The sequence below is a fragment of the Thermaerobacillus caldiproteolyticus genome, from assembly GCF_015326725.1.
Classification (GTDB): Bacteria; Bacillota; Bacilli; order Bacillales; family Anoxybacillaceae; genus Thermaerobacillus; species Thermaerobacillus caldiproteolyticus.
Genome location: NZ_CP064060.1, coordinates 2,781,945 through 2,839,615, shown reverse-complemented (window position 1 = coordinate 2,839,615; position 57,671 = coordinate 2,781,945). Strand labels below are relative to the sequence as shown.

59 protein-coding genes and 1 pseudogene (2 of these 60 cut by a window edge) are annotated in these 57,671 nt (G+C 37.0%); 56 read left to right on the top strand and 4 right to left on the bottom strand.

The window, feature by feature from the left end; translation table 11 throughout:
- The 8 genes from ISX45_RS14330 to ISX45_RS14295 all read left to right on the top strand — a co-directional run.
- On the top strand, positions 1 to 2,151 hold the 3' portion of the coding sequence (locus ISX45_RS14330) for a S8 family peptidase (protein WP_194519285.1). The gene continues 165 nt to the left of window position 1, outside the view; 2,151 of the gene's 2,316 nt are visible here — the last part of the coding sequence; the start codon falls outside the window, past its left edge; the stop codon is at positions 2,149 to 2,151.
- 195 nt (positions 2,152 to 2,346) lie between these two features.
- Positions 2,347 to 3,861 carry an N-acetylmuramoyl-L-alanine amidase gene (locus ISX45_RS14325; RefSeq protein ID WP_194519284.1) on the top strand — a complete coding sequence of 505 codons (1,515 nt, stop codon included), beginning with the start codon at positions 2,347 to 2,349 and terminating at the stop codon, positions 3,859 to 3,861.
- A 176-nt stretch (positions 3,862 to 4,037) separates the two neighbouring features.
- Positions 4,038 to 5,192 (top strand): polysaccharide pyruvyl transferase family protein, encoded by a 1,155-nt coding sequence (locus ISX45_RS14320; protein ID WP_194519283.1) that lies wholly within the window; start codon positions 4,038 to 4,040, stop codon positions 5,190 to 5,192.
- Positions 5,182 to 6,294, top strand: coding sequence for a glycosyltransferase (locus tag ISX45_RS14315; RefSeq protein ID WP_228485558.1), 1,113 nt, complete (start codon positions 5,182 to 5,184; stop codon positions 6,292 to 6,294). Before ISX45_RS14320 ends, ISX45_RS14315 begins: the two co-directional genes overlap by 11 nt.
- Positions 6,287 to 6,775 (top strand): PssD/Cps14F family polysaccharide biosynthesis glycosyltransferase, encoded by a 489-nt coding sequence (gene pssD / locus ISX45_RS14310; protein WP_181555489.1) that lies wholly within the window; start codon positions 6,287 to 6,289, stop codon positions 6,773 to 6,775. The genes ISX45_RS14315 and pssD overlap by 8 nt, the downstream gene beginning before the upstream one ends.
- A complete protein-coding gene (gene pssE, locus ISX45_RS14305; protein WP_181555490.1) occupies positions 6,772 to 7,254 on the top strand; it encodes a PssE/Cps14G family polysaccharide biosynthesis glycosyltransferase in 483 nt (160 codons plus the stop codon). Before pssD ends, pssE begins: the two co-directional genes overlap by 4 nt.
- A gap of 63 nt (positions 7,255 to 7,317) precedes the next feature.
- The gene (murJ, locus tag ISX45_RS14300; protein WP_194519282.1) at positions 7,318 to 8,823 is read left to right on the top strand and encodes a murein biosynthesis integral membrane protein MurJ; all 1,506 of its coding nucleotides are present in this window, start codon (positions 7,318 to 7,320) and stop codon (positions 8,821 to 8,823) included.
- A gap of 255 nt (positions 8,824 to 9,078) precedes the next feature.
- Positions 9,079 to 10,146, top strand: coding sequence for a glycosyltransferase family 4 protein (locus ISX45_RS14295; RefSeq protein ID WP_194519281.1), 1,068 nt, complete (start codon positions 9,079 to 9,081; stop codon positions 10,144 to 10,146).
- An 87-nt stretch (positions 10,147 to 10,233) separates the two neighbouring features.
- Here the strand turns inward: ISX45_RS14295 and ISX45_RS14290 are convergent, their stop codons facing one another.
- Both ISX45_RS14290 and ISX45_RS14285 read right to left on the bottom strand, forming a co-directional pair.
- Complete coding sequence (locus tag ISX45_RS14290) at positions 10,234 to 11,268, bottom strand: LCP family protein (RefSeq protein WP_181555493.1); 1,035 nt, start codon at positions 11,266 to 11,268, stop codon at positions 10,234 to 10,236.
- Positions 11,269 to 11,302: 34 nt separating this feature from the next.
- Positions 11,303 to 11,938 carry a YigZ family protein gene (locus ISX45_RS14285; RefSeq protein WP_181555494.1) on the bottom strand — a complete coding sequence of 212 codons (636 nt, stop codon included), beginning with the start codon at positions 11,936 to 11,938 and terminating at the stop codon, positions 11,303 to 11,305.
- 299 nt (positions 11,939 to 12,237) lie between these two features.
- On the opposite strand from ISX45_RS14285, the gene ISX45_RS14280 reads away from it, so the two are divergent.
- The 42 genes and pseudogenes from ISX45_RS14280 to pseC all read left to right on the top strand — a co-directional run bounded on the left by ISX45_RS14280 (position 12,238) and on the right by pseC (position 49,168).
- Positions 12,238 to 13,383, top strand: a complete 1,146-nt coding sequence (locus tag ISX45_RS14280; RefSeq protein ID WP_181555495.1) for a sensor histidine kinase — start codon at positions 12,238 to 12,240, stop codon at positions 13,381 to 13,383.
- A gap of 34 nt (positions 13,384 to 13,417) precedes the next feature.
- A complete protein-coding gene (locus tag ISX45_RS14275; RefSeq protein WP_181555496.1) occupies positions 13,418 to 14,095 on the top strand; it encodes a response regulator in 678 nt (225 codons plus the stop codon).
- Positions 14,096 to 14,201: 106 nt separating this feature from the next.
- A complete protein-coding gene (locus ISX45_RS14270) occupies positions 14,202 to 15,044 on the top strand; it encodes a DegV family protein (RefSeq protein ID WP_194520711.1) in 843 nt (280 codons plus the stop codon).
- Between the two features lie 88 nt (positions 15,045 to 15,132).
- Complete coding sequence (locus ISX45_RS14265; protein WP_194519280.1) at positions 15,133 to 16,632, top strand: ATP-dependent helicase ComFA; 1,500 nt, start codon at positions 15,133 to 15,135, stop codon at positions 16,630 to 16,632.
- On the top strand, positions 16,629 to 17,339 hold the full coding sequence (locus ISX45_RS14260) for a ComFC family protein (RefSeq protein ID WP_194519279.1): 711 nt from the start codon (positions 16,629 to 16,631) through the stop codon (positions 17,337 to 17,339). The genes ISX45_RS14265 and ISX45_RS14260 overlap by 4 nt, the downstream gene beginning before the upstream one ends.
- Positions 17,340 to 17,420: 81 nt before the next feature.
- On the top strand, positions 17,421 to 19,217 hold the full coding sequence (locus tag ISX45_RS14255; protein WP_194519278.1) for a hypothetical protein: 1,797 nt from the start codon (positions 17,421 to 17,423) through the stop codon (positions 19,215 to 19,217).
- Positions 19,214 to 19,471, top strand: a complete 258-nt coding sequence (locus ISX45_RS14250) for a flagellar biosynthesis protein FlhB (protein WP_194519277.1) — start codon at positions 19,214 to 19,216, stop codon at positions 19,469 to 19,471. Before ISX45_RS14255 ends, ISX45_RS14250 begins: the two co-directional genes overlap by 4 nt.
- Before the next feature lie 11 nt (positions 19,472 to 19,482).
- Positions 19,483 to 19,920 carry a YaaR family protein gene (locus ISX45_RS14245; RefSeq protein ID WP_194519276.1) on the top strand — a complete coding sequence of 146 codons (438 nt, stop codon included), beginning with the start codon at positions 19,483 to 19,485 and terminating at the stop codon, positions 19,918 to 19,920.
- 56 nt (positions 19,921 to 19,976) lie between these two features.
- Positions 19,977 to 20,390, top strand: coding sequence for a TIGR03826 family flagellar region protein (locus ISX45_RS14240; protein WP_194519275.1), 414 nt, complete (start codon positions 19,977 to 19,979; stop codon positions 20,388 to 20,390).
- A gap of 80 nt (positions 20,391 to 20,470) precedes the next feature.
- On the top strand, positions 20,471 to 20,734 hold the full coding sequence (gene flgM / locus ISX45_RS14235; protein ID WP_194519274.1) for a flagellar biosynthesis anti-sigma factor FlgM: 264 nt from the start codon (positions 20,471 to 20,473) through the stop codon (positions 20,732 to 20,734).
- A gap of 54 nt (positions 20,735 to 20,788) precedes the next feature.
- Positions 20,789 to 21,283, top strand: a complete 495-nt coding sequence (locus ISX45_RS14230; protein WP_194519273.1) for a flagellar protein FlgN — start codon at positions 20,789 to 20,791, stop codon at positions 21,281 to 21,283.
- Positions 21,284 to 21,318: 35 nt separating this feature from the next.
- Positions 21,319 to 22,902, top strand: coding sequence for a flagellar hook-associated protein FlgK (flgK, locus tag ISX45_RS14225; RefSeq protein WP_194519272.1), 1,584 nt, complete (start codon positions 21,319 to 21,321; stop codon positions 22,900 to 22,902).
- A gap of 14 nt (positions 22,903 to 22,916) precedes the next feature.
- Positions 22,917 to 23,816: a flagellar hook-associated protein FlgL gene (gene flgL, locus ISX45_RS14220; protein ID WP_194519271.1), complete on the top strand. Its 900-nt coding sequence runs from the start codon at positions 22,917 to 22,919 to the stop codon at positions 23,814 to 23,816.
- Positions 23,817 to 23,837: 21 nt separating this feature from the next.
- The gene (locus ISX45_RS14215; protein ID WP_194520710.1) at positions 23,838 to 24,392 is read left to right on the top strand and encodes a DUF6470 family protein; all 555 of its coding nucleotides are present in this window, start codon (positions 23,838 to 23,840) and stop codon (positions 24,390 to 24,392) included.
- 61 nt (positions 24,393 to 24,453) lie between these two features.
- Positions 24,454 to 24,897 (top strand): flagellar assembly protein FliW, encoded by a 444-nt coding sequence (fliW, locus tag ISX45_RS14210; RefSeq protein ID WP_181555507.1) that lies wholly within the window; start codon positions 24,454 to 24,456, stop codon positions 24,895 to 24,897.
- A complete protein-coding gene (gene csrA / locus ISX45_RS14205) occupies positions 24,897 to 25,124 on the top strand; it encodes a carbon storage regulator CsrA (RefSeq protein ID WP_194519270.1) in 228 nt (75 codons plus the stop codon). Before fliW ends, csrA begins: the two co-directional genes overlap by 1 nt.
- A 123-nt stretch (positions 25,125 to 25,247) precedes the next feature.
- On the top strand, positions 25,248 to 26,060 hold the full coding sequence (locus tag ISX45_RS14200) for a flagellin N-terminal helical domain-containing protein (RefSeq protein ID WP_194519269.1): 813 nt from the start codon (positions 25,248 to 25,250) through the stop codon (positions 26,058 to 26,060).
- Positions 26,061 to 26,281: 221 nt separating this feature from the next.
- The gene (locus ISX45_RS14195) at positions 26,282 to 28,036 is read left to right on the top strand and encodes a motility associated factor glycosyltransferase family protein (protein WP_194519268.1); all 1,755 of its coding nucleotides are present in this window, start codon (positions 26,282 to 26,284) and stop codon (positions 28,034 to 28,036) included.
- Positions 28,033 to 28,395, top strand: a complete 363-nt coding sequence (locus ISX45_RS14190; protein ID WP_194519267.1) for a hypothetical protein — start codon at positions 28,033 to 28,035, stop codon at positions 28,393 to 28,395. The genes ISX45_RS14195 and ISX45_RS14190 overlap by 4 nt, the downstream gene beginning before the upstream one ends.
- Entirely contained in the window at positions 28,392 to 29,756 is a 1,365-nt protein-coding gene (locus ISX45_RS14185; RefSeq protein ID WP_194519266.1) for a motility associated factor glycosyltransferase family protein, read from the top strand. Before ISX45_RS14190 ends, ISX45_RS14185 begins: the two co-directional genes overlap by 4 nt.
- Positions 29,757 to 29,794: 38 nt before the next feature.
- Positions 29,795 to 30,766: a UDP-N-acetylglucosamine 4,6-dehydratase (inverting) gene (pseB, locus tag ISX45_RS14180; RefSeq protein WP_194519265.1), complete on the top strand. Its 972-nt coding sequence runs from the start codon at positions 29,795 to 29,797 to the stop codon at positions 30,764 to 30,766.
- 568 nt (positions 30,767 to 31,334) lie between these two features.
- The gene (locus ISX45_RS14175) at positions 31,335 to 31,571 is read left to right on the top strand and encodes an acyl carrier protein (RefSeq protein ID WP_194519264.1); all 237 of its coding nucleotides are present in this window, start codon (positions 31,335 to 31,337) and stop codon (positions 31,569 to 31,571) included.
- A 14-nt stretch (positions 31,572 to 31,585) separates the two neighbouring features.
- Positions 31,586 to 32,332 (top strand): SDR family NAD(P)-dependent oxidoreductase, encoded by a 747-nt coding sequence (locus tag ISX45_RS14170; protein ID WP_194519263.1) that lies wholly within the window; start codon positions 31,586 to 31,588, stop codon positions 32,330 to 32,332.
- Positions 32,333 to 32,468: 136 nt separating this feature from the next.
- A complete protein-coding gene (locus tag ISX45_RS20340; protein WP_194519262.1) occupies positions 32,469 to 32,591 on the top strand; it encodes a glycosyltransferase family A protein in 123 nt (40 codons plus the stop codon).
- A gap of 88 nt (positions 32,592 to 32,679) precedes the next feature.
- Positions 32,680 to 32,886, top strand: coding sequence for a glycosyltransferase family A protein (locus ISX45_RS14160; RefSeq protein ID WP_194519261.1), 207 nt, complete (start codon positions 32,680 to 32,682; stop codon positions 32,884 to 32,886).
- 162 nt (positions 32,887 to 33,048) lie between these two features.
- Positions 33,049 to 33,378, top strand: coding sequence for a hypothetical protein (locus tag ISX45_RS14155; RefSeq protein ID WP_194519260.1), 330 nt, complete (start codon positions 33,049 to 33,051; stop codon positions 33,376 to 33,378).
- Positions 33,379 to 33,614: 236 nt separating this feature from the next.
- Positions 33,615 to 34,517 (top strand): glucose-1-phosphate thymidylyltransferase RfbA, encoded by a 903-nt coding sequence (gene rfbA, locus ISX45_RS14150; RefSeq protein WP_194519259.1) that lies wholly within the window; start codon positions 33,615 to 33,617, stop codon positions 34,515 to 34,517.
- Positions 34,514 to 35,539 (top strand): dTDP-glucose 4,6-dehydratase, encoded by a 1,026-nt coding sequence (rfbB, locus tag ISX45_RS14145; RefSeq protein WP_194519258.1) that lies wholly within the window; start codon positions 34,514 to 34,516, stop codon positions 35,537 to 35,539. The genes rfbA and rfbB overlap by 4 nt, the downstream gene beginning before the upstream one ends.
- A gap of 2 nt (positions 35,540 to 35,541) precedes the next feature.
- Positions 35,542 to 35,946 (top strand): sugar 3,4-ketoisomerase, encoded by a 405-nt coding sequence (locus ISX45_RS14140; protein ID WP_194519257.1) that lies wholly within the window; start codon positions 35,542 to 35,544, stop codon positions 35,944 to 35,946.
- Positions 35,939 to 36,562, top strand: a complete 624-nt coding sequence (locus ISX45_RS14135; RefSeq protein ID WP_194519256.1) for a GNAT family N-acetyltransferase — start codon at positions 35,939 to 35,941, stop codon at positions 36,560 to 36,562. The genes ISX45_RS14140 and ISX45_RS14135 overlap by 8 nt, the downstream gene beginning before the upstream one ends.
- Positions 36,563 to 36,601: 39 nt before the next feature.
- Positions 36,602 to 37,714, top strand: a complete 1,113-nt coding sequence (locus tag ISX45_RS14130; protein WP_194519255.1) for a DegT/DnrJ/EryC1/StrS family aminotransferase — start codon at positions 36,602 to 36,604, stop codon at positions 37,712 to 37,714.
- Positions 37,715 to 37,789: 75 nt separating this feature from the next.
- The gene (locus ISX45_RS14125; protein ID WP_194519254.1) at positions 37,790 to 38,974 is read left to right on the top strand and encodes a glycosyltransferase; all 1,185 of its coding nucleotides are present in this window, start codon (positions 37,790 to 37,792) and stop codon (positions 38,972 to 38,974) included.
- A 55-nt stretch (positions 38,975 to 39,029) separates the two neighbouring features.
- The gene (locus ISX45_RS14120) at positions 39,030 to 40,046 is read left to right on the top strand and encodes a TylF/MycF/NovP-related O-methyltransferase (protein ID WP_194519253.1); all 1,017 of its coding nucleotides are present in this window, start codon (positions 39,030 to 39,032) and stop codon (positions 40,044 to 40,046) included.
- A gap of 322 nt (positions 40,047 to 40,368) precedes the next feature.
- Positions 40,369 to 40,467: pseudogene (locus ISX45_RS19710) on the top strand (beta-ketoacyl-ACP reductase); the annotation flags it as partial.
- A gap of 328 nt (positions 40,468 to 40,795) precedes the next feature.
- Positions 40,796 to 42,163 carry an AMP-binding protein gene (locus tag ISX45_RS14115; protein ID WP_194519252.1) on the top strand — a complete coding sequence of 456 codons (1,368 nt, stop codon included), beginning with the start codon at positions 40,796 to 40,798 and terminating at the stop codon, positions 42,161 to 42,163.
- Positions 42,160 to 43,227 carry a LuxE/PaaK family acyltransferase gene (locus tag ISX45_RS14110; RefSeq protein WP_194519251.1) on the top strand — a complete coding sequence of 356 codons (1,068 nt, stop codon included), beginning with the start codon at positions 42,160 to 42,162 and terminating at the stop codon, positions 43,225 to 43,227. Before ISX45_RS14115 ends, ISX45_RS14110 begins: the two co-directional genes overlap by 4 nt.
- A gap of 3 nt (positions 43,228 to 43,230) precedes the next feature.
- Entirely contained in the window at positions 43,231 to 44,445 is a 1,215-nt protein-coding gene (locus tag ISX45_RS14105) for an acyl-CoA reductase (RefSeq protein WP_194519250.1), read from the top strand.
- A 6-nt stretch (positions 44,446 to 44,451) separates the two neighbouring features.
- Positions 44,452 to 44,988, top strand: a complete 537-nt coding sequence (pseH, locus tag ISX45_RS14100; protein WP_194519249.1) for a UDP-4-amino-4,6-dideoxy-N-acetyl-beta-L-altrosamine N-acetyltransferase — start codon at positions 44,452 to 44,454, stop codon at positions 44,986 to 44,988.
- Between the two features lie 191 nt (positions 44,989 to 45,179).
- On the top strand, positions 45,180 to 45,902 hold the full coding sequence (locus tag ISX45_RS14095; RefSeq protein WP_194519248.1) for a cytidylyltransferase domain-containing protein: 723 nt from the start codon (positions 45,180 to 45,182) through the stop codon (positions 45,900 to 45,902).
- An 8-nt stretch (positions 45,903 to 45,910) separates the two neighbouring features.
- Positions 45,911 to 46,951 carry a UDP-2,4-diacetamido-2,4,6-trideoxy-beta-L-altropyranose hydrolase gene (gene pseG / locus ISX45_RS14090; RefSeq protein ID WP_194519247.1) on the top strand — a complete coding sequence of 347 codons (1,041 nt, stop codon included), beginning with the start codon at positions 45,911 to 45,913 and terminating at the stop codon, positions 46,949 to 46,951.
- A 4-nt stretch (positions 46,952 to 46,955) separates the two neighbouring features.
- The gene (gene pseI, locus ISX45_RS14085; protein WP_194519246.1) at positions 46,956 to 48,008 is read left to right on the top strand and encodes a pseudaminic acid synthase; all 1,053 of its coding nucleotides are present in this window, start codon (positions 46,956 to 46,958) and stop codon (positions 48,006 to 48,008) included.
- Positions 48,009 to 48,022: 14 nt separating this feature from the next.
- Entirely contained in the window at positions 48,023 to 49,168 is a 1,146-nt protein-coding gene (gene pseC / locus ISX45_RS14080) for a UDP-4-amino-4,6-dideoxy-N-acetyl-beta-L-altrosamine transaminase (RefSeq protein ID WP_194519245.1), read from the top strand.
- A gap of 152 nt (positions 49,169 to 49,320) precedes the next feature.
- Here pseC and ISX45_RS14075 read toward each other — a convergent pair whose 3' ends face one another.
- Positions 49,321 to 50,904: a CgeB family protein gene (locus ISX45_RS14075; RefSeq protein ID WP_194519244.1), complete on the bottom strand. Its 1,584-nt coding sequence runs from the start codon at positions 50,902 to 50,904 to the stop codon at positions 49,321 to 49,323.
- Positions 50,905 to 50,975: 71 nt separating this feature from the next.
- On the bottom strand, positions 50,976 to 51,785 hold the full coding sequence (locus ISX45_RS14070; RefSeq protein ID WP_194519243.1) for a flagellin N-terminal helical domain-containing protein: 810 nt from the start codon (positions 51,783 to 51,785) through the stop codon (positions 50,976 to 50,978).
- Positions 51,786 to 51,920: 135 nt separating this feature from the next.
- Here ISX45_RS14070 and flaG point away from each other — a divergent pair, with 135 nt between their 5' ends.
- The 6 genes from flaG to secA all read left to right on the top strand — a co-directional run.
- Entirely contained in the window at positions 51,921 to 52,268 is a 348-nt protein-coding gene (flaG, locus tag ISX45_RS14065) for a flagellar protein FlaG (RefSeq protein WP_220129430.1), read from the top strand.
- Between the two features lie 15 nt (positions 52,269 to 52,283).
- Positions 52,284 to 53,858: a flagellar hook-associated protein 2 gene (locus tag ISX45_RS14060; RefSeq protein ID WP_194519242.1), complete on the top strand. Its 1,575-nt coding sequence runs from the start codon at positions 52,284 to 52,286 to the stop codon at positions 53,856 to 53,858.
- A gap of 40 nt (positions 53,859 to 53,898) precedes the next feature.
- Positions 53,899 to 54,297 (top strand): flagellar export chaperone FliS, encoded by a 399-nt coding sequence (gene fliS / locus ISX45_RS14055; RefSeq protein ID WP_181555521.1) that lies wholly within the window; start codon positions 53,899 to 53,901, stop codon positions 54,295 to 54,297.
- Positions 54,297 to 54,650: a flagellar protein FliT gene (locus ISX45_RS14050; RefSeq protein ID WP_194519241.1), complete on the top strand. Its 354-nt coding sequence runs from the start codon at positions 54,297 to 54,299 to the stop codon at positions 54,648 to 54,650. Before fliS ends, ISX45_RS14050 begins: the two co-directional genes overlap by 1 nt.
- 491 nt (positions 54,651 to 55,141) lie before the next feature.
- On the top strand, positions 55,142 to 55,690 hold the full coding sequence (gene hpf, locus ISX45_RS14045; protein ID WP_181555523.1) for a ribosome hibernation-promoting factor, HPF/YfiA family: 549 nt from the start codon (positions 55,142 to 55,144) through the stop codon (positions 55,688 to 55,690).
- 203 nt (positions 55,691 to 55,893) lie between these two features.
- Positions 55,894 to 57,671 carry the 5' portion of a preprotein translocase subunit SecA gene (secA, locus tag ISX45_RS14040; RefSeq protein WP_194519240.1) on the top strand. Its footprint extends 736 nt past the window's final position, so 1,778 of the gene's 2,514 nt are visible here — the first part of the coding sequence; its start codon is at positions 55,894 to 55,896; the stop codon falls past the right edge of the window.

Here is a 57,671-nt window from a genome sequence, read left to right as displayed (position 1 = left end):
GAAAGAGTGGAAGACCAGGCAGACGGCTGGGTTGTAAAAGCTCTTTTTAGTAAAGATGAAATTGAAACCATTAAACAGTCATCTATCGTATCGAGAGTGGAGCCGAATTATAAAAAAAGACTAGCTTCCTTTATTCGTTTTAATGACCCTCTTTTTTCGCAACAATGGGGAATTCAAAAAGTTGATGTAGCTTCAATAATGGATCAATTTCACGACCAAAACCTCCTATATGGAAAGCAGATCGCCATTAATCATGAAACATTGACATATGAAGGACAACCTTTACATGCCTCTAACGTTTTCATTTTATCAGAAGATGGCATGAAACTGTCTCGATTATCGGTTGAATTGGACCATGCTGAAGGAGCATGGACATTAGACATAGTAGATGAACAAGGAGAGAGGATAGCTGCGAACACAGGATATTTGCCAAAATTAGATGTGCTGATTCCCAAAAATAAGGTATACAAAAAACTGCAAGTTGTTATTAAAGCAGACGGATGGACACAAATTCCTGTGATTAAGAACATAACAGCTGTAAACCATGTATTAGTTGCAGTAGTTGATACGGGAGCCTCCTTACATAAGGATTTTTGTGGGAATGTTCTCCATAGTTTAGGCAAAGATTATGTAGATGGGGAAGGGATCGCTATTGATGAAAATGGGCACGGAACTCATGTGACGGGCATTATTTCCGCTTGTCCGAACAATGGCGAAGGAATCGCAGGAGTAACCGGATTTGCCCCTGTTGATGTCATTCCTCTTAAAGTACTCGACGGTCAAGGCACTGGCAGCGATTTTGAAATTGCACAGGCAGTAAATGATGGGGTAACGTTTGGAGCGGATGTCATTAATTTGAGCTTAGCAGGAAAAGGAAAAACACTCGTTTTAGAGAGTGCTATTCAAAACGCCCTTCATCATCATGTCGCAGTAGTTGCTGCCGCAGGCAATTGGGGCACATTGTTAAAGGATGTCTATCCTGCTTCATATCCGGGAGTCATTACTGTTGCTGCCATCAATGAAAATAATGAAATGATGCCTTATTCTGACTATGGATGGAAAATTGATTTAAGTGCTCCTGGAGCGAATATTATGAGTACGTACTTGAACGACAGCTATCAGTCTTTGAGCGGTACTTCAATGGCAACACCATTTGTGACAAGTGCTGTTGCTCTTTTGAAAGCAGCTCATCCTGAACTAGATGTCATTCAAATTCGAAAACGATTGTTTCAGTCAGCATTAGATATTCGAGAAAAAGGGTATGATATATATTCTGGTCACGGTGTTGTTCAAATTGCTAAGGCTCTTCAATTACCTTTCAGTGAAGCTATTGATTGGCTGACCATTAAAGACAATCAACCGGTTGATACATCTCAACCGCAGCTGCTCGGTGTATCAAATGGGTTAATTGGAAAAGACATATACATTTTCATCGAGGATCAGTTTATTTTGAAAAGAAAAATAGACAGTGATTGGTTGTCCATTGCATTATCTACGATTTCATCGGTGAGAAATGAGAAGAAGTTGACAGTAGTTTGTGCAGACGAAACAGGGAAAATTGTCGCGGCGGATGAACGATGGATGAATCCCCCATCGACCTCACCTGCTTCTTTCTCCGATGTTACGACAGCGTTTTGGGCATATCGGGAAATTCAGCAGGCATACAGTCAAAAATTGATTAACGGATTTGCTGATAACACATTTCGCCCCAATCAATATTTAACGCGCCGGCACGCGGTAATGATGATGAACCGATTGTTTCATTGGCCGCTTCAACAAATCCGTTCTCCGTTTACCGATACTCCTTTGACATTAGGGGGAGCTTTGCCGATCTATTCAGCGTACGATCAACAAATCATTAAAGGTTATAACAACGGTAAATTTTATCCGGAGAACTTTGTGACCCGCGCCCAAATGGCGGTGATGTTAGCAAGAGCTTTAAAACTTAGCGAGAATTCTTTTAGCGGAACACCTTATTCGTTTAAAGATCTCTCGGATTCTGACCACTTTGCCTATTATGCCGTTCAGCAGCTTGCTAGTAAGGGCATTATTACAAAACAGGAATATTTTCGTCCAAATGAATTTCTTACCCGTGCGCAGTTTGCAGCAATGATGGTGAGAACATATGAGTACATTTCTAAAAACTCTTAAGGGCTGTCCTAAGTCACTAGGATAGCCTTTTTATATTGTATTTTTCGACACGATAATGCTCAATGGTTCAATAATTGTCGAATAAGGGTTGCGATTTTGTAGATAGTTTCATAGAATGAAATAGTGGATTGTGGAAAAATGTAGTTAAATGTCTGAATTTTGGATGTAACGAAATATAGAAGGGAGAGGGTCTTGTTGCGACTGTTATGTTCATTTCTTGTTGTTTTAACTCTTCTTTTTCCATCTTCTCTTGCTGCTTACGCGGAAGAAAAACAATCTTTATCGTCCTCTGATGAAGGTTTGTTAGAAATTCGAGATTTTAACCAATCACCACCTTTTGCGGATGGATCAACCTCTACCACTTTTACCATTTCCTCATCTAATGGAACGATTTTTTCTGATGTGCCTACTGATCATTGGGCGAAAAGTGAAATCGAATTTTTATATCAACGTTCCATTATTCAAGGATATACAGTAAACAACGGTCTACAGTTTCGCCCAAATGCGCGTGTTACACGGGCTCAAGCGGCAAAAATGTTGATGAAAGCATTAGGAGAGAAAGAGCAGCCGATATCCCGTGCACGATTTAAAGATATTCCTTCTGATCATTGGGCGGCGGGATGGATTGAGCGCGCTGTCGAAAAGGGAATATTTCAAGGATACGAAGACGGCACTTTCCGTCCAGATGATCCATTAAAGCGTTCACAGATGAGCAAAGTTATTGCGATTGCATTTCAATTGCCTGCTCCTCCTTCAACAGCAAGCAAGGTTGCATTTACTGATGTTAGTTCGAACTACTGGGCTTATCCATATATTTCTAAGTTATATTATCATGGGATTTCGAATGGAAATCAAAACAAATTTATGCCTGAATCATATATATCAAGAGATCAATTTTCTGCGTTTTTAGCGAGGGCAATGAATGAAGATTTCCGTCTTCCTGTTAATAGTTCAGTTATCGCTACAGGGAAGGTCACTGCTCAATCGTTAAATGTTCGTTCAGCGGGAAATGCCAATGCTTCGATTGTTGGGAAACTCAATTACGGGACAGTTGTGAATGTATATGAAATCAACGGATACTGGGCAAAAATCTCGTATGGGAAAATCAACGGGTACGTACATAAGTCATATCTTAAATTAAAGAATGTTAACGGAAATCCGTTGCAGGGCCGCATTATTACTGTCGATGCAGGCCACGGCGGAACAGATTCTGGTGCTATCGGTAACGGAGCGTATGAGAAAAACATTGTCTTATCTGTTGCGAAGAAATTGCAGCAAAAATTAGAAAAAGCAGGCGCCAAAGTTATTATGACGCGGGCCAATGATACATATAAAACCTTGGAGGAACGAGTACAGATTGCTAAGAACAATTATGCAGAACTATTTGTTAGCATTCATGTGAACTCAGCTAGCGCATCGGCTAATGGTTCGGAAACGTACTACGATACATCGACGAATCCAAATGGATATGAGAGTTATTTATTAGCAAAAGAAATTCAACAGCAATTAGTAAAAAATGCCAATATGTTAGATCGCGGTGTTAAAGATAATAACTTTTATGTCATTCGCTATAATACCGTACCTAGTGTTCTTGTGGAACTTGGGTTTATTACTAACAAAAGCGACGTTCAAAAGTTAACTTCTGATGAATATCAAAATATTTTTGCTGAATCGATTTATAACGGTATTGTGCAATATTACAATAAGTAAGGAAAATGAAGGGCGCCCTAGCAAAAGGGCAAATATCCCTTCATTTTTCATTATGTAAAAAAATTGCTATAATGTAATGGATAAAAGTGCTTTTACCTTGAGAGAAACAATAGTATAATGTAAAAGTTGAGGAAAGCAACATTTTTCGACAACCATTTATAAAAAGGTGTTTCTTTATGAAGATAGGCATTATTGGGAATTATGGTCATAATAACAACGGAGATGAAGCAATTTTAACAGGGATTTTAAAACAGTTAATAGAGGATCTTTCTATACCTAAGGAAGATATTGTGATTTTTAGCAATAATCCTGAAAATACAGAGCAAAGATATGGGGTTCAGGCTGTTCCTCTTTTTTATAGAAAAAAACGTCTCCTTTTTTCTATTATTAAGACATTAAAAGAGAGTTATTTTATGCTCAGAAAACTAGATGTATTGCTTATCGGTGGCGGTGGGCTGCTTATGGATTTATATAAGCGGGATGCCCCTTTGTATGCTACCCTTGGTCTTTTAGGGCATTACGCCGGGTGTAAAGTAATCATTTATGGAGTAGGAGCAGGACCGATCCAGACAAGAACAGGAGCCTTTTTTATTAAGCAATTATTAAAAAAGGCTCATCATATTTCGGTAAGGGATGAAAGCTCTAAACAATTGCTTCAGTCGCTCGGTATAAAAAAGGACATCGACGTTATCGGAGATCCAGCATTATTTTTAACGGTTCCGAGCGGAAAAACGCATTCCGATTCAATTCGAAAAGTAGCGGTAACCGCTGTGCCTTATTACAGCGCTAAATATTGGCCTACATCGAATGAACAAAAATATTCACAGTACATTTCAGGAATGGCAAAAAATTTAGATCAGCTCATTCAGGAAAAAGGAGTCAGCATTACCTTTTTTTCTACGAAATATCCTCAAGATGTACAGGTTACAAAAGACATTGCCTCTTTGATGGTGCATAAGGATTGCGTAACCATCATTGACAAGAATTTATATCCCGATGAAATCATTTCCCTTTGTGCATCTCATGATCTTGTTATTGGGACAAGGTTGCACTCATTAATATTAGGGATTGTTGCCAAGACTCCGGTGATTGGCATTGGCTATCATCCGAAAGTGAGTCATTTTTTATCAACCATTGATCAACTTCATCGCTACATCGACATTGAACAGCTTGCGAGAAATGAACACGCAGTTGTACACATCGTTGAGGAAATGCTGGCGCATTGGCCAGAAGTTCAAAAAGATATGGAACATGTGGCAGAGCGCATGAATCAAGAAGCTAAAAAGGGAATTGAACTGTTAAGCATAATAGGTGAGAGAAATGTCCGCTAAAAAAGTGTTAGTATTAAGTAACATGTATCCGACGGAAAAAGCAAAATCGTTTGGCATTTTTGTAAAAAACCAAGTAGAAGCTCTTCGGGAACGGGGGCTAGAGGTTGATGTCATTGCTGTAACGAATCCAAGTATGGACAAGCTGAATGTAATTATGAAATATTTACATTGGCTATTAAAGACGCTTGTTCATTTACTAGTGAAAGGTCGAAAGTATGATGTCGTACACGCCCATTATGTTTTCCCGACAGGAATGTTAGGGCTTTTATATAAAAAGCTTTGGAATGTGAGACTCATCGTGACAGCGCATGGAGGAGATATTGACCGCATGGCCAACAAGAGCAGACGCATTCGCCAATGGACAAAAACAATTCTGCACGAGGCGGATCATGTCATTGCGGTGGGGCAAAAGCTTTATGAACAAATTCATGAAGATTTTGATGTTCCAAAGGAAAATATTTCAGTCATTAATATGGGAGTGAACCGAAATATTTTCCGACCAATTGAAAAAGCATTAGCAAGAAAACAGTGCGGAATCAATGAGCAAATGATTCCTATTTTATATGTCGGGAATGTCATTAGACAAAAAGGATTAATAGAGCTTATCGAGGCGTTTTCTAAACTGAAAAAAGAAAATCCAAATGTGTGTCTCTATATAATTGGGGCAAAGAAAGATACTTCTTTTTATCATGAGCTATTACAGAAAATAGAAGAGAACAATGTACAAGATGTTTTTATATATGATGCGATGAACCAATCAGAAGTGGCTGTGTGGATGTCCGCTGCTGAAGTATTTGTTTTACCGTCCCATCTTGAAGGATTTGGCCTTGTTGCTTTAGAAGCGATGTCTTGCCACACGCCTGTCGTAGGTAGTGATGTTGGGGGATTATCGTATTTATTGAGAGACGGCGCAGGAATATTAATTGAGCCTCATAATGTACAATCGTTGTATGAGGGAATCAAGAGAGTTATAAATGATGCTGAGGTTGGAAAACAATTAATACAAAAAGGTGAGATTCGGGCACAAGAAAACGATCAGCAATACTTGATTGAGAAAGTGGTGCAGCTCTATTCACCTCCGGAGGGGATGAACTATGCGTAGTAAAAGAAAGAAAAACAAAAAAAAAGTGCTATTTATTGCCTCTCTAGGAGGGCATTTGACCCAATTATTACAGCTAAAGCCGCTCTTTTTAGAATATGACTATCATATTGTGACAGAAAGATCAATTATTACAAAAGAGTTAAGCAAGCAATACAAAATGTCATTTCTTATGTATGGAGCACGAAATTATCCCTTTCGATATATTTTTAAGTTTTCTTATAATGTCATCATGTCCTTTTATTACTTTCTGCGTGAAAGACCAGATGTCATTGTGACAACAGGTGCCCATACAGCTGTGCCGATGTGTTATATTGCGAAATTATTCCGAAAAAAAGTCGTTTTTATTGAAAGTTTTGCAAAGACGACAACCCCAACAATTTCTGGAAAATTAGTCTATCCGATTGCTGATTTATTTATTGTTCAATGGGAATCGATGAAAAAGCATTATCCAAAAGCTGTTTATGGAGGTTCGATCTATTGATTTTAGTTGTTTTAGGAACTCATGAGCTACCTTTTACGAGATTGTTGAAAGAAGTGGAAAGACAGATTATCAATGGTAATATTCAAGACGAAGTGATTGTTCAACAAGGACATACTCGTTACCAATCACCGTATATGAAAATGATTACATTTACAAGCTATGAAGAGATGGAAAGGTTATACCGTGAAGCGGCGTTCATTATTACGCATGGAGGAACGGGTTCCATTACAACTGGGGTAAAAATGGGAAAGAAAATGATTGCTGCTCCTCGTCTTACTAAATACGGTGAACATAATGATGACCATCAATTAGAAATTGTGCAGCAATTTGAAAAAACAGGGCATATTTTAGCTTGGTATGATGGAGAAGATTTTGGGAATATATTAAAAAAAATTGATCATTTTGAGCCGGTGCCGTTTGTAAGTGGCAAAAATAAAATCATCTCCATTCTTCGTACGTTTATTAATGAACATGTGTAACAGAACGATAGGATAGGATGTCACCAGCGTTGGCATGAAACTAGTGATATAGCAGGTGGGGCCATGAACAAGAAGCGTCTTTTTCAAGTAATTGGCGTTGTAACCATTATTAATATATTGTCTCGATTGTTAGGATTTATTCGGGAAGCGGTAGTTGGTTATCAGTTTGGAACTTCTTCATTAGCTGACAGTGTGATTTTGGCTTATACGATTCCAAACTTTTTATATTTAGTATTAGGCGGGGCTGTTACCACTGCCTATATTAGTGTCTATAGCAAGATAAACGATGAGATTCATAAACAGAGATTCCACAATACTGTGTTTACATATTTGTTAATTTTCACCTCGTTATTAACAATGTTATTAATGATTTTTTCTAAACAAGTAGTGGGTTTATTTTTTTATGGACTAAAGGGTTCACAGTTAGCCACAACATCACAGTTATTTTCCCTTATGGCCCCCTCTATTATTTTGTTGATTTTTTCCACATGGTTTTCTGGCATTCTAAATGTACAGAACCAGTTTTATAGCGCTGCCCTTGCAACACTAGCCAATAACGGTTTTTTTGTTCTTATTGCCATTATTTTATACCCTTTGTGTGGAGTTTATGCTTATGGTTGGGGCGCTATCATTAGTTCAATAATCATGATAGTTGTCTTGATCGTTTATTTGCGAAAGGCAGGACATGTTCGCTTTCGTTTTCAACTTGGTGTGCTTGAAAAGGAATATGTTCTTCGAATGTTAAAAATTGCTTTACCCGTTTTATTAGGTGGAGCTACATTACAATTTTATTTTTTTGTTCAGCGTATTTTTGCTTCTCAGCTTGAAAATGGATACGTTGCAGCGTTAAACTATGCTTCCAAATTTGTTCAATTGCCGCAGACTATTTTAATGACCGGTGTGACAACGGTAATTTATCCTTTGTTAGCGAAAAAAACAGCAGAAAAGGATTATGATGGGATTTCGCAAATCTTTTTTAAAGGCTTGCAGTCTTTAATCGTTCTTATTGTACCTGTTTCTATTTTTGTTTATTTCTATGCTGAAGAAATCGTGAAAGTTATATTTGAATACGGCTCATTCACTTCTCAATCTACTAAAATGACAGCGATGATGCTAAAAATATTTGTCATCGGGATGTTTGCGCATGCGGCGAATCTTTTTGTTACACGGTTTTTTTATGCGATGGAAAAATCTCTAACTCCAGTTGTGACAGGCATTGTAGCTGTTTTTGGGGTGAATATTTGTATTATTAAGTTATTTATTCAGAAATATGGAGCTGCTGCGATTGCGTGGGGGATAACTATTAGTGCATTGTTTCAGTTTGTTGCCTTAGTGGGGATTGGTTTATGCTGTTTGCACTTAAGAATGGAGAAAAAAGGAGTATGGCTAAGGCTAATTGGATACATTGCCAGCGTAACAGCGGTTGTCTCTTTGATACGTGTATATTTTCATTTCGGTTATGATATTGTTAATTTAGCGGTTGGCTTTTTATTGTTTCTTATATCTTCATTTTCTCTTCTTATATTGTTTCGTTTATTTCATTATAAAAGGTTGCCTTTTCCCCAATAGGCAACCTTGTTTGGTATGAAAAAATCAAAAATGTACATAATGGGCAGCCTTAATTCGAATCATTATATATGAGATTGATAGGTTTTGAGAAAAATTCGCTATTTATGTGATAGAGTTAATATGTTATAATCGACGCTGTGGGCTTTAACAATGTTTCCCTAAAAAGGACGGAAAAGAATTTTTAAAATTGGAAATAACAGCTGTGATTTAGATATCTGACGAGTGGTTATCCTAGAACTTAAGGGAGGGGTTCCCATGCTATATTTATGTGCTACTTTGTTCATATGTTTTGCTTTATCGGTTCTTTTTACTCCTTTTGTAAAAAAATTAGCTTTTGCTGTAGGGGCAACAGATAAGCCTAATCAACGAAAAGTACATCAGAAAATTATGCCACGTTTAGGTGGATTAGCGATATACGCCAGTTTTATTATTGGTTATTTGATTTTGCGGCCTTGGAACGAAGATTCACTGTATATTTTGCTCGGCAGTGCTATCATTGTTGTAGTGGGGATATTAGACGATATTTATGAGCTGCCAGCAAAAATAAAATTTTTAGGTCAGCTGGTTGCCGCTTTTATTGTTGTTGTCATTGCAGGAGTTCAGGTTACCTTTATTAATTTGCCGTTCGGAGGCCAACTGCACTTTGGGATATTAAGTATCCCTATCTCCATTATTTGGATTGTAGGGATTACGAATGCAATTAATTTAATTGATGGGTTAGATGGTTTAGCAGCAGGAGTGTCTGCCATTGCACTTATTACTATTTCCGGAATGGCTTTAATTATGGGTGATTGGTTTGTTTCTTCAATGGGATTTATTATTTTAGGCAGCACATTAGGATTTTTATTATATAATTTCCATCCTGCTAAAATTTTTATGGGCGATACAGGTGCTTTATTTTTGGGATATATGATTTCTGTGCTGGCACTTTTAGGGTTTAAAAACGTTACATTCATTTCGTTTGTTGTTCCTGTATTGATTTTAGGTGTGCCGATTTCCGACACATTCTTTGCCATCATTCGGCGTATCGTGAAAAAGCAGCCTTTGTCGGCTCCTGACAAGTCGCATTTACACCATTGTTTGCTCCGATTGGGATATAGCCATCGGCAAACCGTGCTCATTATATATGGAATGAGTGCTCTATTTGGATTAGTAGCAATTATCTTATCTCAAGCTGCTGTATGGGTATCCATGATTATCTTGGCTATGGTGATTCTTGCTCTGGAATTAATTGCTGAGAAAATCGGATTGGTTGATACGAACTATCGTCCGATTTTAAAAATTGTTCGTGTTATTCGTTACGCCAATGGAAAACAAAACTAAAGGGAAAAGGTCATCTTGGCGCAACCCAAGATGACCTTTTGTATTTTCTCCTTTATCTTCGAAGTTCATACAGGTATATAAAGAGAGTTATTCTTCTTCGTTATTGATATTAGCACTACTTTCTTCATCTGTATTTGTACCGCTATCGCTCGAATCGGAGGACGATTGCAAATGATGTTGTAACTCTTGAGATACTTCCTGCACAGACTGTTCATCTAACATGTAGTAATATACTCCATCATTTTGATCCGTTCCCTTGAGTTGAAGTGATTTAATGTTTAGCTTTGTACCAGCTGTAACATAACGGATCAGCGATTTTATTTCATCAAATGTTAAGTTTGTTTTCATATTATTTCCAATTGCTTCTAATACATCATCGTATTTTGTAATGGAACCAACATTACTTGCCTTTTTAAGGATGGCTTTTAAAATTTCTTGTTGACGTTTACCGCGTTCGATATCATTGTCTTTTTTTCGCGTTCTTGCGAGTGCAAGAGCTTCTTCACCATTCAACGTTTGAAGACCTTTTTTCAAAACGATAGCATTATGATGGTCTTCAGAATCTTTTTCCTTAAGATCATAAGGAACTTCTACTTCAATACCGCCTAATGCATCGACGATATCCATAAATGCATAGAAATTCATTTTGACGTAGTAATCAACTTTTATGTTGAACAGATGTTCAACGGCTTCAACAGTACCTTTTACGCCTCCGTAAGCATGGGCGTGCGTAATTTTATCATACTTTCCTTCGCATGGAATATATACATAGGAATCGCGCGGGATGCTTACCATTTTTACTGATTTGTTTTTTGCATTAAATGTAGCAAGAAGTAGCGCATCTGATCGGGTATCGCCTTTAAAATTTCGCGAATGACTGTCATCTATCCCGATGAACAAAATCGAGAAATTGTCCATTTTTGGGTCTGGTCGTTTCGCTTTGGTATCTCTAAATTCCTCATAAGATTTATTAATTACTGACTCGGCTTTATGCATTAAAAACGAGGCATAACCGAAAGAGCCGAGCAACAATAATAAAAGTGGAACAAAAATCCAAAATAATATGCGTCTTCTCTTTTTTTTCTTTTTCTGCTTTTTACGATATTTTCTTTCATTTACCATAATTAGCTCTCCTCTATTTTAAGTTATTGAGAAATTAGGTGATGTCTATCTCTAAATACACCGTCTCTCCTTCGCTCATCTCTGCCCTTCCATTTGTTAGTTCAGTCATCCAGTCGATGAATGTCGATTTGTCTGTTTCTTCGACAAAAACTTCGATTTCGACATTTTCGAGATAGTGGATTGTTTTGATCGTGTAAATGGATGAGCGCAGTTCGTTTTCGACTTTGCCAAGCCAAGTGTAGTCGATTTGGACATGCATGATGCGCATGAGACGGCGTTCCACGATGCCTGCTGCCTTCAATCCTTCTGATACAGATTTGCCGTAGGCACGGACAAGACCACCTGCTCCGAGTTTAATACCGCCGAAATAGCGAGTGACGACAACGACGGTATCTTTTAAGCCTTTTTTCTTCAATACTTCGAGCATCGGAACACCAGCTGTGCCACTTGGTTCTCCATCGTCATTCGCTTTTTGAATTTGGTCGTGTTCGCCGATGATATAAGCGGAACAGTTATGCGTAGCATCCCAATGCTTTTTTTTTATATGCTGAATAAATTGTATTGCTTCTTCTTCTGTTGTGGCGCGATTGACATAACAAATAAAGCGAGATTTTTCGATAACCATTTCATTTTCTCCATATCCCTTCACGGTATAATATTTTTGTAGCAAAATAAAAACACCTCGCTATAACATGGAAATGCTGTGACTGCAGCGAAACATCTCTTTGACCCAAAATAGGAAATTAACAAATTTTTTACTGTCAGCTCCTAAAAACATGTTATACTAATAAGTGTAAAGTAAGTACACCGTTCAGGAATGGGTAGGCGAAAGAAACAATCGCAGCTTTTTCTATTATAAATCGACAACTTTTTTCCTTCAAATAAAAATTGATACGTAAAATTAGGAAAGGAAAAATCAGAAAAATTTATCTGTTTGTACGAACGGTCAAATCAGTATGGAGGATTTGTATGTCTTCTCATAAAAAGCTGGATGCCAAACAATTAGATAAAATTGTCGAAAAAATGATTGACACTGTTCAGCATAGCAAAGACGAAATTTTTCAAATTGGCGAGCAATCGCGTCAAGAACATGAGCGATTGATGAATGAATTAACGGAAACGAAAACATTAGTTAATCAAATTATTCATGAAGCGGATAAATTAGAGATACATGCTCGGCTTGCTCGCCAGATATTATCCGATGTAAATCGCAATTTCACGCGTTATTCAGAGAAAGAAATTCGTGAAACATATGAAAAAGCACATGAATTGCATATGAAATTGGCGATGATCCGTGAGCAGGAGAGACAGTTGCGGATCCGTCGCGATGAATTAGAACGTCGCTTGGCTGGACTCAAAGAAACAATCGAGCGGGCGGAACATTTAGTTGGTCAAATTACCGTTGTACTGAACTATTTGAATAGCGATTTTCGTCAAGTTGGAGAGTTCATTGAGGGAGCAAAGCAAAAGCAAGAGTTTGGCTTAAAAATTATTGAAGCGCAGGAAGAGGAGCGGAAGCGATTGTCTCGTGAAATTCACGACGGTCCTGCTCAAATGCTTGCCCATGTGATGATGCGATCAGATTTAATCGAACGCATTTTGCGGGAACGTGGTACCGAACAAGCTATTCAAGAAATCCGTGATTTCAAAAAAATGGTTCGTTCGGCTCTTTACGAAGTACGCCGAATTATTTACGATTTAAGACCAATGGCTCTTGACGATTTAGGTTTAATTCCTACCCTTCGAAAATACTTGCAGACAGTCGAAGAATATAATAAGGAGACAAAAATTTCGTTTATACATATAGGACAAGAAATGCGATTGCCTGACCGATTTGAGGTGGCTGTGTTTCGCCTTGTTCAAGAATCGGTACAAAACGCATTAAAGCATGCAGATGCAACCGAAATTCAAGTGAAAATCGAAATGAGAGATAACCAGCTCTTTTTAATGATTAAAGATAACGGTAAAGGATTTGATATAACTGTAAAGAAGGAAAATGCCTTTGGACTCATCGGAATGAAAGAGCGCGTCGAATTGTTGGAAGGAAAGATGAAAATTCAATCGCAAATTGGCATTGGTACGACAGTGTTTATTCATATACCGTTCAAGGTGTAGGGCAACGAGAAAAAAGAAAGGGAGGAGCTATGGAGTGAAAACACGTATCATTATTATTGATGACCACCAGCTATTTCGTGAAGGAGTGAAACGAATTTTACAGTTTGAGGAAGGATTTGAAGTTGTTGCAGAAGGAACAGATGGAAATGAAGTGCTGGAGCTGGTAGAAAAGCATCGTCCTGATATTGTCATCATGGATATTAATATGCCTCATATGAATGGGGTAGAGGCTACTAAACAGATAATTGAATCGTATCCTGAGACAAAAGTCGTTGTCCTTTCGATTCATGATGATGAAAATTATGTTATGCGCGCTTTACAGACAGGAGCGTCAGGGTATTTGCTTAAAGAAATGGATGCAGATACGTTAATTGAGGCGATCAAAGTGGTTGCAGAAGGCGGTTCATACTTACATCCGAAGGTGACTCATAATTTGATTAAAGAATACCGCCGTTTAGCAGCGGGAAGAAGCAAAAGAGAGGAAACGAAACGCGAAGTTCGCTTGCCTCTCCATTTATTAACGCGGCGTGAGTGTGAAGTGTTGCAATTGCTGGCGGATGGAAAAAGTAACCGCGGCATTGGAGAGGCACTGTTTATTAGTGAAAAGACGGTAAAAAATCATGTAAGTAATATATTACAAAAGTTAAATGTGAGTGACCGTACGCAGGCGGTTGTTGTTGCAATTAAAAATGGATGGGTAGAAGTGCGTTAAAAATGATGAAGGTTGTCGAATGATTCGACAACCTTTTATAATGCAATTGGTTTCATTTTTCGCTAAAATAAGTCGTAAAGACTATGGACGAGGAAGGTATCTAATGATGAAAATAGCGGTTGTCACAGATAGTACAGCATATCTCCCGAAAGATGTTCGGGAAGCATTAAGCATCTATATGATTCCGTTAAGCGTAACGTTCGGCAATGAAACATATCGGGAAGAAATCGATATAAGTGCGGAGCAATTTTTTGAAGAAGTGAAACAACATAAACATCTACCGACAACATCCCAACCATCGATAGGGGCGTTTGTAGAACTATTTGAATCGCTTGCGAAAGAGTATGATGCTGTTATTAGTATTCATCTTTCTAGTGGAATTAGCGGTACATATCAAGGTGCGGTAACCGCTGGGAGCATGGTCAGCGGCATTCAAGTGTATCCGTATGACTCAGAAATTAGTTGTATGGCGCAGGGATTTTACGCCATCGAAGCAGCAAAGATGGCAAAGGAAGGAAAGAGACCAGAAGAAATTCTTGCCCGCCTTGACGAAATGAAAACATCGCTACGCGCCTATTTTATGGTTGATGATTTAACGCACTTGCAGCGCGGTGGCCGGTTAAGCGGGGCGCAAGCGTTCATCGGCAGCCTTCTTCAAGTCAAACCGCTTCTTCATTTTGAAAATAAGGTCATCGTTCCGTTTGAAAAAATTCGTACGCGCAAAAAAGCTATTAAGCGTATTGAAGAATTATTTGCCGAAGACGCAAAGACAGGTGTTCCGCTCAAAGCAGCGATTATTCATGCGAACCGGCCAGAGGAAGCGGAACAGTGGAAACAAGAGCTTAGTAGCCTGTATCCTCACGTGGATATGATGATTAGCTATTTCGGGCCGGTTATTGGCACTCATTTAGGAGAAGGTGCGTTAGGACTGACATGGTATAAGCTGTAAGCAGCATTGTGTTGCATCGTGCCTTTCTGAAAAATAGTATGTGCCGCAGGAAATGATCGCGGCGCATACGATACAAAGGAGGAATTTGATGCGTTTTATCGAAGTAGAAGGAAAGCTCATTCCTGAATCGTTGGCGAAAGAATATGGTGGAGAGGCTAAGCCGATTAGCCGCATTGATCACATTGTCCCCCTTCCCCTAAATCCTCAATTTTCTGTCTCAACAAAGCTTCTTTCCTTCCTTGAAGGAAGGCACCTGCTTCTTGATGAACTTCCGTTTCCTCTCGATGTGATTCAAACGCATTATGAACATGGATATATATCGTATGAAAAAGGGATCGTTCAAACGGAACAAGGCTGGCGTTGCAGGCGATGCGGCAATGAAAACACGCATTTATTTGCTTCATTTTTCTGTGCGCGCTGTGAAACGATCTGTACGTACTGCCGTCGATGTATCATGATGGGACGTGTGAGCGAATGCACTCCGCTTCTCGTCTCTCATTTTTACTCTGAGCCCGCTATGTATGAGAAGCCGCTAGCGTGGAATGGAGAGCTTTCTCTAGGACAACAGCAAGCAGCCGAAGCGGTTGTTGCTGCTGTAGAGAAAAACCTGGAACTGCTCATTTGGGCAGTATGCGGTGCTGGAAAGACGGAGGTGTTATTTTCCGGTATCAGTCGGGCGCTCGAACTTGGAAAGCGCGTATGTATCGCAACGCCTCGCACCGATGTTGTATTAGAGCTCGCCCCTCGTCTAAAACAAGCTTTTCCAGCTGTTCCCGTCATCGCGTTATATGGCGGAAGCGACGAGCGCGGTACGTTATCTCCGCTTGCCGTTGCGACGACGCACCAATTGTTGCGATTTTACCAGGCGTTTGATGTGATGGTCATTGATGAAGTCGATGCCTTTCCGTATTCTGTTGAGCCGATGTTGCAGTATGCCGTAGAGAAAGCGAGAAAAGAAACATCTGCTCTCATCTATGTCACAGCAACTCCTCATAAAGCGTGGCAGCAAGAAATTAAGCTCGGAAAGCGACAAGCTGTCACGATTCCCGCACGTTATCACGGATTTCCTCTTCCTGTTCCTTCGTTTGAATGGTGCGGCAATTGGCGAAAAGCAGTAAAACGTGGGCTGTTTCCCCGCAATGTGTCCGCGTGGATCGAACGAAGACTCCAAGAAGGAAAGCAAGCGTTTTTATTCGTTCCCCATGTTGAGCTGTTAGAACGTGTGGTTGCCATTTTAAAACAACTTGATAATCGGATTGAAGGCGTTCATGCAGAAGACCGAGAGCGGAAAGAAAAAGTCCACGCGTTTCGGAAAGGAAACATTCCAATTCTTGTGACAACGACGATTTTAGAGAGAGGGGTAACGGTTCCCAATATTGATGTCGCTGTGCTTGGAGCCGAAGACGATATTTTTACGGAAGGGGCGCTCGTCCAAATTGCCGGGCGGGTTGGGCGCAGCGCACAATATCCAAGCGGAGATATTCGTTTTTTTCACTACGGAAAAACAAAGGAGATGTTGAAAGCAAAGCGGCAAATTATACGCATGAACAAAGAAGCTGAGGAAAGGGGGATGTTGAAGCGGGGATGAGACCATATTGTCTCCTCTGTCATCATCGCTACCAACCGCGTGTTAGCTGGAGCGATTTGCTTACGTTAAAGAAGGGGGATTGTCTTTGTGCAACATGCCGAAGGTCGTTTTCGCTTATTGATAGTGACATATGCAGCGACTGTGGCAGACCGCTAGATCATTTAGATCATTCCTATCGCTATGGTGACGTATGTAACGATTGTTTACGTTGGCAAAATGATAATGAGTGGAAGGGGGTGCTGGCCAAAAACCGTTCTGTCTATGTGTATGATGATGTTATGAAAGAGGTTATCTCCCGTTGGAAATTCCGCGGCGATTACGCGATCATCGAAGCGTTTCGCCACGATGTGTGCCGCGTGTTTTCTCATCATTTCTCCTCGGAGTCCGTCCTTGTCCCGATTCCGTTAAGCCGCGAACGTCTATATGAACGAGGTTTTAATCAAGCAAAAGCCCTGGCCGAGTTGTTGTCTCTCCCTATTCTTGATATTTTAGAACGTGATCACTTAGAAAAACAATCAAAAAAATCACGCCATGAACGGTTGCAAATGGAAAACGTCTTTCGTTTGCGAACGTCTCTCCCTTTAGAAAAACCGCTTGTCATCATTGATGACATTTACACAACGGGTGCGACCGTCAGACATGCCGCCAAACGGTTGCGTCAAGCCGGAGCAACAGACGTCTCCTCCTTCACCCTCGCCCGCGCGTAGCTGGTCATATTTCGTCGTAAACATCTGAGATCGGCATGCCGATATTAAAAGTAAGGAAATATGGAACGGAGAGTGATAGTGGTGGAGGTTAGGAACGATTGGGCAGCCAATCTATCCATGCACCCTTCTAGTTCATGGAAAGAAGGAGATACGTTTTTTGCTATAGTGAAAGAAAAATTAAATGATCATGAAGCGATTGTAACGATAAAAGGGCAAGATCTGCATGTCAGCTTTCGAGGAGACATACCGGATCAAGAGAAAGTTGTGATACAAATTACAGGAACCAATCAACATCTTCTCGAAGTACAAGTTGTGCCGCAAAAGCCTGAGGTAATGGCCGGAACTGGTGAAAAAGAGTTAGCAAAAATTGAACAAATATTGTCGGCACAAGGGGATCGTCTTACTAGCCAAGAGAAAGCCGTATTAAAATACTTTTTAGAAAAAGCAAAAGGAACGTTTAACGAAAAACTAGAAACGATACAAGCTCTTGTGAATAAAAAGCTTCCCATTACTGATATACACTTACAATCCATTCATGAAGTGCTGCATGGTGAACCGCTCGGAGAGACGTTAACACAATTGATTGAAGTGATGGATGAGGTGTTTGATAGCGAAAGAGAGAAGACGAACGATCGACGCCAAGAAAATAAGCAACGCGTACATGACGAGTCTGCTTCTTTTTCTCAGGAGATGAATACGGAAGATTCGGCTACGCAGCCAGCTGCATGGCTATACGAAAATGAGGATTGGTATAACAGCCTTCCGATGCAAACGAAAGATATCATCGTTCGAACGGTGACAGACAAGCTGTCTCAAGTAACGGTGGAGTTTAAAAAATTGCAGACGGAATTACAGAGAAAATTAGATAATATTACATTTTTAGTAACGAATAGTCCGCAGGCGCGCCAGCAAGGAAAGTCTTTTATTGAAGCGGCGATTCACACATTAGATCGCGCGATTTTACAAGGGGAATTTATGCTGTTTACAGATATGGCGACAGAAAAACAATTGCTTCAAGCAAGTTCAAAGTTGGCGGAGGCAAAGCAGCTGCTAGAGAATGGAAAGCAAAGTGATGCGCTCAACATTGTCAAGAACGTCAAAGCTTTCATCGAAACGTTGCGCTTTCAACCATCGGACATAAAAGTCAAACATTTTATTTCGGAATGGAATGTAAATCAACAGGGGGAAATGCCTAAAGTGCAACTTGCTTCACAAATATCGCGTTCTCTCCCGTTTTCTAACGGCGAAGAAGTTTCAGCGAGAAATACGTTTGAACAATTGCGCCAAATGGGTTTCCACCATGAAAAGGATGTTGCACAGGGAATATTCTCAAAAAAGTTACCTTTTGAAACAGACAATATAAAATCGTTATTCATGCGGTTCATGCAAGAAGGCCCTGAAAACATCGCCCGACAAGCTGAACAGGCGGTCAACAATATAACAGGACAGCAGCTGTTAAGTAAATTTGAACCAACAAGTCATACACAGACAATGTTTTACCAATTGCCGTTACTCATGCAAGATCAAATCGAAACGGTAAACGTGTATTTAAATTCCCGTAATGACAATGGGAAGCTGGATTGGCAAAACTGTAGTTTGTACTTTTTGCTCGAAACAAAAACATACGGAAAAATTGGCATATTACTTCAAGCGGTAGAGCGAAATTTAACGGTTACGATTAAAGGAGACCATCCACAATTGTCAGACGCATTAAAGCCATTAACCGAGGTGACAAAAGAAAACTTAGAGGCAATCGGTTATCATGTAAAAGGAATCGTATTTGCGAAAATGACCGAACAGCAGGAGCCAAAGAAAGAGATGGAAATCGTGCAACAAAAAGATATCCATAGCGGGAAAGGGTACGATGTGACAATATGAAAAGCAGCTATCAACATTATCTGTCCGCATTAGCAAGTTATGAAGAAGGAGCCAATCGGTTGTCAGAAACGTCTCAGCGGAACACAAATATGGCGACAGAAATCATTCAAAAAGGACAACAGCAAAACATTCCTATCCAACCTCATACATCCCTTGTTGAGCACTTAGCTGATCCGGAAAACCGTGTCCCTTCCCAACTTTATGCCGTAATCGGAGAAATTGTACGGTTGATTAAGAATATTGAACAAAAATAGGGGCGATTGATATGGAAATCGAGAAAATAGCAAAAGCAAATATATTTAAAGTCAGCAGGAAAGACACAAAAGCTTCACCGTCTGTTTCATTCACCGAGGTAATGGCAAAGCGAAGCGAAGAACTTGCGCTTGAACGTTTCCAGCAGCTTGTCCAGCAAATCGAAGATCAAGGAAAAGTTTTGGCGGAATCTCGTTCTGTTGAAGATTTGCGTAAGTATAAAAAGCTTGTCAAAACGCTGCTTGATGATGCGGTGAAAAACGGTTTGCAGTTATCGGAGCAGCACGGCTTTAACTGGAGCGGACGTTCACGATTATACAAAATTGTGAAAGAAGTAGATCAAAAACTAATCGATCTCACTAATGCCGTGTTGCAAAAAGAAAAGCAAAGCATTGACTTGTTAAGCACCATTGGAGAAATTCAAGGGCTGATTATTAATATTTATACGTAACATATGCCTTTTGTCGTATAATAAAAGGAAAGACAAATGACAGGGAGAGGACATTGATGAACTTAGAAAATTGCCCAAATTGCGGGAGTCTGTTTGTCAAAAGTCAATTTCGTGATATTTGTGAAAGCTGCTATAAAGAAGAAGAAAAAGAGTTTGAAAAAGTCTACCAATTTTTGCGAAAACGGGAAAACCGCATGGCAACAATGACGCAAGTCGTCAACGGAACGGGTGTGAAAGAATCCCTCCTGATTAAATTTATTAGAAATGGACGCTTAAAGCTTGCTCAATTCCCGAACTTAGGGTATCCTTGCGACCGCTGCGGCAAGATAATCAGAGAGGGGAAACTGTGCGCTAATTGTTTAAAAGACTTGAATCAACAAATAGAAAAACTGCAAAAAGAAGAAATGAAGAAAAAACGTCAAGCAAGCACGGTTTATTATGTAAAAAAAGAAGAAAAGGATAGTCTTTGATTTTTTGTAAACAATTCTTTTCTTTTGCCGATAATATAAATAGAAAGAGACGGAATCGGACCAAAAAAGGAGGGAACGGAATGCGGATTAATAACTTTGGACCTGCGGGAATGAATCCTTACAGACGTCAGTTCGATAAAGAAATCCAGACGAACAAGCCTGTAGCCAAGCAGGATAAAGTGGAAATTTCCGCGACGGCGAAGGAATTGCAGCAAGCTTCTCAATGGGCTGTTGAGCATCAAAATAAAGTGCGCGCACTAAAAGAACAGGTACAAAACGGAACATACAAAATTGATGCCGAAGCGGTCGCGAAAAGCATATATAAGTTTTACTTTGAAAATTAAATGAGCATCTTATCATACTGATTTCATTTTTATGGACTTTTTTGGGGGGATTTCATGTCTGCCAAACCATTAATTGATTTATTGGAAGGACTTTTGAAGCTGCATAAAGGCTTGTTGCAACTGGCAAACAAAAAAACGGAATCTTTGAAGAAAGGCGACATTGAAGCCCTCACCGCAATTATGAAGGAGGAGCAAAAGTATATTGCCGCAGTGAAACAGATCGAGAAGGAACGAATTCTTGCTGTTGAAAAGATACTAAGCTCCTTAGGTCATACACAGACAGAGCCGACATTAACGACATGTATTGAATTGATGGAAGAACCGGAGCGCTCAGCTTTAGAAATATTACGAGACAAATTGCTAGCAGTAGTTGCAGAGCTCAGAAATATTAATCAGTTAAATCAACAGCTTCTCCAGCAATCGTTGCAGTTTGTCAATATGACTTTGGATATGATCATGCCGAAGCCGCAAGAAGTGAATTATAGAAAACCGAACATGGCGCCATCTTCATATGAAGGCAGCCGATCGTTATTTGATTCAAAAGCTTAGCGAACAAGCGATCTTCAAGTATTGGGGGAAATGTGATGCTATCAACGTTTCAAGGCTTAGAAATAGCGAAGCGAGGAATGTTTACTCAACAATCGGCTTTGTATGTAACCGGCAATAACATTGCAAACGCGAATACGCCGGGCTACTCACGCCAGCGTGTCAACTTTGTTGAGACAGAGCCGTATCCACCGGCGTCGATGAACCGTCCGCAAATTCCTGGACAGATGGGGACGGGGGTAGCTGCGGGATCTGTGCAGAGAATACGTGACAGCTTCTTAGATTACCAATATCGGAATGAATCAAACAAGCTCGGTTATTGGGACACGCGTTCAGATGCGATTTCAAAAATGGAAGATATTATGAATGAGCCGAGTGAATTTGGATTAGGGAAAGCGATGACGCAATTTTGGGAATCACTGCAGACTTTAAGTGTCAATCCGGAAAATGAGGGCGCTCGCGCTGTTGTGCGTCAACGTGGAGTAGCAGTGGCTGAGTCCTTCAATTATCTTTACAACTCTTTATCGCAAATTCGCACGGATTTAGGACAAGAGATTAAAACAGGGTTACTAGAAGTGAATTCTATTTTAAAACAAATCAGCGAACTAAACGATCAAATTAAGGCGATTGAACCTAATGGCTATTTGCCGAATGATCTTTATGATAAACGCGATGCCCTTGTTGATGAACTATCAAAGTTTTTTAATGTAAAAGTAGATAAGGTTTCTTCGGGAGGGAATTCTCTCGATATCGCAGAAGGAATTTACGAAATTTCACTAGTTAATCAGGACGGTTCGACTATAAAGGTAGTGACGAAAGACAGCTATTCTCAATTATCGGTTGACCCATCTGTCGATCCTGTTAATGACCCTACAAATCCGAATGGATTTGTTTCCAGCATTAAAATAGATGGTTCCGCTGTTTCCATCTCACCAGATAATTTAGGGAATGGAAGAATGAAGGCATTGATTGAAGCTTATGGCTACGGGCCTGATCAAGATAATGTGAAAGGCTATTACCCTGATATGCTCGCTAATTTAGATAAAATGGCGTATTCGTTTGCTACAATGTTTAATGCACAACATCAAAAGGGATTTGGACTTAATAATTCCCCAGGGTTAGATTTCTTTACAATGACCTTAAGTGGTCCGCCAACAGAAAAAGGAGCAGCAGCTACTATTAAAGTAGATGATAATATTATGAACGATCTTTCTAATATTGCTGCCTCTTCGAAGACAGGAGAGTCCGGAAACGGAAATAATGCCCTTAATTTAGCGATGATTAAAGATGTTCAAATTACTAGTGGTTCAGCCACTCTTCCAAGCGGTGACCTGATTAATGGATTGCCTATTACTGGTGGAACGGTACAAACGTTTTATGAAGGGCTTATTGGGAAAATCGGTGTCGATGGACAACAAGCAGAGAGAATGAAATCTAATGCGGAAACGCTGGTGACATCTGTTGAACAAAACCGTCAATCTGTCAGCTCTGTTTCACTTGATGAAGAGATGACAAATTTAATTAAATTCCAGCATGCTTATAATGCTGCCGCTAGAAACATTACAGTGATTGATGAAATGCTCGATAAAATTATTAACGGCATGGGCCGTGTTGGTTTATAAGGTAGGTGATTGATATGCGAGTGACCCAATCAATGCTGGCAAACAACATGCTTAGAAACTTATCGAGTAGCTATGAACGGCTCGGAAAATATCAAGAACAATTAACGACAGGAAAAAAAATTACACGTCCTTCCGATGACCCGGTTGTTGCGATGAAAGGGATTGCTTATCGAGAAGACTTAGCACGTGTAGAGCAGTATCAGCGCAACATTGGAGAAGTTCATAACTGGATTGATAGCGCAGATGATGCATTAGATAAAGTTGGTCTTGCTTTACAGCGGGTGCAAGAGCTCGTCGTGCAAGCGTCGACTGATACAGCGACTCCGGCAGACCGTCAAAAAATTGCTGATGAAATCGACCAAATTCAAAAGCAAATCGTCGATGTCGCCAACACGAAAATCGGAGGAAAGTATATTTTTAACGGCGCTGACACGAAAAATCCGTTGTTTGTAGGATATCCGGGAGAAACGGGTTTTGCAGTAAACGGCAACCAAAGCAAAGTGGAAATTGAAGTATTCGACGGTATTAAATTGGATGTCAATATTGATGGGAAAACTTTGTTTGGTGATGAAACTACTGGAATTATTGGCATGTTGAGTAATTTAAAGACGGCTTTAAATGACCCTAACAGCACGGGAAGCGCAATTAGCGGTTATTTAAGTCAAATTGAGGCTCAACAAAACGCTTTGTTATCTGCTCGCTCAGAACTTGGTGCGAAGCAAAACCGAGTTGAAATGATGGAAGACCGTTTGTCCACGCAAGAAGTGATTGCAACAAAATTGATGTCCGACAATGAAGATATCGATTATGAAAAAACAATTACTGAACTTATTTCGCAAGAGAGTGTCCATCGGGCTGCACTAAGTGTCGGTGCACGCATTATTCAGCCGACATTAGTCGATTTTCTCCGTTAATAAAGGGGAAAGGTGAGTGACGTGAATTTTCCGCAGATTCAAATTCGCACGACGAAAGCGATTCTTGGTTTAAATATTGAAAAGCCAATTCAGCATATCGAGCAGCCGAAAGCCGATTTGCATATCGAACAGCCACCGGCAACGATCACAATCAGCTCCAAGCCAGCGAGGCTGACAATTGACCAGTCAAAAGCATGGAGTGATATGGGACTGATCGGCCCACTTGCTTCTACAAGAAAATTCGCCGAAGAAGGTCATCAAGCGTGGTTAGAAGGCATTGCCCGACGCGCTCAGGAAGGCGATCAGCTCATGAAAATTGAAAACGGCGGCAATGCGATTGCTGCGATTTCGGCTGAAAAAGGCTTGCATCCTTATAAAAAGCTTGGAATAAAATTTATCCCTTCGGTTAATAGTGTAGATATTGATTACCAACCCGGTTACTTGGACATTAAAATTGATCGAAATAAACCAATTATTGATGTTAAAGTGAATAAACCGATTCATGAATACAAACCGGGAGATGTATCTGGTTATATGATCCAGTATCCATCTATAAAAATCGATGTGAAATATTAAAAGAAAGCGGTGCCGTTACGGTCTACCGCTTTTTTTACGAGAATGAGAAAGGAGCTTTCCTATGAAAATAACATCAAAATTTTTAGGAGAAATTGAAATCAACGAAGAACAAATCATTTATTTTCCGAACGGACTTCCGGGTTTTGAAGATGAAAAGCAATTTGTTATTTTACCATTAGAGAAAGAATCGCCGTTTGCGATTTTGCAGTCGGTTCAACATAGCCATGTCGGATTTGTGGTTGCTTATCCATTTTCCTTCCATCCTGATTACGCCTTCGATTTAGCTGAAGAAGATATCGAAAAGCTGAAGCTGAGCTCTCCAGACGATTGTGTAACATATACGATTATGACGTTGAAAGAGCCATTTGCTAATTCGACTATGAATTTAAAAGCACCAATTATCATTAATGCCAAGGCGAAAATAGGCAAACAGCTCATTCTCCATGACAGCGATTATCCGATTCGCTTTCCGTTGTCTGAGGTGCACAAAAAGGAGGCAAAATAATGCTCGTTCTCACCCGCAAGAAAAATGAATCCATTATGATTGGCGATTCGATTGAAATTAAAGTGCTTGCAATCGAAGGAGAACAGATCAAACTTGGTATCATTGCACCGAAACATATCGACATCCATCGCAAAGAAATCTATATAGCCATTCAAGAAGAAAACAAGCAAGCGGCAGACGTTTCGACAAATTTGCTACAACAATTAAAAAATAATAAAAAAAACTAAAAAAAACTATTAAACATTTCATGAATGCTTCCGATATTAAAAATGTGAGGCGGGGAAGGGCAATCAACTTTCCTCGTCAAAAATCTACAAGGATGTAGAGAAATATTCAAGGAGGAATTTGAAATGAGAATTCAACACAACATTTCAGCGTTAAACACGTACCGTCAATTATCATTCAACAACACTCAAGCTGCGAAAAACCTTGAAAAACTTTCTTCAGGTTACCGCATTAACCGCGCTGGCGACGACGCTGCAGGTCTTGCCATCTCTGAAAAAATGCGCGGTCAAATCCGCGGTCTTGAAATGGCATCTAAAAACGCGCAAGACGGCATCTCTTTAATTCAAACAGCTGAAGGTGCATTAAACGAAACACATGCGATCCTTCAACGTATGCGTGAATTAGCTGTACAATCAGCAAACGATACAAATACAACTGCTGACCGTGCAGCTTTACAAGCTGAAGTAAATCAATTAGTCTCTGAAATTAACCGCATTGCAAACAACACAGAATTTAACACTCAAAAATTATTAAACGGATCGTTCGCTGGTAAAGTATTCCACATCGGTGCGAATAATGGCCAATCAATTACATTAGATATCTCTAGTATGAGAGCATCAAGTCTTGGAGTAAGCGGCTTATCAATATCTTCACAAAGTGCAGCGGATTCAGCTATTAGCACTATTGATACAGCTATTGAAACAGTTTCGACTGAGCGTGCTAAGCTTGGTGCTGTTCAAAACCGTTTAGAGCACACAATTAACAACTTAGGTGCGACTCAAGAAAACTTAACTGCTGCTGAATCACGTATCCGTGACGTTGACATGGCGAAAGAAATGATGGAATTCACTAAGAATAACATCTTAATGCAAGCAGCACAATCTATGTTGGCTCAAGCGAACCAACAACCACAAGGAGTACTTCAATTACTCCGATAATCTTAGTCCATCGAAAGAGACCTTGGGGATACCCAAGGTCTCTTTTGTTGTTTTTTGATATAAGTTCAGATTGAAAAACCGATATGAGTAAGATGTTTAAGTTGGACAAAAGAGCGGTCGAAACGCTTTATAAATATATGTCGGGAAATCAATTTGCATTATATAAGAAAAGGTATTAAAAAAATATAATGGTAACCGATATTATAATTGAGGTGCTAATAATGAATAATGAGATACAAGAGTATGAAATCATTGAGGAAGCGGCAAAGAGTGGGCATCGTATTCATAAAGTAAACAATTATTACTTACACAGCAAATATGACCCGATTCGGGAAGCGGAAAGATTTGTTGAGCGCCATTATAAAAAACATCATTTGCATATTTTGTTCGGTATCGGTTCTGGTTATATTGCCGAATTATTAAGCAAAAAAATGAGTGAAGACGAATTTTTGATCGTCGTTGAACCAATGAAGCCATTTATTGAAGAGCGATGGAATAATCATGTACTGGAAAGAACCATTCTCATTGAAGCAAGGGAATTAGAGCATTTTAAAAATTTAGTTGATTCTTTAACCATTCAATTTAGGAACCGGATACAAGTGATTTGTTCGCCTAATTATGATAAATTGTTCCCAAGTGATTATCAGCAAATATTAAATATCGTTAAAGACTCAATATATGTACAAAAAGTAAACGAAAATACGATTAAAGCGTTTTCTAAAGAATGGCAGCAAAATTTTATATTAAATTTATTTTATGGTTTTGATGATATTCCTTTACAGGTTTTGGAGCATTATTTTGATGTTCCGGTGGTAGTAGCATCCGGTGGCCCTTCATTGACTAAGCAAATTCCTCTATTAAAAAAGATAAGAGAACACGTACTGTTAATTTCTTCAGGCTCTACTATTAATACTCTTCTTAATTATGGTATTGAGCCTGATTTTGTTGTGACTATAGATGGAAATATTAACAACTATAAACATTTTGAATCACTGCAATTAAAAAAAGCAAAAGTGATTTATTCATTATCACATCACGAAAAAATTTTGGAAAAGTTGAATCAAAGATCATTTTATTTCGTTTCAAGTATTATACATTCGTTAAAATCTTATGCGGAAAAATTATTAAATAAAGAAGTTCCTAACATTTTAGGCGGAGCTTCTGTTGCCAATTTTGCTTTAAATATTGCGCATCGTATTTCCACTGGCCCTGTTGCCCTTATTGGTCAAGACTTGGCTTATACAGATAATAAAACGCACGCGGAACATAATAAAAATTTTAGAAAAATTGATGGAGCTTATATTAAAGAAAGAGGAATGTTTTATACAGAGGGATACTATGGCGACCAAGTATTAACGGATTATGCTTTCTTAACAATGAAGCATAATTTTGAAAAATTAATTCAAACTTTTTCACGGCCTGAAAGAATTTATAATTGCACAGAAGGCGGAGTTAAACTAGAGGGGTATCAACAAATTTCTTTCCAAGAGTTTTGTGACAGATATGTAGATACTAGTAAAAGTGTCCCGATGTTCGATATAGATTCATACCCGCACAAAGATATTGAAGAATGGAAAGAGTTTTTCATTCGAATTGAAAACGAAATAAAATTGCATGATAAGGTGAAACGTCTTACCGAAGAAGCTGTTTTGTTGTTGAAAAGAAATGCTTCTGATACGGCATTTGATGCGAAAATTTTAAAAAAATTAGATAAAATTGATGAACAGTTAAAGCCGATTTTTGGTGAAGGAATGATGTCATTAATCGCTCAGCCTATTATGTTAGATACGTTTAATAACTACCTTCCGAAAGAGAATGAAACGGAGAAAGAAACGTATCAACGAGTATATGCTCGTTCCATGGATTTATATTCGCGTTTACAAGAAGCTGCAATTGATTCGAAATCTTATTTCATGCGCTTAAAAGAAAAAATTAAAAATAAAATTATGTCTATGGATAAAGAGGGAGAAAAATGACAAATATTATTTATGAAACACAAGATAGTTTCTATCAATATATTGAACGAGTAGCAGTAGGATCGCAGACCATTGCTGATTATTTGCGTGAAGATAAAGTTGGAGAAGCAATGCAGTTAATTGTTCAATTTAGCGAAGGTGTTACTTGGTTAACGCAAGTAATTGTATTAATGCGTGAGCATAAGTATCATATTAACATCGATCCAAGTCAAATGAATGAATTTTTGCTGGAAATCAATGATGGTTTAGAACGACAAGATTATGTCGTTGTTGCTGATATGTTTGAATATGAAATAAAAGCTTTTTTTGAAGAGGCGGCTAAAGAAAGATTTCATCAAATGAAGGAAGATAAAAATTGAGTATTTTAAGTTATAATCTTGCCTCGCTAAAAAATAAGCAATTACGAGAAAGATTACTTCGCCCTATAAAAGAATCAATTAATATTGATATTCACTTATCAAAAAAAGGGCCGCTAACGATGAAACTGAATGGACATTACTTGTATAGCCGTTACGATCCTTTGAAAGATGCCGAACGTTTTATTCATTCACAGATCGACGGAAGTGCAAGTGTTTATTGTCTATTTGGTTTTGGGCTTGGTTATCATGTACAAGAATTGCTACAAAAAGAACCGGATAAGCAGATTGTCGTTATTGAACCTTATGTTTCTGTTATTCGAAAGGCAGCTGAAAATATAGATTTATCCAACATTTTCTCTCATCCGAATGTTGACATTTTGTGTCTTGAACAAGGACAAACAATGATTAACGCATTGAATGAATTAGCTAAACAACAAACTAGATGGATTATACCGAACGCATGGTTAAAATCATTGCCGCAAGACCATCCCTTTAAACATTTTTTAGAGGATATAAAAATACGAGAAATGTCCTTTCAACGTTTTTCATCTTTAATGGAAAAGAACTTTGCGGAGAATTTGAAATATATGGATGCGGATGTTGGGAAATTGTTTGCGAAATTTAACGGTCAAAAAGCAATATTAGTTTCAGCAGGCCCTTCTTTAGATGATACTGTCTATTCTTTAAAAAAATTGAAGGGGAAATATTTTATTCTATCTGTCGGTTCCGCTCTTCGGGTTCTTAAAGAAAATGATATAGTTCCAGATGCAGTTATTATTACCGATCCACAAGAAACAGTTTATAAACAATTAGATGGTATGGAGTTCGCGCAGCCTTTAATTTATTTATCAACAGCATGCCATTCCGCTGTAGCCAATCATAGAGGGCTAAAGGTGTTGGCGTTTCAAAAAGGGTATCCAAAAGCAGAAAGTTATGCTGGACAGTACGATTTACCTTTAGTTGATACAGGTGGTTCCGTCGCAACAACAGCGCTTGATATATTAATTAAAATGGGTTTTTCTGAAATCGTGCTATTAGGACAGGATTTAGCTTATAGTAAAAATAGAAGTCACGCTTTACAGTCAACATCAGGAGTAGAGGTAGTATCGAACGAAAGTTTATTTCCGTTTCCTGCTAATGATGGTACGATGGTGAAGACTACCACAATACTATCTATTTATAGAAGATGGTTTGAACGAAAGGTTGCTGAAACTAAACATGTTATTTTTAAAAATACAGCTGAGAAAGGTGCTGTCATTCAAGGTGTGCCTTTCGTTCATATATCTGAAATTATTTCAGAATCAGAACATCTTATAGAGTGTAATTTTAGTGAAAAAATAAACAGAATAATAAACCAATAATAAAAAACTTGTAACTTTACTTCAAAGGAGTTTATGCTATGGAGTTTTTGCGAAATCAAACAGTTCTTGTTACAGGAGGAACTGGATCATTTGGGAAAAAGTTCGTAAAAAAAATATTAGAATATGATGTAAAAAAGGTCATCGTATTTAGCCGAGATGAATTAAAACAATATGAAATGGCACAGGAATATACGGATCCAAGAATTCGCTTTTTTATTGGTGATGTCAGGGACAAAGAACGGTTATATCGCGCTTTTGATGGCGTTGACTATGTTGTTCATGCCGCGGCTATGAAACAGGTGCCTGCATGTGAATACAACCCATTTGAAGCAGTAAAAACAAACATTTACGGTGCTCAAAACATTATTGAAGCAGCGATTGACCGCGGGGTAAAACGAGTTATTGCGTTAAGTACGGACAAAGCGGCTGCGCCAATCAATTTATACGGTGCCACAAAACTAGCATCTGATAAACTATTTGTGGCAGCTAACTCTTATGTCGGAGAAAAAGACACTCGATTTGCTGTAGTGCGCTATGGAAATGTGGTTGGAAGTCGTGGAAGTGTTGTGCCATTTTTTAAAAAAATTGCTGCTACAGGAAAGCTGCCGATTACAGATGAACGAATGACTCGTTTCTGGATTACGCTTGACCAAGGTGTTCAGTTTGTCATTAACTCCCTTGAAAGAATGAAGGGTGGGGAAATTTTCGTTCCTAAAATCCCTAGTATGAAAGTGGTGGATCTTGCAAAAGCAATTGCTCCGGAAGCAGAGATTGAAATCATTGGCATCCGTCCGGGCGAAAAGCTTCATGAAACGATGATTACTGAAGATGATGCAAGACATACAGTTGAGTTTGATAATTATTATGTAATTATCCCTGAGTTTCCATGGTGTCCACAAGAATATGCTGACCAAGGGAGAAGCTTACCGGAAGGGTTTAAATATACGAGTGATACGAATACAGAATGGTTAACGGTTGAGGAATTACGAATATTAGTGGAAGAAATTTAATTGTTTCTTTTTTAGTGGAATTGCAGACTAGTTAATAATAAGAACAAATTATGTAGGAAGTGCTTACCTGTATCATACCTTAGATGAGTACATGAGAAAAAAGACGACAGCTGTAATCTTGCATGTATAATAGGCGTCGGGTTTTTGTTCTATCGTTCCTTCCAACGACCAATGGCATTTCTAATTATTAAAAATGCTATTTTCTTGCAATATATAAAAATGGCTTATCTATTTAATGTATAGATATATGCTTTGTTCTTTTTTATACGACACACAAGATTGCTGAATAAAGAGAGTTCTTATACATATTTGGTGAAACAACGGAAATTGTATCAATTCTTGTTACGCTTGTTCGTTTTATGTGGAGATTGTCACTTATATAAATGAAAACTTCATGAAAATTAGCTTCCATTGTTTTGAACATCATTGAAAGTGTATAGGAATCAATTTTAGTTGGTGGTTATGACAAAATTTCAAGTACATGTCTTATTATTGAGCTAGAAGAAGTAAAGAGAAAAAACTTTTTGATAATTTAATATATCAATGTTTATGAGGGGGATATATAAAAATGAATGAACAAAAATTAAAATCCATTTTTTCAGAAGTATTAGGTATTGATGAAGAATCCGTAACAGACGAACTAACATATAACTCTATTCCCGAATGGGACTCGGTTGCACATATGGCACTTGTGGCAGAAATTGATGATCAATTCGACATTATGCTTGATACGGAAGATGTGCTTGATATGAGTTCGTTTGCAAAAGCAAAAGAAATTTTGAAAAAATACGGGATTGAGTTTTAAAGGGTAGAGGAGCCATGTTAGTTGATAATAGAGTTGTTTTTATTACAGGCGCGTCGCGAGGAATTGGACAAGCTGCAGCAGTTATCTTTGCGAAACATGGTGCTCGATTAGTATTGCATGCCCGTGAAACAAAATCATTACAGCAAACAATTGCAAAAATACAAGAGGTAAGTGCATCTTCTCCATTTGTTGTAACTTATGATGTACAAGAATATGATAGTTTAAAAAATGCTTTTCAATTAATTCGAAAAGAAATTGGCAAGCTAGACGTACTGATTAACAATGCTGGCATTATGGAGGAATCGATGCTCGGAATGATTCGAGAAGATATGGTTAATCGGACAATGCAAACGAATTTACAATCCGTCCTTTATCATATGCAGTTTGCTTCCCGATTGATGATGAGACAAAAGCAAGGGTCAATTATTAATGTAAGTTCCATCATTGGTACAAACGGAAGTGAAGGTAATGCAGTATATGCTGCCAGTAAGGCTGGCGTAATTGGGGCAACGAAGTCAGCTGCAAAAGAATTAGCCCCTTTTAATATTCGTGTAAATGCAGTTGCCCCGGGTTTTATAGCAACGGATCTAACAAATCGTTATAAAGGGGGAAGTTTAGAAAAAATTGTTGAAAATAATATTAAAATGAAACGAATTGGTCAACCTGAAGATGTTGCAAATGTTATGTTATTTTTGGCATCAGATTTGTCCTCATATGTAACAGGACAGGTCATTGGAGTTGATGGGGGCATGGTGATATAAATAAAAGAATCTATTCTTGGTGTGTATTATATAAACAAGTTGTTACAGCTTGAAATGAGATAAAAGAATTACTTAAATATTGGTGGTCCCTTAACATACAAAGCATGTTAACAGGTATTTTTGAGGTGAAAATACTATGCGCTCTTTAGTTACAGTTTTAATAATACCAGCATATAATTATGAAAAATATATTGAACAAACTATAAGAAGTATCATAAATCAAACATATGATAATATAGAACTCATAGTTTATACATAGTTTATAAATGATAGTTTTAGCGATAAAACTTGGGAAGTAATTCAAAGTATGAGAGAAGTGTGTGAAAGAAGATTTATAAAAATTATTTTTGAATCAAAAAAATAAGGAAATTGCTAAAACTGCAAATTCTGGGATCAAGATGTCTGAAGGGAAGTATATAAAACCTATAGCTTCTGCTGATTATTTGGTGCCAGAAGCTATTGAAAGATTTGTTTCTTTTGCAGAACAGAATACTGATGTTGAATTAATATTTTCCGATGGTTTTCACATAGAAAGCGAAAAGTTATCCATATAGATTTTTCAAACGACGGGATGAAAAAGTTTTCGGATTTATTTAATTTTAAAGATGGTTATATTTATTTAATTATCTTTTTACAAAAGTTTTTTTGCTCCCGCAGCTAGTGTTTTTTATACAAAAAATTTAATTGAAAGAATTAATTATTATGATGAAAGCTTATTGATTGAAGATATTGATTTTTTTCTTAGAGCTTCAAAAGAAACTAAATTTTATTTTTTTGATGACATTCTTGTATATCATAGGATACATCCGAATAATACAGGTAGAAATTATGAAATACTGATTAAAACTGCCGAACTTGTGTTAAACAAGTATGATGTAGAATTTTGTGGTGGAATAAGCAATTATCAAACTTTACAATATACCTTATCCAAATGTCTAGCTTATGTACCTGTAAAAAAGATTAAAGAAATAAGTAAGGATAAAAAAATAATAATATGGGGCGCTGGTAGCTTTTTTAGTCAGTATAAAGATATTAATAGAATTTGACTATATAGTAGACACAAATACCAAAATAGCTCAAGAAAATTGGCCTGATTTATGTATCGAGCCTCCAGAAAAGTTGTTATATGAAAACAAAGATGAAATTTTTATTGTAGTTCTTTGTATGTGGAGATTTTTAATTGGTTAGACCGAAATGGATTTAAGAGAGAAATTCATTATTTATAACGAAAAATATTCATGAATATTTGTAGTTGTTAATTTAAGGGAACGGTGAAGAAATATTGAAGGGTATTATTTTAGCAGGTGGTCATGGTACAAGATTGTATCCATTAACTAAAGTTATATCTAAGCAGCTTCTACCTGTGTTTGATAAACCTATGATTTATTATCCGCTTTCTGTGTTGATGTTAGCAGGTATTAGAGAGATATTAATTATCTCAACACCTAATGATTTACCGCGTTATCAGCAACTTTTGGGGAATGGTCATAATCTTGGTATTTCTTTAAACTATAAAGTTCAAGAATATCCTCGGGGTTTAGCCGAAGCATTTATTATCGGAGAGGATTTTATTGGAAATGACAATGTAGCGCTCATACTTGGAGATAACATATTTTTTGGTCCTGGTTTTACTACTATACTTCAAAGAACTGCTAAACGAAAATCAGGAGCAACAGTGTTTGGGTACCGAGTGAAAGACCCTGAAAGGTTTGGCGTTGTTGAATTTGATGAAGAGTTTAACGTTGTGTCTCTTGAAGAGAAACCTCTTTATCCCAAAAGTGAGTTTGCAGTAACTGGGTTATATTTTTACGATAATAATGTGGTTCAAATTGCTAAAAATATACAACCATCAAATCGAGGTGAACTGGAAATTACCGATATAAACAAAGAGTACTTAAAAAGAAAAGAGCTTAAAGTAGAGTTGTTAGGAAGAGGATTTGCTTGGTTAGACACAGGTACACATTCGTCTTTGCTTGAAGCCTCTCTATTTATAGAAACAGTTGAAAAGCGTCAAGGTTTTAAAGTAGCGTGCTTAGAAGAAATTTCATACAGAATGGGCTATATTGATAAAAATCAATTAATTCAGTTGGCACAACCCTTAAGAAAAACAGAATATGGGCAATATTTATTAGATATAGCCAAAGAAAAAACAGAAAATGCTTCGAGATTGGAAGGTATATTATGAAAAAAGAAGTTGTTTTGGTGACTGGTGGCGCTGGATTTATCGGCTCAAATTTTATTCCTTATTTTCTAAGTAAATATCCAAATTATCACGTTATTAATTTAGATGCATTAACATATGCCGGAGATTTAAAAAACCTTAAGGAGATTGAAAAACATCCCAATTACTCCTTTATTAAAGGGAATATCAAAGATAAACAACTTCTTTTAAACATTTTCGAAAAATATAATGTTAAGCATGTTATTCACTTTGCTGCTGAATCCCATGTTGACAATTCGATTAAAAGTCCGATTTCGTTTGTGGAAACTAATGTCATGGGGACAATGAATTTATTAGAAGTAGCTAGGAATCATTGGATGGAAAAACCTTTTGTTTACAAAGAAAGTTATAAAAATTCCCGTTTTCATCATATTTCTACTGATGAAGTTTACGGATCTCTTGGAAGGGATGGTTTTTTCACTGAAAATTCACCATATGCACCAAATAGCCCTTATAGTGCAAGTAAGGCAAGTTCAGATATGTTAGTTAGAAGTTATTTTCGGACTTATGGATTAAATGTAGTAACTACTAACTGTTCAAACAATTATGGTCCTAAGCAACATGATGAGAAGCTAATCCCTACACTAATTCGTAAAGCTCTTAATGGAGAACGATTGCCTATATATGGTGACGGAAAAAACATCCGGGATTGGCTATATGTAGAGGATCATTGTAAGGCGATAGATCTGGTTTTTCATAAAGGTTCAGCCGGGGAAACTTACTTAATTGGCGGAAAAAATGAGAAGACGAATTTAGAAATTGCTGAAATAATATGTAACTATCTTGATGAAAAGCTCCCTCAAAGAACAAGTTACAAAAATTTAATTTACTTTATCCAGGATCGTCCAGGACATGATTTTCGCTATGCTATCGATCCATCAAAAATAGAAACTGAACTTGGCTGGCAACCGGAAGAATCATTTGTTACTGGTATCAAAAAGACTATCGATTGGTATATAAATAAATATACAAAAATGGAAGTGTGACTATGGAGAAGAGTCTATTCAAGTTTTCTGTTATTGAAGACGAAAGAGGTGCTTTAGTAGCTCTAGAATCATTGAAAAGTATCCCTTTTGAAATTAAACGGGTTTATTATATTTATAATGTGAAAAATAGCATTCCTAGAGGGTTTCATGCACATAAAAACCTACAGCAAATGTTAGTATGTGTTGCTGGTTCCTGTAAAGTAATTCTTGATAATGGAAAGGAAAAAAAAGAATTTATTTTAAATCAACCAAATCAAGGTCTTTTCATTGACAAGATGATTTGGCGGGAAATGCATGATTTTTCTGAGGATTGCATTCTGTTAGTTCTCGCTAGTGATTATTATGATGAAGATGACTATATAAGAAATTATGAAGAATTTCTAAATGAGGTAGGAAATAATGCTTGAATTAATACGGCAATTAAAAACATCTATACGAAAAGGCCAGTTTTTAACTCTTCTTCCTTACGATAATCAGTACGCAGCCAATATTGTTAAATTACGTAACACAGATCGTGCAAGATATTATCTGAACCAGTCATTTGAATTATCGATTGATATGCAAAATGATTGGGCAAAAGAGTACTTTAAGCGAGATAATGATATTTACTGGGTTATTCAATGTAATGAAACAAAACAAATTATTGGTAGTACATCTTTGTACAATATAACGTCTTTACAGTGTGAAAAAGGTAGATTAATTATTGATGAGAAATTTGCAACTCGTAAGCCGTACGTTCTTGAAGCGGAAATAATGATTATAAAAATTGCATTTAAAGAGCTTGGATTAAACAAAATAATTACCTCAACAAGATATGATAATGGAAAAATGGAGTCCATTAATAGAAGATTAGGTTTTGTCAAAAGCGGCTCTCACTATATTAGGGGAGTACTATACAATGATTTTGTATTAGAGAAAGAGAATTTTGATTCAAAACCATTTGAAAGAATACTTGTTCATTGGGTTAAAAGAGGAGTGGCAAAAAGTTTTTTTGACACCTCATTCAACAGTGGAAATCGTTGATATATTAACATTTATAGAGGGGGGGAAGTTGATTCGTTTATGACGCAAGGACAGCGGAATATTCCTTTTTTAAACCTTCTTCAAATAAACGAAAGATTTCGCGAAGAAATTAATGAAGCAATTAGCAGGGTATTAGACAGCGGATGGTATATACTTGGCAAGGAAGTTGAGAGTTTTGAAAAAGAATTTGCTAATTATTGTGGAGTCAAGCATTGTATTACAGTTGGAAATGGTTTAGATGCCTTATCGCTGATCCTAAAGGCCATGGAATTTGAAGAAGGATCGGAAATTATTGTCCCGGCTAATACCTATATAGCAACAATATTAGCTATTTCTGCTAATCGCTTAAGACCAGTTTTAGTTGAACCAGATTTAGACAGTTATAATATTGATCCTTCGCTAATTGAATCGCATATTACCGAAAAAACAAAAGCAATTATGGTAGTTCACCTATATGGCCAAACGGCAAATATGAAGCCAATTCAAGAGATTGCTAATAAGCATGGTTTGAAAATCATTGAAGATGCCGCTCAAGCACATGGAGCTTTATATAATGGGAAGAGAGTAGGAAATTTAGGTGATGCTGCGGGATTCAGCTTTTTTCCAGGAAAAAATCTTGGTGCTTTAGGAGATGGGGGAGCAATCACAACCAATGATGATGAGCTTGCACATAAATTGCGAGCATACCGAAACTACGGTTCACACATAAAGTATGTTAACGATGTTAAAGGGGTTAATTCCAGACTCGATGAAATTCAGGCAGCGATTTTACGAGTGAAATTAAAATATTTAGATGAAGATAATCAAAAAAGAAGAAATGTAGCTAATTATTACATTGAGAATATTAAGAATCCTTTGTTATCATTACCAAAAATTAAAAATGGAGATCCGTTGTCACATGTATGGCATTTGTTTGTGATACGTACAGAAGAACGGGAGAGACTACAAAAATACTTGCTAGAAAAAGGTATAAATACGCTTATTCATTACCCTATACCTCCACATAATCAAAAAGCTTACATGGAGCTGCAGAATTTATCGCTTGAGATAACAGAAAAAATACATAGAGAAGTTATTAGTATCCCAATTAGCCCTATTTTAACAATGGAAGATAGGAAGTATATTGTAGAGCAATTAAATGAGTTTGCATGAATTAGCAAGAAAGTGAATGTAAGATAAAAATGACAGTTGGTAAAAATTTAATCTTGCTACAAAGGAGTCATTAAGTTGTGTAAAGTTTCTGTTGTAATGTGTGTATATAATAATGAGAAGTATATTAGGGAGGCGATAGAGAGCTTTTCTAATATCCCAATGCAAGACATCGAAATTATTGTAATAGACGATAATAGTAAAGATCATACTTTCCAAATTGCCTCTGAATATGCAAATAGAGATAGTAGAATTAAACTTTTTAAAAATAAAGTTAATCTTGGAATTCCTAGAAACGCAAAAAGAGGTATTGAAAATTGTACAGGGGAATTAATATTTTTCGCTGGCGGAGATGATATTTCATTTCCAGATAGAATTGAGAAAGGAATAGAAATATTTCGTAATAACCCAAATGTCGGGGTAATAGTAGGAAACTGTGAAATAATAGACGAACAATCAAATTCAACTGGAGAATATTATGTGATACCTGAGCGAATTACAAATGAAAATATCATAATAAATCAATTCAAAAGAAATTATTGTTTAGGAGCTTGCATGGCGATTAGAAAAGATAAAAGTATTTTAATGCAAAATCATGTATTAGAATTAATAGATGATTATCAGATTAGCTTGGAATACATTTTAAAAGGTTATGAAATTTTTATTGATCGAAATTTATTAGTAAAGTATAGAATCCACGATTCTAATGTATCCAATAATCGTTCTGCGTTATACCAAAAAACAGTAAAGGCTCTGCAATATTACAATTCAGATGAAATTATGACATTTTTAATGTCAAAAAAGTATAGTCGGAAAGAAGTATTGACTTCTATAGGGATATTTGAGCTCTTTAGAGGTAACGTAGACAAAGGGTTTGAATATTTATATTCTGTTAAAGATGAAACTTGTACCGATAAATATTTAGATTATGAAAATTTATTTTATCTAGGAGTTGCTTATTATAAAAAAGGGCAATATATGAAATCATTTGATTGCTTTCTAAGAGCTAAAGAGAAAAACCCTTTTGATGCCACAGTATTTAATAATATAGGTGTTCTAAATCTTTTAGTAAACAAAGACTACTCTACTTCTTATCAAATGTTTTTAAAAGCAATAGCAATACAACCAAATTATTTAGATTGTAGTAGAAATATTGAACTACTGGAAACAAACAAGAATTTGTATAAGGAATTAAAATTAACGGAAAGAATAATAGAGCATCAAATAATAAAGAGAAAGCGATATATATTAGAAGATAAATAGCAACAAATAATATTGTGAAATATGTGATTTTCATTTGCTTAGCAGGGGGAATTCAATGAAATTTAAAGTCTTGCTTTATGGAATTGGAATTGGTAGTGGTACTATCGAACAGCTGCTTGATGAAGATAAAGTTGAAATCATTGGATATATTTTAGACAAAGAATATATTACAGATAGAATGATAAATGGACGAAAAATATATATGCCTAATGAATTAAAAGGCATAGATTACGATTACATTATCATGAGTATCTCATCACTCTATCTGGATAGATTGAAACAGCGACTAATTGATTATGGAGTTTGTGAAGAAAAAATTTTATTTACAGATGTGAACGAGAGTAATTTATTCAAACAATTTCTTTTTAATGTTCAAAAAGAATACAGAAAACTATTTAAAATTGATACTATAAACAATCTATTTAAAACAGCTGTTTATGAGGATGCCTATATTTGCAATATGAATCGTGCCCATCAATTTAGAAGAATACATAATTTTGAGGGTGATTATATTAGATTATCCACACTAGAACTGTTAGCGAGAATAATTTATAATCGTCAAATACCAGGTAGCGTGGCAGAGTTAGGAGTATATAAGGGCGAATTTGCAAAATATATAAATCAATTATTTCCAGATCGGAAATTGTACTTATTTGATACTTTTGAGGGATTTAATAAAACTGATATTGAGATAGATAAAGGAAAAAATTTTTCTAGGAATATTCATAACCAATTTAAAGATACAAGTGAATCCTATGTTTTATCTAAAATGGTATACCCACAAAACTGCATAGTTAAAAAGGGGTATTTTCCGTTGACTGCGTTAGATGTAGATGATGTGTTTTCCTTTGTTAGTATTGATACTGACCTTTATAAACCAATTTATGATGGTTTAGAGTATTTTTATCCACGATTAAGCAATGGCGGATATATTCTTGTGCATGATTATTTTAATTCTAGCTTTAAAGGTACGAGAGAAGCAGTAGATGAATTTTGTGAAAAACATTCTATTTCGTTTGCACCTGTAAGTGATGAATACGGGTCAGTAATCATTACAAAAAACGGTAATTAAATATATGTGTTTTATTCTTTTATCATAACAGTTGTTTGATTTTTTATCTAAATCTATCTATAATGAGCGCTTTTTAACATATTTCACTATCAAACATGTTTTATTGTGATAAACCTTGTTAAAAGGTACTAAGCTCCATCAGTGGTACGAGCAGAAATGAAGGTAGTGCGTACTATACTGTCTGCTATATACATTATATAACTTAACTTTTCATCTTTCCGTTTTTGTAAAAGCAGATGAGCGCATCATGTCCGTTATCCAACATTTTCGGGGTGGAATGGAGTCGTGATATTTCTTATATTCCAGAAGTTGAAGCTTCAAGAAAGCTAGCGTAATTGGAGCAACGAAATTAACAGCAAAAGAATTAGCCCCTTTTAATATTCAAATAAATGCTGTTGATCTAGGTTTTATATCAACAGATAAAAAGTATTATAAAGATTAAGTCTAGAAATAATTGTAGAAACTATGTGGAGATACGAATTGGTCTATCTGAAGATGTATACTATGTTGTTTTGTATCAAATTTGTTCATGTATGTAACCGGATAAGTAATTGGAGTAACTAGGGGCATGGTAATTTAACCATGTCTCTTTTGTAGTTGATTTATCGATTCGTTAGACTGTTCTTCTTAGGGTATAATAAATTGTAAGAAAAAGTATGTGTTACGTGTATCTTAGACTATTAAAACATTAGCTCTCATGCTAATCCTTTTATGCGTTACAAATAATAAATTTAAAAGGTGTTGGTAAAATGAGTTTCTGGAACTCGACAAATGAATATAATAATAACATCGCTATTATCACCTCGGAGAGAGAACGATACACTTATCAGCAATTTTTTGATGATGTAAAAACGATTAGTCATAAGATGAACTCAACGAAAAAACAATTAATTTTAATTCTAGCTCGTAATGATTATCTTTCCATTGTTAGTTATATAGCGGCTCTCCAAAAGGGTGATGCCGTTATGTTAGTGAATGCTGAGTTAGAAAAAGAATTGTTATATAAAGTGATTGATTGTTACAAACCAGCATTTATAGTAGGGAATTTTATTCATAATGATTATACGAATATTGGAGATAATATGTCTAAAAGAAAAATTGAGGAAAACTATGATATTTATCAGGATCTCGCTCTTCTACTAAGTACTTCAGGTACAACTGGTAGCATAAAATTTGTCCGTTTATCTTATAAGAATTTAGTTTCTAATGCTTCATCGATTGCGAATTATTTACATATAACATCAGAGGATCGAGGACTAGCTAATTTACCAATGCACTACTCGTATGGTCTTTCTATCATTAATAGCCATTTGTATATGGGGGCTACGATTTTATTAACAGATGAAAGTGTCTTAACAAAAAGTTTTTGGGAATTTATGAAGGATGAAAAAGCTACTTCTTTAGCAGGTGTCCCATATACGTATCAAATGTTACATCGGATAGGATTTCATAAAATGGATTTACCGTATTTGCGTTATTTTACACAGGCAGGCGGTAGGCTAAATGAAAAGCTCGTTCGTTTGTTTGGTGAGTATGCACAAGAAACAGGGAAGAAATTTTATGTTATGTACGGGCAAACGGAAGCTACTGCGAGGATTAGTTATGTTCCACCAGAAAAGCTACTTGAAAAGCCAACAAGTATTGGAAAGGCAATACCTAATGGGGAATTAATGATTGATCAAGAAACAAGTGAACTTATCTACAAAGGCCCAAACGTTATGCTTGGATATGCAACAAGTTTTCAAGACTTGGCAAAAGGTGATGAACTTCAAGGCCGACTGCGTACAGGCGATCTTGCGGAAGTAGATGAAGATGGTTTCTTTTATATTAAAGGGCGAATGAAAAGGTTTATAAAATTATTTGGGTTACGTTTAAATTTAGATGAAATTGAAAAACAATTAGAGTCAACATTACATACTCCAATTGTTTGTGTTGGTACCGATGATAAAATGATAGTAGTTACAAACGAAGAGAAACATGTGCGAAATGTCCAGTCAACAATAGAACATTTATACAAACTACATCGAAGTGCCTTTCGTGTTCAAGTGATGGAAGAAATCCCAAGACTAGCAAATGGAAAAGTAAATTATGAAAGAATAAAGGATTTGATTTTATGAGAGAACCATATAAGCAATCCCGTGAAGAAAAACAGCCATTTTTATTGAGCGAGTTGAATCAATTAACAAAATTCCATTTTGAACATTGTCCACCCTACAGGGATATGATGCAAAAATCAAATCAGCAATTAACAGCATCAACCATTGAAGACGTACCTTTTCTACCTGTTCAGCTATTTAAAATGATGGATTTAGTTTCAATCTCGAAAGAAGAAATTTTTAAAGTGTTAACTTCAAGTGGAACGACTGGTCAACAAGTGTCAAAAATTTTTTTAGACAAAGAAACCGCATTAGCGCAAACAAAAGCACTTGTCACATTAATGCAGCCGATATTAGGAACAAAGCGACTTCCGATGATTATTATAGACACAAAGAGCGTGTTAAAAGACAGAAAATCATTTAGTGCACGAGGCGCAGGGATTTTAGGTTTTTCTAATCTTGGACGCCGTCACTTTTATTTGTTTCATGATGACATGACAGTAGATTGGGAAGGACTTAATAATTTTTTAGAAGAGCATAAAGGGGAAAAAATCTTATTGTTTGGCTTTACTTTTATGATTTGGAAGTATTTTTATCTGGAAGCAGTGCAACGTGGTATTCATCTTGATATGGGGGATAGTATTTTAATTCATGGCGGTGGATGGAAAAAGTTACAGGAAGAAGCGGTTAGTAATAAGAAGTTTAAAGATGCATTGAAAAGTCAATTTGGTATTCAGTCAATTCATAATTATTATGGAATGGTCGAGCAAGTCGGTTCGATTTTCGTTGAGTGTTCTCATGGACATCTTCATACACCTGTATATGCAGATGTGATTGTTCGTGATCCATTATCGTTTGAACCGTTACCATATGGTCAACAAGGACTAATTCAAGTGCTTAGTATATTACCAAAAAGTTATCCAGGGCATAGCTTGTTAACAGAAGATCTTGGAACTATTTTAGGAGAAGACGATTGTCCTTGTGGCTGGAAAGGAAAATATTTTTCAGTAGCAGGAAGAATTCCAAAAGCGGAGTTGCGAGGCTGTAGTGATACGTTTGCGTACGGAAAGAAAGAGAGGGAGTAAACAGTGAAGTTTTACTGGCCAACTTACTCAGAAAATTGGAGAGAGGTGATTGATGCAATTTTATCAACCAGTCCATTTACTCCTTTTCATCCAGATGTTCTTTCTTTTTTACAAAATTTCTCAAAGATGATATTGAAAGATCACTCATATCGGCGTTTTCCAGAGTTAATTGCGTTAGCCTATTGGTTACGGAAAAGCCACTTAACGGAAATGAAAGAATTATTTATAAAGAGGATAGATGGACGGATTATACGACCGAGAGGAGTGGCTTTGCATTTTTCCCCATCAAATGTTGATACAATTTTTGTGTATTCTTGGGTACTATCGATGCTTGCTGGAAATAGTAATATTCTACGAATATCAAGTCGACAACAGGAGCAAACAGAATTGCTGGTTAAGACGATTCGTAAATGTTTAGAGATGCAAGAACATCAAGAGGTGGCTAAGAGAACAGCGATAGTTACTTATGAACATAATAATCAAATTACTCAATATCTTTCAGAACGTTGTCATATACGTGTCATCTGGGGAGGAGACGAAACAGTAAAGGCGATTCGTTCGATTCCATTAGCACCATTAGCCACTGAGTTAGCCTTTCCAGATCGATTTTCATTATCTGTAATAAAAGCCAGTTCCGTTCTTGAAGCTGATGATGAGAGCTTTGATAAGTTAATTCATCATTTTTATAATGATGGCTTTTGGTTTGCGCAAATGGCTTGCTCATCGCCTAGACTAATTACATGGATAGGGGATGAAGAACATATCGAATTGGCACAACAACGATTTTGGAGCAAATTAGGCGACTATTTAACTTACAACCAATATGATCGTTCGCCAGCACTACAAGTTCAAAAATTAGCAACAGGTTATTTTCTAAGTTCACAAGAGAAAACAGTCACCTTCCATCAACAACCATACTTTTCACGATTAAAAATAACTGAAATTGATTCAGAAATTCGTGAACGTCATTGTGGTGGTGGCCTTTTCATGGAGTTAGAACTTAGCCAGTTAGAAGACTTAACAGCTTTTTTAAATGATAAAGATCAAACTTTATCTTACTTTGGATTTACATACAAAGAATTAATAGATTTTGTTGATAAACTAAAAAATAGAAGCATTGACCGAATTGTACCAATCGGGCAGGCCCTCAATTTCGAGGGTGTTTGGGATGGCCTTGATTTATTAATGCATTTCACAAGAGAAATTGTAGTTAGGTGATAAGCAGTGCAATTTTTGAAAATAAAAGAGGAGCATTTAGAACAGATTTTAAAATGGCGAACAAGTGAGTTTGTAACTCGTTATATGTATACAGACATTGAATATAATCTTGAAAACCAAAGAAAATGGTATCATTTCATTCAAAATGATCCAAATAGTTATTACTGGTTATTACGCTATAAAGAAGACCTTATTGGTCTTGTTTCTATTACAGATATTAATCATCGTGACAAACGAGCTTATTGGAATTTTTATATTGGTGAGCCAAGGTATAGTATGATAGCTGGTTTTATTGGACCGCATGTATACAATTATGCTTTTCAAAGATTAGGCTTTCATAAGTTAATGGGGGAAGTAATGGAAGGAAATGAAAGTGTACGGCAACTACATCTTAAACAAGGGGCAAGAGAGGTCGGAGTAATGAAAGAACATATATGGAAATATGGACGTTTTCACGATATATATGTATATGAAATGACCAAATCGGATTGGATGGAAAAAGGGAAAAGATTTGCTAATTATATGCCAGTGGTAGAAATATGAAAAATATAATGATTTAGCAATCATATCAATGTTTAATTTGTATTTGAATCGACTTTATTAAATTGTGTAACTCAAATAATTAAGTTGCTAAAGAATAAAAACAATTAACTAACGTTATTTGAAGAGAAAATGGTTAAAATTTGTGGAAAATCAAACTGAAAGAGGAATATTTAATATTTGGAAGTGATCGTATGAAAACTATTGTCATCATCCAAGCAAGGATGGGTTCATCTCGTTTGCCGGGAAAAATTTTAAAACCTTTAGGTGAGCGTGATGTTCTTACATATGTAGTAGAACGTTGTAAAAAAATAAAGGGTGTGAGTGATGTCATTGTTGCGACTTCTACTTTGTCTCAAGATGACCAAGTAGAAGATTGGTGCAAGCACCATGGAGTTTTATTTTTCCGTGGGTCGGAAACGGATGTGTTAGACCGATATGTTCAATGTGCAAAAGTTTATGAACCTGACTATGTGATGCGTGTTACAGCAGATTGCCCGTTTGTTGATTTTGAAATGGCTAATGAAATTATCAAACTAATGGAGCAGGAAAAAGTCGATATTATTGATTTAGCTGGAGAATTACCAAGGGGACTGGCTGTTGAATTAATCTCTTATCAGGCTTTGAAGTATATTCATCAATATGGTCATGAACCTCGCCATCGCGAGCATGTAACCTATTATGCTTATGAATTTAGAGAAGAATTTGAACGGATTTCCTATTCAGTACCAGCTAATCGTCGTCACCCAGAGTTAAGAATTACTCTGGATACAGAGGAGGATTATGCCCTTTGCAAAGCAGTGGCAGATCATTTTAAAAATCCATTGGTTTCTAGTGTTGACGTTATTGATTTCTTATTAAAGCATCCTGAAATCGCAAATTTAAATAAACATATCCAACAAAAACCTGTTGTTTGAGGGAAAAGATGAATATTTTAATACGAACAGATGCGTCTGTGCAAATAGGTACGGGTCATGTGATGAGATGTTTGACGATTGCCCATGAAATGTGGAAGCGTGGACATCAAATTACTTTTGCAATGAGAAAACTTCAAGGTCACTTAGCGACCGTTGTTGAAAAACAAGGCTTTCATGTTGAAATGTTGCAGTATGAAGGTGATTTTCAATTCGAGAAAGATGTAAAAGAAATTCGGCAATTGTTTTTAAGGCAAGACTACGATATTTGTATTATCGATCATTACGGTATTGATGCAAAATGGGAAAAAATAATTCGCCCTTTTGTAAAAAAACTGATTGTTATTGATGATTTAGCAAACCGCTCTCATGATTGCGACATATTACTTGACCAAAATGTTGTGAATAATTATGAACATCGGTACGATCACCTCGTGCCAAAGTATTGTAAAAAGTTGCTTGGTCCTAAATATTTAATTTTACGAGAAGAGTTTACGAGAATTCGTAAAAAGATAAGCCCTAGAAAAGGTGTTGTACGGAATTTGCTTATTTTTATGGGAGGGAGCGACCCGACTAGGGAAACGTTAAAAGTGATGAAGGCTTTCGAAACCTTTGATGGTTCCTTTAATCATGTGGATGTTGTTGTAGGACAAGCAAATCCCGATAGAGAAACTGTACGTACATATTGTGAAAAGTTCGGTTTTGCGTATCATTGTCAAATCGATTATTTGGCCTCATTGATGGCGAAGGCGGATTTTTCTATTGGAGCTGGTGGTAGTACTACATGGGAACGTTGTTATGTCGGGTTACCTTCTTCGAGCACGATTGTTGCAGATAACCAAGTGGAAGCAACGAAAATGGCAGCACAGCTTGGAGTCGTTATTAATCTCGGTTGGCATGAAAAAGTAACAAGCCAAACCTACGAAAAACTTCTTAATCAGATAATCGAACAAAAAGAACCCATTCAAAAAATGAGTATGAAAGGCTTGCAGTTGACAGAAAATCCTGATGGACCGAATCCATGGGTGAATCAAATGTTAGAAATGTGGTGATAAGATGAAAACGATTCAAATAGGTAATAAAAAAATTGGAAAAGGTGAAAAACCTTTTATTATTGCAGAAATGTCAGGAAACCATAATCAATCTTTAGAAAGAGCCTTAAAAATCGTTGACCTTGCAGCGGAAGCAGGTGTCGATGCAGTAAAACTTCAAACATATACACCTGATACGATGACTTTAGATATTCATACAGGCGAATTTTTTATTGAGAGCGAGACAAATCTTTGGAAAGGTCAATCGTTATATAACCTTTATAAAGAAGCATACACTCCTTGGGAATGGCATGAAGCGATCTTTGAACGTTGTAAAAAGCATGGATTGCTTGCTTTCAGCTCTCCTTTCGATGAAACGGCAGTTGATTTTTTAGAAACGTTAAATGTACCAGCTTATAAAATTGCTTCATTTGAAAATGTAGATATTCCGTTAATTAAAAAAGTAGCGGCTACGGGGAAACCAGTCATTATTTCGACAGGAATGGCTACAGTTGCAGAACTAGATGAAGCAGTTCAAGCTGTTCGCTCACAAGGAAATGATCAAATTATATTATTGAAATGTACGAGTACATATCCAGCGACACCAGAAAACTCGAACATTGCGACGATTCCACATATGCGGGAATTGTTTGGAGTTGAAGTTGGATTGTCTGACCATACGATGGGTGTTGGAACCGCAGTGGCAGCTGTAGCACTTGGAGCAACAGTAATCGAAAAACATTTTACCACTTCCCGTGCAGAAGGCGGAGTTGATGCTGCGTTTTCGCTAGAGCCTCATGAAATGAAAATGCTTGTCGAAGAAACAGAACGAGCTTGGCTTAGCTTAGGCGTTATTCATTACGGTCCGACAAACGCGGAAAAGCCTTCACTTGAACATCGACGTTCTCTTTATGTTGCAGAGGATTTAAAGGAAGGGGATATCATTACAAAAGAGAATGTTCGCGCGATTCGTCCTGGACACGGATTACCACCAAAATATTATGACTTAATTCTTGGAAAAACAGTGAAAAAAGATGTAAAAAAAGGAACACCATTAAGTTGGGACATATTGTTATAAATGAAGGTGAAAAAATGAAAAAAAGGGAATCTTTCCTTTCCTACGGACAACAATGGATTACTGATGGAGATATTGAAGCAGTCATAGCTGTGCTAAAGTCTCCCTTTTTAACACAAGGACCAAAAATTCAAGAGTTTGAACGAAAAGTCGCTGATTATGTTGGAGCGAAATATGCTGTTGCGTTTTCAAACGGAACGGCTGCTCTTCATGGGGCTTGTTTTGCAGCTGGTATCGGTGAAGGAGATGAAGTTATAACGACACCGATTACATTTGCAGCTACTTCAAACGCTGTTCTTTATTGTGGTGGGAAGCCTGTATTTGCGGATATTGATGAACGTACATACAACATTGATCCTAAAGAAATAAGCAAACATATTACTCCCAAGACAAAAGCGATTATCCCTGTTGATTTCACCGGTCAACCGGCTGACATGGATGTAATCATGGAGATAGCTGAAGAATATGGTTTAGTAGTTATTGAAGATGGAGCACATTCTCTTGGAGCGGAGTATAAAGGACGCAAAGTCGGTACACTGGCGCATATGACGATGTTTAGTTTTCATCCTGTCAAGCCGGTTACAACGGCAGAAGGTGGAGTCATTGTAACCGATTCAGAAGAGTATTATAAAAAACTAACACGATTTCGTTCACATGGTATTATACATCAGAATTTGTCGCGAGATGAAGGCCCTTGGTATTACGAAATGGTAGATTTAGGGTATAACTACCGAATGACTGATCTTCAAGCGGCGTTAGGAATTTCACAAATGGATAAATTAGATTATTTTATTGAAAGACGCCGAGAAATTGCCAATATGTATAATGAAGCATTTAAAACAATGGATTCTGTTATTATGCCAATCCAGCTTGAAGGAACTCAATCGGGCTGGCATTTATATATGCTTCAATTAAAATTGGATAAGTTAAAGCGTAGCCGCAGAGAGATTTTTGAGAGTCTTCGCGCTGAAAATATTGGCGTTCATGTACATTACATTCCTGTTTATTGGCATCCTTATTATCAAAAATTAGGATATAAGAAAGGAATTTGTCCAAAAGCGGAGCAATGGTATGAACAAGCATTAACATTACCGATTTTTCCAAAGATGACGGATGAAGATGTGAACGATGTGATTGAAGCCATGAAGAGGAATGTATTTTAAGTTTATGAGTAAACAATGTAATAAAAATCAATATTTTTATGGAAAATGTAAGGCGAATTTAAAATTGTAGAGATGAATAAGGAAGAGGAAGGCATTTTAGAATGTCCTTCCTTTATTTTTTTCAAACGAATGAATTTATCTAAAATAATTGATCAAAGCCAGCTTCTCCTTTTCCCTAATTCTATTATTTTCTCTATTCGATGTATATAAGTATGGTATTTACACAAAATTTCATGCCCGCTTTCCGCTATCCGGATTCTTTCTTCTTCGTGATGTAGATAATAATCAATCTGTTCTACTAAATCTTGATTATCACGGAAAACGACAAGATCTCGACCATCTTTAAATAGGCGGTGGATGTCTCGTTTATCATTTGTTAACAAAAATCCTTTAGATGATAATACATCAAAAACTCTTAATGGAAGCCCTGTTTCAACAAATGTTCTTGTTAAATTGATATTTATTTTTGAGTGGTGGAAAACTAATGGATATACTTCATAATAGTCAGCATATCCTTGATAATTTTTCGCGAAGATTGACCAAGAGTCGTTTCCGAATACGGCACAAGAAAAATGTTTTTCTAATTGTTGGACAAAACGAATTCTTTCTCTTTGAGAATGTTCTCGACCTAGAAGAAAAGATAATTTCTCTTCAGGGGAAAGAAGTTCATTTCCAATTATAGGGTAATGGCTTTCTTCTTGAATTCGGTGGACAAGTTCACTGTTCACTTTTGATCGAATAGTAAATTCGGTTTTATTTTGCTCTTGTTCTTCCAAAATTGTGTTAATTATTTTTTTCGTTTCTGCTGATAAATAAGGTTCTATTTTTTGCGTGTACTCACTAATGGTTAAATTGCCTGCAAAACTAACATCATAGTGCATTTGTATATTGTTATTTTTACGAATAGTGGCCATCATTCGTTCCGGATTGCCAGCTACAGGTAAATAATAAACATTCGTTACTCCTCGTTTTTGAAGTGTATGGACAATTGCTTCGTCATAGATAAAATGTGCAGATAGAGGAGTGTCTATTTTTAATGAGTATAAAGAATAACATGGGGTATCGACTGTCCATGAAATATAAGGTATTTGTAACGTTTCGCTAATTTCTGCGATTATTTCGCTATAATTGATTGTAAAAATAAAGGCAGGATGAATGTTGGAAATTTTTAAAAGTAATTTTTCTTTAGTTGCCCAGTCTAATTTTATACATTGAAACGACTTCTTTTTAAAAGCGTCTAAGCAGTCTTCTATTAGCGCATTATGTTCCATTAACACAACTGTTTTATTTTCGCAAGCTTTCTTCTTTGGATGTAAATACATTAAAACTTTCGCGAAAAAAGCTGGATGTAATTCTAGAATTTGTGGATTGTAAATAATTTCGAAATCATCATTTTGTATGCTTAAACAATTTATATATTCATCTCCAAAAAGAAATTCAATATTTCTGTTATCGATGTTAGGTTTTAGTTCATTATTTTCCTTTATCAAATTATAAAATTGATGATTATAATCAATGACAACCACTTTACCGTTTGTATTCTCAGATACATAGACAATTTCATATCCTAGGCCAATTCCTAAAATCACATAGTTTTTGTCTTTTTTAATTTCGGGAAGTGTTTCTAATAAACGCAAAGGCTTATATTTAGAATATAAGTAATAGCTACGGTTATTCTCTTTTTGTATTTTACATGTTAAAAGGCCGTCTTTTGCTCTTTCTAGGAAAATTTCCATTCTTCATATCCTCACTTTTGTATCTGTTTCTTGCAAAGAAGAGGCACTCATTTACAAAGTGCCTCTATTTTTTACGCAAACAGCTCCAATATATCCTTTACATTACGATTGACGTGCGAAATAAGCAAATAATCTCCCTGTTGTCGAATATTTTCGCTTATGTAGTTCATCATCTCGCGGGCGATGTTCGTATCTCTCAGTAAAGATTCGGATGCGGTTAAGTTCCCTTCTTTTAACATGGCGTTATTTAAGTGATGTTCAATCGCCTCGTAATCACTGCCGACGTTTGTTAAATCATTTGTTACCTTTTTAAGTGCATTGTCCACTTTTGCGATAAGCTGTTCAGCATCTGTTCGCGTTAATAACGTTGCTCCGTTTAGCCCAAGGCTTGTTGTACTTGTATCAACCATGTCAACGGCAATCGTTTGGCCAGGATTTGCTCCGACCTGTAATATTAACGGTCGATTTTCCCCGAGAATTTTCTGTGTATTGAACTCAAGTTTTTCAGCTGTATCATCAATCGCTTGTAATAATTGTTCCAATTCTTTTTGGCTGGCAGCGCGGTCGCTCGCATTTAGCGTATCATTTGCATTTTGTACAGCTAACTCCCGAATCCGCTGCAGAAGGTTGTTCACGTTCATTAATCCTTCTTCAGCCGCCTTTAAAACAGAAAGACCATCTTGCATATTTCTTTGCGATTGCGCTAATCCTCTTATTTGTGCCCTTAACGTTTCTGAAATACTTAACCCTGCAGCATCGTCACTCGCCCGATAAATTCTTAAGCCTGAAGAGAGCTTATCTAAAGTTTTTGTCAAACTTGTGACATTGCGTTGATAGCGATGGATGGAAAAGGAAATCATTGATTGATTTTGTATTTTCATAAGTTCACCTCACTCTCTTTTTGGTTCGTTCATTTTATATATCGACTTTTTCTTGCAAAACTAAATACGGCTATTTAAAGATTCTAGATAAAGCCGATATAAAAAATAAAGAAGTGATTCAGGAGGAAGTCGATAATGAAAATCACAAACTCATTGCCGTTGCAGGAAGCTTCTGTTTCTCAACCTTCAAAAGAAGACCCGGATTTGATACAAAAAATTATGGAACAACAGAGCGACCGTAATGAAGATATACAAGTATCGAAAAAGAAAGTAGAAGAAGCGACTGACAAATTGAATCATTTTTTGGAAACTCAAAACCGTTCACTTAAATTTGTTTTGCATGAGGAATTAGGTGAATATTACGTGCAAGTCATTAATTCTGAGACAAAAGAAGTGATACGTGAAATTCCTCCTAAGAAGCTGTTGGATGCGTTTTACACAATGCAAAAATTTCTTGGTATGATTGTCGATGAAAAGATTTAGAAAGGAGCGGGAAATATGGCAACGATGAGAATTAGCGGTCTGGCGAGTGGTATGGATATTGATAAGATTGTGGGAGATTTAATGAAAGCCGAGCGAATTCCGCTTGATAAATTGTATCAGAAAAAACAAATTTTAGAATGGCAGCGCGATGACTATCGGGATATTAACAAGCAATTAGCTGATTTCGATACGTATTTATTTGACAACTTTATGTTGTCCAGTAATTTTTATAAAAAAACGGCTACTTCGTCTAACGAAGGGGCTTTGACTGTGAAAGCCACTAGTTCCTCATATGATTCAACAAATACGATGACAATTTCTCAACTGGCAACAGCCGCTTCTGGTGTTTCCGCTGCAGTGTCAGGTGCTTCCTCTACTACAACACTTGGTGAGAGAGGGTTGGCAGCTGATACTACGATCACGATTGCTGCCCTTCAATCAGACGGAACATACAAAGAAGAAGCCATTACTTTTAAAACAACCGATACGTTGGCGGATGTGGCGAAAAAGCTGAATCAGTCTGGTCTTAATATTAATGCCATTTTTGATGAAGGCTCGAAAAAATTAGGAATTTCTACGCGGACAACCGGTACAGCGGATACTGATACCATTGATAAGGCAGAGGTTTATGTGAAATCTGCAACAGGTGATGATATTTTTGCTACTATCTTTGGTTTTAGTACAGGAAATGACCAAAATGGTAACGCGGGAGTTACTTCTTTGGCGAATGGCGGAAAAAATGCAAAATTCACTTTAAATGGATTAGAAATGGAAAGACAGTCGAATACATTCACTATTAATGGAATCGAATATACATTGAAAGCTGTCACTTCTAATCCAATCATGATTACTTCTTCAACTGATGTTGACGGCATGATTGCAAAAATTGAGGAGTTTGTGAATAAATATAATGAATTAATCGGTTCATTAAATGATAAAATAAATGAAAAACGTTATCGCGATTATCCGCCTCTTACAGATGAGCAAAAAGCAGAAATGACAGAAAAACAAATCGAGTTATGGGAAGAGAAAGCAAAGAGCGGGTTACTTCGCGGTGACTCAATTATTTCCAATGGATTATCACAAATGCGCCGCGACTTATATAGCCGAGTAGATGGTATCGGTACGAATGTTATTGATAGTCTTTCCGAATTCGGAATTACAACAACAAGCGACATCACGCAAGGTGGGAAGCTTGTAATTGACAAGGACAAGCTCCGAACAGCTCTTGAGAGTGATCCGGATAAAGTTGTCAAAACATTGACTCAAAGTGGTACAATTACAAAAGATTCCAATGGACAAATTACTTCTGACACACGCGGCATTGTACAACGCCTTCGCGATACGATAAAAAGTATTACTCGAAATATTGAGAAAAAAGCAGGTAAACCGACGCTTACAGAAACTCAATATTCACTCGGAAAGCAATTAAACGATGTTGCGAGCCAAATTTCAGATTTTCAACGTCGTCTGCAAGATATTGAAGATCGTTATTGGAAACAGTTCACAGCAATGGAGGAAGCGATCCAACGAGCGAATCAACAATCAGCGTTTTTAATGGGCCAATTTGGCGGAGGCATGCAGGGCTAATAAGATGATTTTATTTTTATTAATGAGGAGATGTTAACACATGGTTACTCAGCAGTTTCATCAAGTTTATCAACAAAATAGCGTGAGTACCGCTTCGCCGGCTGAATTGACATTAATGCTGTATGATGGCTGTTTGAAATTTTTAAACAAAGGCAAGCAAGCGATGCGTGAAAATAATATACAAGAGCGAAATACAAACTTGCAAAAAGCACAGAGAATTATTCAAGAGCTCATGGTGACACTGAACCAAGAATATGAGATTGCCAAACAAATGATGGTCATGTATGAATATATGAATCGTCGTTTAATTGAAGCGAATATTAATAATGACCTTTCAATCGTAGAAGAAGTAGAAGGATTTGTAACGGAATTTCGTGATACATGGAAAGAGGTCATCCGTTTAAATCGACAAAAACAATTTAAAGGAGACCGAGTTTAATGGATTTGGTCGAGGAACTTGCTTCATGTTCAGAAAAACTGATGAATATTCTTCAGCATTCAGCTATTGGGCGTGAAGTACAAATAGAACAAATTAACGAATTGCTCACTAAACGAGAATCGATCATTGAAAAGTTAAAGCAGGCAAAAACGAACGATTTAGAGAAGCATCCAAAAGCTGCTCAAATCATTAAGATGGAGCAGGAAATTAAAAAAGGGTTACATCAATTATTTACACTCATTAAAAAGAATATAAAAGAACTAAATGAGAAAAAACGTTTCCATCAATCATATGTAAATCCATATACTCATTTACAAACAGTTGACGGGCGCTTTTATGACAAACGAAGATAGTATGGTAAGATAACTAAAAGCAAAGTGTGTATAGATTGAGAGAATAAAAGAGGCTGTCTCTTGATTTTCCTCCTGTCAAGTAGACAGTGGAAAAATAAGTGTAAACCTGAATCTGGTATTCTACCGGATTCAGGTTATTTAATTTTCACTGAAATCTTTCTTGATTATAAAAGTAAATTACTCTTTATCACTTGGCCAATGTTTAGATGACTTTGTTGGGAACATATTTAAATAATGAAGAGGAATTACAATATGCAGCTCACTCATCGGCCAAACACTCCAATGCAATAGTAAAAATACATTATAATATCCTTTTAATACCATAATATAACGTAATGAAACAGCATATCTATATAGTACAGCTCTTACATAGGTAAAATTAATTATTATTTCACAAAATTTTCACGAAATCATTCGACGTTTAAAGAAGGATTTTGTAGGAGATTGTAGAAATATAAAACATAGCTTCTATAAAAGGAGGAGTTCATCGTATGAAGTACAACATTCGCGGTGAGAACATTGAAGTAACTCCGGCTTTGCGTGAGTATGTTGAGAAAAAAATTGGGAAGTTGGATAGATATTTTGATAACACAGATGATGTACATGTATATGTGAATTTGAAAGTATATAATGATAAACAAGCAAAAATCGAAGTAACGATTCCAATGCCGCAATTATTGTTGCGAGCGGAAGAACGTCATGATGATATGTATGCAGCGATCGATTTAGTGAGCGATAAGTTAGAACGACAAATTCGTAAACATAAAACGAAAGTGAATCGCAAACTGCGTGATAAAGAATCCAAATACGTATTTGCTTCTAGTGAGATTCCAGTTGCGACTGCAGAACATGAAGAGGAAGAATTCGAGATTGTGCGTACGAAGCGATTCAGTCTAAAACCGATGGACAGCGAAGAAGCGATTTTGCAAATGAATATGCTCGGCCATAATTTCTTCATATTTACCAATGCGGAAACAAATCGCACGAATATCGTGTACCGTCGCAAAGACGGAAAATATGGGTTAATTGAAACAAACTAACAACAGTGCAATAAGGTCCGGCCCCTCTGTTCAGAGGGGAGTGGGACCTTTTTGTAAGTAGGCACATCCAGCGAATTCGCTGGGTTTTGTTTTTGTGAAAAAGGGTGTCCAAGTTGTCACTGTGGATAGTAAATGGTATCATTAATATTGGATAATTGTTTTTACTTTTGTGATAAACCGATGAAATAAGGAGCGTTCCATATATGCTTGGAGTATTGAAAAAGGTGTTTGATCCAAACAAACGCCAAATTAGCCGTTTAGAGAAAATTGCTGACCAAGTTGATGCGCTTGGTCCAGAGATGGAAAAGCTTTCTGATAGCGAGTTGCGTCAAAAGACGGAGGAATTTAAAGCACGATATCAGAAAGGCGAATCGCTCGATGATTTGTTAGTCGAAGCGTTCGCGGTTGTGCGCGAAGGAGCAAAGCGCGTCCTTGGGATGTATCCATATAAGGTGCAAATTATGGGCGGTATTGTGCTTCATGAGGGCAATATTGCCGAGATGAAAACAGGGGAAGGGAAAACGTTAACGGCGACGATGCCGGTGTATTTAAATGCGTTAACGGGAAAAGGTGTACATGTCGTAACAGTGAACGAGTATCTTGCAAGCCGTGACGCTACAGAGATGGGAAAATTATATGAATTTTTAGGGCTAACGGTCGGATTAAACTTAACCGGCATGTCCCGCGAGGAAAAACAAGCGGCGTATAATGCCGATATTACGTATGGAACAAACAATGAGTTCGGCTTTGACTATTTGCGCGACAACATGGTGTTGTACAAAGAGCATATGGTGCAGCGTCCGCTTCATTTTGCCGTTATTGACGAAGTGGACTCGATTTTGATTGATGAGGCGCGCACGCCGCTCATCATCTCAGGTACGGCGCAAAAATCAACGAAGCTTTATATTCAAGCGAATGCGTTCGTTCGCACGCTGCAAAAGGACGTCGATTATACGTACGATGAAAAAACAAAAAGCGTTCAATTAACTGAGGAAGGGATTACAAAAGCCGAGCGTGCGTTTGGCATTGACAACTTGTTTGATCTTAAGCACGTGACGCTGAACCATCATATTAACCAAGCTTTAAAAGCGCATGTGACGATGCATCGTGATGTCGATTACGTTGTGGAAGATGGAAAAGTCGTTATTGTCGACCCATTTACCGGTCGTTTGATGAGAGGACGCCGCTATAGCGATGGATTGCATCAAGCGATCGAGGCAAAAGAAGGATTAGAAATCCAAAACGAATCAATGACGCTGGCAACTATTACGTTCCAAAACTATTTCCGCATGTACGAAAAACTGGCAGGAATGACGGGGACGGCAAAAACGGAAGAAGAAGAGTTTCGTAACATTTACAATATGCAAGTTGTTGTTATCCCGACGAATAAGCCGGTCATTCGTGAGGACCGTCCTGATTTAATTTTTAAAACAATGGAAGGGAAATTCCGTGCCGTTGTCGAGGATATTGCTGAACGGCATGCGAAAGGACAACCTGTACTTGTCGGTACAGTCGCGATTGAAACGTCAGAGCTGATTTCGCGCATGTTAACGAAGCGCGGCATTCCTCATAACGTTTTAAACGCTAAAAACCATGCGAAAGAAGCGGAAATTATCGCCCAAGCAGGTCAAAAAGGCGCGGTGACGATTGCGACAAACATGGCCGGACGTGGTACCGACATTAAACTTGGTGAAGGTGTGCGGGAGCTTGGCGGATTAGCTGTCATTGGTACAGAACGCCACGAAAGCCGCCGCATTGACAATCAGTTGCGCGGTCGTTCTGGACGCCAAGGGGATCCTGGCGTATCGCAATTTTATTTATCATTAGAAGATGAACTCATGCGCCGCTTCGGTTCAGAAAACTTAATGGCGATGATGGACCGGTTAGGTATGGATGATTCGCAGCCGATTCAAAGCAAAATGGTCACAAGAGCAGTTGAGTCCGCGCAAAAACGAGTTGAAGGCAACAACTTTGATGCGCG

What these genes read in the sequence shown, in the direction of transcription:
- ISX45_RS14320 (WP_194519283.1), top strand. Translation starts at nt 4,038, where the DNA reads ATGAAGATAGGCATTATTGGGAATTATGGTCATAATAACAACGGAGAT.
- ISX45_RS14315 (WP_228485558.1), top strand. Translation starts at nt 5,182, where the DNA reads ATGTCCGCTAAAAAAGTGTTAGTATTAAGTAACATGTATCCGACGGAA.
- pssD (WP_181555489.1), top strand. Translation starts at nt 6,287, where the DNA reads ATGCGTAGTAAAAGAAAGAAAAACAAAAAAAAAGTGCTATTTATTGCC.
- murJ (WP_194519282.1), top strand. Translation starts at nt 7,318, where the DNA reads ATGAACAAGAAGCGTCTTTTTCAAGTAATTGGCGTTGTAACCATTATT.
- ISX45_RS14295 (WP_194519281.1), top strand. Translation starts at nt 9,079, where the DNA reads ATGCTATATTTATGTGCTACTTTGTTCATATGTTTTGCTTTATCGGTT.
- ISX45_RS14290 (WP_181555493.1), bottom strand. Translation starts at nt 11,268, where the DNA reads ATGGTAAATGAAAGAAAATATCGTAAAAAGCAGAAAAAGAAAAAAAAG.
- ISX45_RS14280 (WP_181555495.1), top strand. Translation starts at nt 12,238, where the DNA reads ATGTCTTCTCATAAAAAGCTGGATGCCAAACAATTAGATAAAATTGTC.
- ISX45_RS14270 (WP_194520711.1), top strand. Translation starts at nt 14,202, where the DNA reads ATGAAAATAGCGGTTGTCACAGATAGTACAGCATATCTCCCGAAAGAT.
- ISX45_RS14265 (WP_194519280.1), top strand. Translation starts at nt 15,133, where the DNA reads ATGCGTTTTATCGAAGTAGAAGGAAAGCTCATTCCTGAATCGTTGGCG.
- ISX45_RS14260 (WP_194519279.1), top strand. Translation starts at nt 16,629, where the DNA reads ATGAGACCATATTGTCTCCTCTGTCATCATCGCTACCAACCGCGTGTT.
- ISX45_RS14250 (WP_194519277.1), top strand. Translation starts at nt 19,214, where the DNA reads ATGAAAAGCAGCTATCAACATTATCTGTCCGCATTAGCAAGTTATGAA.
- ISX45_RS14245 (WP_194519276.1), top strand. Translation starts at nt 19,483, where the DNA reads ATGGAAATCGAGAAAATAGCAAAAGCAAATATATTTAAAGTCAGCAGG.
- ISX45_RS14240 (WP_194519275.1), top strand. Translation starts at nt 19,977, where the DNA reads ATGAACTTAGAAAATTGCCCAAATTGCGGGAGTCTGTTTGTCAAAAGT.
- flgM (WP_194519274.1), top strand. Translation starts at nt 20,471, where the DNA reads ATGCGGATTAATAACTTTGGACCTGCGGGAATGAATCCTTACAGACGT.
- ISX45_RS14230 (WP_194519273.1), top strand. Translation starts at nt 20,789, where the DNA reads ATGTCTGCCAAACCATTAATTGATTTATTGGAAGGACTTTTGAAGCTG.
- flgK (WP_194519272.1), top strand. Translation starts at nt 21,319, where the DNA reads ATGCTATCAACGTTTCAAGGCTTAGAAATAGCGAAGCGAGGAATGTTT.
- flgL (WP_194519271.1), top strand. Translation starts at nt 22,917, where the DNA reads ATGCGAGTGACCCAATCAATGCTGGCAAACAACATGCTTAGAAACTTA.
- fliW (WP_181555507.1), top strand. Translation starts at nt 24,454, where the DNA reads ATGAAAATAACATCAAAATTTTTAGGAGAAATTGAAATCAACGAAGAA.
- csrA (WP_194519270.1), top strand. Translation starts at nt 24,897, where the DNA reads ATGCTCGTTCTCACCCGCAAGAAAAATGAATCCATTATGATTGGCGAT.
- ISX45_RS14200 (WP_194519269.1), top strand. Translation starts at nt 25,248, where the DNA reads ATGAGAATTCAACACAACATTTCAGCGTTAAACACGTACCGTCAATTA.
- ISX45_RS14195 (WP_194519268.1), top strand. Translation starts at nt 26,282, where the DNA reads ATGAATAATGAGATACAAGAGTATGAAATCATTGAGGAAGCGGCAAAG.
- ISX45_RS14190 (WP_194519267.1), top strand. Translation starts at nt 28,033, where the DNA reads ATGACAAATATTATTTATGAAACACAAGATAGTTTCTATCAATATATT.
- pseB (WP_194519265.1), top strand. Translation starts at nt 29,795, where the DNA reads ATGGAGTTTTTGCGAAATCAAACAGTTCTTGTTACAGGAGGAACTGGA.
- ISX45_RS14175 (WP_194519264.1), top strand. Translation starts at nt 31,335, where the DNA reads ATGAATGAACAAAAATTAAAATCCATTTTTTCAGAAGTATTAGGTATT.
- ISX45_RS14170 (WP_194519263.1), top strand. Translation starts at nt 31,586, where the DNA reads ATGTTAGTTGATAATAGAGTTGTTTTTATTACAGGCGCGTCGCGAGGA.
- ISX45_RS20340 (WP_194519262.1), top strand. Translation starts at nt 32,469, where the DNA reads ATGCGCTCTTTAGTTACAGTTTTAATAATACCAGCATATAATTATGAA.
- rfbB (WP_194519258.1), top strand. Translation starts at nt 34,514, where the DNA reads ATGAAAAAAGAAGTTGTTTTGGTGACTGGTGGCGCTGGATTTATCGGC.
- ISX45_RS14140 (WP_194519257.1), top strand. Translation starts at nt 35,542, where the DNA reads ATGGAGAAGAGTCTATTCAAGTTTTCTGTTATTGAAGACGAAAGAGGT.
- ISX45_RS14135 (WP_194519256.1), top strand. Translation starts at nt 35,939, where the DNA reads ATGCTTGAATTAATACGGCAATTAAAAACATCTATACGAAAAGGCCAG.
- ISX45_RS14130 (WP_194519255.1), top strand. Translation starts at nt 36,602, where the DNA reads ATGACGCAAGGACAGCGGAATATTCCTTTTTTAAACCTTCTTCAAATA.
- ISX45_RS14120 (WP_194519253.1), top strand. Translation starts at nt 39,030, where the DNA reads ATGAAATTTAAAGTCTTGCTTTATGGAATTGGAATTGGTAGTGGTACT.
- ISX45_RS14115 (WP_194519252.1), top strand. Translation starts at nt 40,796, where the DNA reads ATGAGTTTCTGGAACTCGACAAATGAATATAATAATAACATCGCTATT.
- ISX45_RS14110 (WP_194519251.1), top strand. Translation starts at nt 42,160, where the DNA reads ATGAGAGAACCATATAAGCAATCCCGTGAAGAAAAACAGCCATTTTTA.
- ISX45_RS14095 (WP_194519248.1), top strand. Translation starts at nt 45,180, where the DNA reads ATGAAAACTATTGTCATCATCCAAGCAAGGATGGGTTCATCTCGTTTG.
- pseG (WP_194519247.1), top strand. Translation starts at nt 45,911, where the DNA reads ATGAATATTTTAATACGAACAGATGCGTCTGTGCAAATAGGTACGGGT.
- pseI (WP_194519246.1), top strand. Translation starts at nt 46,956, where the DNA reads ATGAAAACGATTCAAATAGGTAATAAAAAAATTGGAAAAGGTGAAAAA.
- pseC (WP_194519245.1), top strand. Translation starts at nt 48,023, where the DNA reads ATGAAAAAAAGGGAATCTTTCCTTTCCTACGGACAACAATGGATTACT.
- ISX45_RS14075 (WP_194519244.1), bottom strand. Translation starts at nt 50,904, where the DNA reads ATGGAAATTTTCCTAGAAAGAGCAAAAGACGGCCTTTTAACATGTAAA.
- ISX45_RS14070 (WP_194519243.1), bottom strand. Translation starts at nt 51,785, where the DNA reads ATGAAAATACAAAATCAATCAATGATTTCCTTTTCCATCCATCGCTAT.
- flaG (WP_220129430.1), top strand. Translation starts at nt 51,921, where the DNA reads ATGAAAATCACAAACTCATTGCCGTTGCAGGAAGCTTCTGTTTCTCAA.
- ISX45_RS14060 (WP_194519242.1), top strand. Translation starts at nt 52,284, where the DNA reads ATGGCAACGATGAGAATTAGCGGTCTGGCGAGTGGTATGGATATTGAT.
- fliS (WP_181555521.1), top strand. Translation starts at nt 53,899, where the DNA reads ATGGTTACTCAGCAGTTTCATCAAGTTTATCAACAAAATAGCGTGAGT.
- ISX45_RS14050 (WP_194519241.1), top strand. Translation starts at nt 54,297, where the DNA reads ATGGATTTGGTCGAGGAACTTGCTTCATGTTCAGAAAAACTGATGAAT.
- hpf (WP_181555523.1), top strand. Translation starts at nt 55,142, where the DNA reads ATGAAGTACAACATTCGCGGTGAGAACATTGAAGTAACTCCGGCTTTG.